Raw genomic sequence first — 56,472 nt, forward strand, 5'->3', positions numbered from 1 at the left:
TTACCTGAAACAACTCAAGCAGCTCTCCGAACGCATCCAGCCGGCGTGGGTTTCCGACCACTTGTGCTGGAGCCGCGGCAACGCGCACCAGTTGCATGACCTGCTGCCGCTGCCATACACCGAAGAAAGCCTGTACCACGTCGCCGGTCGCGTCCGGCAGGTGCAGGATGTGTTGCAGCGTCCCTTCGTGCTGGAAAACGTCTCCAGCTATGTGCGCTCCAAGGCGGATGAGTTTACCGAGTGGGAATTTCTCAACGCCCTGACCCATCTCACCGGCTGCCAGCTGCTGCTGGATGTGAATAACGTCTACGTCAGCTCGCGCAATCACGGGTTCGACGCCTGGGAATTCATTCGCAACCTGCCGCCCGAAAGCATCCGCCAACTGCACCTGGCCGGGCACATGGATTACGGTGACTACGTGATCGACACGCACGACCATCCGGTATGCGATCCCGTGTGGGCGCTGTATCAGCAGACCCTGGAGCACCTTGGACCCGTCTCGACCTTGCTGGAACGCGATGACCATTTCCCGCCATTCCAGGAGCTGCTCGACGAGCTGAACAAGGCCCGTGAACTGGGCGCGAGCGCGTTGGACAGGAGAGCGTTATGCGCCTGATCGATTGGCAGTTGGCCTTTGAACAGCACTTGCTGGCCGAGACGTCCACTGCCAGCAACAGCTTCAGTGCCACCTTGATCGGCGGCCCGACCCTGGATGTCGAGACGGGCCTGGCGATTTACCACAACGCCTATCACGCACGGTTGCAGGAAGTGCTGCGCGATGACTTCAGCGCCGTCTGGTATTGGCTGGGGGACGATGAGTTTGCGCAGTTGGGTTCGGCCTATATCCGGCGTTACCCCTCGGCCCATTACAGCCTGCGTTGGTTCGGCGAGCGGTTCCCCGGGTTTATCGTTGAACATTATGCCGAGCAGGGCGCTCCGCTGGCCGAGCTGGCGCGGCTGGAATGGGCCTTCACCCTGGCCTTTGATGCACCGCAAGGCGAGCCGTTGACCCTGCAAGACATGGCAACGCTGCCGCCTGAAGACTGGCCCGGGTTGCACGTGCAGCTCGCACCTTCGGTGCAGAAGGTGACGTGTGATTTCAACAGCCTGGGTATCTGGCGTGCCAGCAAGGGCGAGTGGGACTTTCCCGGCAGCGAGGCCTTGCCGTTGGCGCAGGTCTGCCTGGTCTGGCGCCATCAGAATGTTTGCCAGTACCGCAGCCTGGAAGCGGCTGAAGACGGCGCGCTGACCGGCATGGTCACCAGCGGCTGGAGTTTTTCCGAACTGTGTGCCGAGTTGGCAGTCACTTACCAAGAGGGCGCGCCATTGCAAGCGGTTACTTGGCTGAAACAGTGGGTCCAGGAGGGTTTGCTCCAGCGGCGGGCACCATAGAAAAGGGCTATTGTTTCGATAGCCTGCTAATTTTTCCGTGGATGGTCTACCCTCATTTCAGACGTCTGAAACAAGGGGGGACTACTCATGCTCGCGCAACTTCCACCGGCCTTACAGAATCTTCAGCTACCGCTGCGTCTTCGACTCTGGGACGGCCATGAATTCAACCTGGGCCCGGATCCCAGCGTCACCATTGTGGTCAAGGACCCCATGATGGTTTCAAAGCTTAGCCATCCGACGCTCGATTCATTGGGCGAAGCCTTCGTCGAGGGCAAACTGGAGCTGGAAGGCTCCATTTCCGAAGTGATCAGGGTCGTTGACGAGCTGAGTCATGCCTTGGTTGATGACGACGAGGACACCCGTCCGGTGCGCTCGATCCACGACAAGGCCACCGACGCAGCGGCTATTTCCTACCATTACGACCTGTCCAACGAGTTCTACCAGCTGTGGCTGGACCGTGACATGGCCTATTCCTGCGGGTATTTCGAGACCGGCAGTGAATCCCTCGATCAAGCCCAACAAGACAAATTCCGCCACCTGTGCCGCAAACTGCGGCTGCAGCCGGGGGAGTATCTGCTCGATGTGGGCTGCGGTTGGGGCGGGCTGGCGCGCTATGCCGCGCGGGAATTCGGGGTCAAGGTGTTTGGTATCACCCTGAGCAAGGAACAGCTGGAGCTGGCCCAGGAAAGGGTGAAAGCCGAAGGCCTGGAAGACCAGGTAGAGCTGACGCTGCTGGACTACCGCGACTTGCCCCAGGATGGCCGGTTCGACAAGGTGGTGAGCGTGGGGATGTTTGAACACGTCGGTCACGCCAACCTGGCGGAGTACTGCAAGATTCTCTATGGCGCGGTGCGTGAGGGCGGCCTGGTGATGAACCACGGCATTACCGCCAAGCACACGGATGGCCGGCCTGTGGGCCGTGGCGCCGGGGACTTTATCGAGCGCTATGTGTTTCCCAATGGCGAGCTGCCGCACCTGGCGATGATGACCGCCGAGATCAGCGAAGTCGGGCTGGAAGTGGTCGACGTCGAAAGCCTGCGCCTGCATTACGCGCGCACGCTGGACCATTGGAGCGAGCGCCTGGAAGATAACCTGGAGGCGGCGGGCAAGATGGTGCCGGAGCAGGCATTGCGCATCTGGCGCCTGTACCTGGCCGGCTGCGCGTATGCGTTTGCCAGGGGCTGGATCAACCTGCACCAGATTCTGGCGGTGAAACCCCATGCCGATGGTAGCCATGAGCTGCCGTGGACGCGGGATGACCTTTACCAGTAAGCAATGGTACCGGTGATCTAAATGTGGGAGCGGGCTTGCTCGCGAAGGCGTTGTATCAGAAACACATTCAGTGACTGACACTCCGCTTTCGCGAGCAAGCCCGCTCCCACATTGGGTTCGGTGCAAGCCTTACAAAATTGGGGAAATAAGCCGCGCGACCCGCATGCCCAGTTGTTGCAGGCGGTGGGTCTGGCGGTTTTCTTCCTGGCTGATTTCATGAGCCAGGGCGAAGTCTTCCAGCAGCATTTGCTCTACCTGGCTGGCGAAGGTCTCATCCACGGTCAGCAACATCACTTCGAAATTCAGCCGGAATGAACGGTTATCCAGGTTCGCACTGCCGATGGCGCTGATTTCACTGTCCACCAACACCACTTTCTGATGCAGGAACCCCGGCGTGTAGCGGAAGACCCGCACGCCCGCGCGCACCGCTTCGATCGCATACAGGCTGGAGGCGGCGTAGACGATGCGGTGGTCCGGCCGTGACGGCAGCAGCAGGCGCACGTCGACACCGCGCAATACCGCCAACCTCAACGCCGCAAACACCGCCTCATCAGGAATGAAATACGGGCTGGTTATCCACACCCGCTCGGTCGCCGCATGAATCGCCTCGACGAAAAACAGCGAGCAGGTTTCGTAGGGATCCGCCGGGCCGCTGGCGAGTAATTGGCAGAGCACGCCGTCGTCCGGGTAGGTATCCGGCAGCAGCAGCGGCGGCAACTCACGCGCGGCCCAGAACCAGTCTTCGGCAAAGGATTCCTGCAAGCACGCCACCACCGGGCCGCTGACTTGCACATGGGTGTCACGCCACGGTGCCAAAGGTGGTTTCTTGCCCAGGTATTCATCGCCGACGTTATGCCCGCCGACAAACCCGGTAATGCCGTCGACCACCACGATCTTGCGGTGGTTGCGGAAGTTGACCTGGAAGCGATTGAGCCAGCCGCTACGCGTGGCGAATGCCTTGACCTGCACCCCGGCGTCCCGCAGTGATTGCACATAACGATGGGGCAGGGCATGGCTACCGATACGGTCATACAAGACGAAAATCGACACGCCTTCGGCGGCCTTTTCCTTAAGCAAGGTGTGCAGTTGGCGGCCGAGCTCGTCGTCATGAATGATGAAGAACTGGAACAGCACGGCGGTTTTTGCCGAGCGGATCGCCTCGAAAATCGCGCTGAAGGTGGCCTCGCCATTGATCAACAAGCGCACCTGGTTGTTCGCCAGGCAGGGCATGCGCCCCAGCTTGGGCATGGCCCGTAGCGAAGCGTAGGCCTGGGAGTTGCGCGCGGCCAATGCCTCTTCAACCCATGGGCGCCAGTTCAGCTCGGTGATCGCCTTGTGCATTTCCTGGTTGGCCTGGCGCCGCGCCTGAATGTAGGCGTCGAAAGTGCTCCGGCCAAAGATCAGGTAGGGAATCAGCGTCAGGTAGGGGATGAACATCAGCGACAACGCCCAGGCAATCGAGCCTTGGGCGGTCCTGACGGTCAGCACCGCATGGATGGCGGCGAGGGTGCCCAGAAAATGCAGGGTGGCAATGAAATAGGCGAGCAGGTGCGGGCCAAAGAAATCCATGGACAACGGTACTCCTGACGAACAAGTGCCTAACAGACCATGTTCGGCCACGAATGTCGCTATTTTATTTGCTGTGCAACACTGGCGCTTTTGCGGCGTCTAACGCCGACAATTGCCCAGGAGTTACCCGATGAATGCTCGTCTGCTTGGTTTGGCCATGGTTGTTGGTTTAACGCTGCCCGTGGCGGCGCAAGCGCAGATGCTGGCGCCGGGCTTGTGGGAACTGACCACCAGCAACATGAAGGTCGATAACCAGGACCTGCCGGACTTGTCGCTGATCCTCGGTCAGCTCAAGCAACAGATGACCCCGGAACAACGCGCCATGCTTGAGAAGCAAGGCATCACCATGGCCGGCAAAGGCGTCCAGGTGTGCCTGACTCCAGCCCAGGTGGCGTCCGATTCCATCCCGTTGACGGACCCGCAATCGGGTTGCAAACAGCAGGTGACGGACAAGACCGGCAACCAGTGGAAATTCCGCTTCAGCTGCCCGAAAGCCCAGGGCACTGGCGTGGCGACGTTCCAGAGCCAACAGGAATTCACCACCACGGTGAACGGCACCTTCAACGCTACCGGCGTTCAGCAGAAGGGCAGCCTGGACACCCACGCGCAGTGGTTGGGCAGCGACTGCGGCACCGTCAAACCGCGCGCTTAACTGAGAGGTACCCCGATAGAATTGTGTGGCTTGCCTGCGATAGCGGTTTATCAGTGCCAATCAGGTTGACTGGCACACCGCAATCGCAGGCAAGCCAGCTCCCACAGTTGATTGGGGTGCCAACTCATAGCTCTCTTCAACGCTGGAAGTGCAGCGGCAGCCCTTGGCAACTGTCGTGCACGCGCCCGTCGTGCCAGGCCAGGTGGCCGGAGACCAGGGTGGTGCTGACGCTGTGCCGGAAGCTGCGCCCGGCAAAGGGCGTCCAGCCGCAACGGGCCATAATCGGCTGGCTGCTGACGGGCTTGCCTTGGGGTTCGGGTTTGATCAGCACAAGGTCGGCCCAATAGCCTTCCCGCAGGTAGCCACGGTCGGGGATCGCAAACAGGTCAGCAACGCGATGGCTGGTTTTCGCCACCAGAGTAGTCAGCGGCAGCAGGCCGTCGGCCACCAATTCCAGCAGCGCCGGCAGGGCGTGTTGCACCAGCGGCAAGCCTGACGGCGCCTCACGATACGGCAGCTGTTTTTGCGCCCAGGTGTGCGGCGCATGGTCACTGCCAATTACATCCAGACGATCACTCAACAATGCCAGGCGCAGGGCGTTGCGGTCGGCGCGTGTCTTGATGGCCGGGTTGCATTTGATCTGGTGGCCGAGGTGCGCGTAGTCGCGGTCATCGAACAAGAGGTGATGCAGGCACACCTCCGCCGTGATGCGTTTTTCCGCCAGAGGTTTGTCTTCGAACAGCACCAACTCCCGGGCGCTGGTGATGTGCAACACATGCAGGCGCGTGCCATGCCGCTTGGCCAGTTCCACCGCCAAAGACGACGAGCGATAGCAGGCTTCGGCATCACGAATCAGCGGATGAGCCACAGCAGGAATGTGCTCGCCGAAGCGCTCGCGCATCCGTTGCTCGCTGGCCTGGATGCTGGGCGTGTGCTCGCAGTGGGCCAGGAGAATGGTCGGCACCTCGGCGAACAGGCGTTCGAGAATCTTCGGGTCATCCACCAGCATATTGCCGGTGGAGGCGCCCATGAACACTTTCACACCGGCGACTTCGCGTGGGTCCAACGCGGCCACGATGTCGAGGTTGTCGTTGCTCACCCCAAAGTGAAAGCCATAGTTGGCCACCGAATGCAGGGCCGCGCGGCGCTTCTTGTCGGCCAGGGCGTCCAGGTTCAACGTCGCCGGGTTGGTGTTGGGCATGTCCATGAAACTGGTGATGCCACCGGCCACCGCCGCGCGGGATTCACTGTAGAAGCTGCCTTTGTCCGGCGCGCCGGGTTCACGGAAGTGCACCTGGTCGTCGATCATCCCCGGTAGTAGCCACTGGCCTTGGGCGTCGATTTCCACGGTGGCATTGGCGTTGTCGATGCTGCTGGCGATCTTCTCGATACGGCCATTGGCGACCAGCAGGTCAGCCTCGAATTCCTGGCCTTCGTTCACCAGGCGGGCGTTGCGGATCAGCAGGCGGCTCATGGTCAGAACTCGTTTTGCAGGGCTTTGTAACCCAGCACCAGGTCGACGTTGGTGCGCGCCACGTCTTCGGAAAACTCCGAAGCGCTGACACTCACCGGCGGAAACTGGGACAGGTCGGTGTTGGGGCCGATGCGGGTGGTGGAAGGCACGTAGAACGCGGCGGGCAAATCGCGGCCATCGACCACCGAGTTGTGCCGCACCACGCAGCCGTCGCCGACGACGCAGTTGAACAGCACACTGTTGAAGCCGATGAAGACCCGGTCGCCGACGGTGCACGGGCCATGAACGATGGAACGGTGGGCGATGGAGGTGAACTCGCCGATGTTCACGGCGGCGCCGGATTTGGAGTGGATCACCACGCCGTCCTGGATATTTGAATTGGCGCCGATGGTGATCGGGTCCATGTCGCCATTGGCGTCGACTTCGTCGGCGCGGATCACCGCGTAAGGGCCGACAAACACGTTTTCGCCGATGATGACCTTGCCGCAGATGATTGCGGTTTTGTCGACGTAGGCCGATTCGGCAATCACGGGCAGATCACCGGAAGGGTTCTTGCGGATCATGGGGCAGGCTCCTGGAGGGGCGCAGTGAGGATGTGTACGTGGCGGCCGTCGATGGCGTTGTAGAAACAGGTGGGTCGCCCGGTGTGGCAGGCCGGGCCTTGCTGGTCGACGATCAGCAATACGGCGTCGCCGTCGCAATCCAGGCGCGCCTCCACCAGCAGTTGCCAGTGGCCGGAGGTCTCGCCTTTGCGCCACAGCTGCTGGCGCGAGCGGGACCAGTAGCAGACCTGCCCGGTGGCCAGGGTTTCTTCGAGGGCCGGGCGGTTCATCCAGGCCAGCATCAACACCTCGCCGCTGCCGTGTTGCTGGGCGATGGCGGCGATCAGGCCATCGCTGTTCCACGGCAGGGCGTCGAGCACGCGTTCGAGTGGAAAGCGGCTGCCGATGGCAGCCTTTTCCAGGTCGAGCATGCTCAGCTTCATGGCTTGCTCAGGGCCGCGCACAGGGTGTTGAGGTTGTATTCGAACAGGCCGGTAAAGGTGCTGGCCGGGCCTTCTGATGCCAGGGCGTCCGAGTACAGCGTGCCACCGATTTGCGCGCCACTTTCGTCCGCGATCTGCTTGAGCAGGCGCGAGTCCTTGATGTTTTCCATGAACACGGCCTTGACCTTGTCCTTGCGGATCTGGGTGATCAGCGTGGCGACTTCGGCAGCAGACGGTTCACGTTCGGTGGACAAACCTTGAGGCGACAGGAACTCGATACCGTAGGCCTGACCCAGGTAACCGAAGGCGTCATGGGAGGTCACGATGCGACGGTTGCCCGGTGGCAGGGCGCCGAACTTGGCTTTGGCTTCAGCCAGCAGGCGGTAGATTTCTTTCAGGTACACCTGGCTGTTGTGCTCGTAGTCCGCCTTGTTGGCCGGGTCGGCAGCGATCAGCGCCTTGGTGATGTTGTTCACGTAGATCACGGTGTTGGCCAGGTTGTGCCAGGCGTGTGGGTCGGGAATGGTCTCGCCGTCTTCTTCCATGGTGTGGGACAGCACGCCTTTACTGGCGGTGACCACGGTGGCCTTGGTTTCGGTGCTGGTGACCAAGCGATCCAGCCACGGCTCGAAGCCCAGGCCGTTCTTGATGATGACCTTGGCCTTGAGCAGGGCCTTGGCATCGTCGGGCGTCGGTTCGTAGGTGTGGGCGTCGGCGTCGGGGCCGACCATGTTGCTGATCTGGATATGATCGCCACCGACCTGGTGGGTCATGTCGTCAAGAATACTGAAGCTGGTAACCACCTGAAGCTTGTCGGCAGCCTGGGCCGTCGCGAACGACAGCGGCAGCAACACACTGAACAGCACGAGTAGAGCGCGCATCGGGAAACACCTCATTGGGATGTAAGCAAAGGCGGGCGGCGCAGCAAGCCGTGCACCGGACCGAAGACCACGGACAGCAGGTACAAGCCGCCAGCCACCAGCACAATCGCCGGGCCGCTGGGCAGCGAGTAGTAGAACGACAGCAACAAGCCAAGCCACACCGACAGGCATCCCAGCACCGCTGATATGGCGATCAACACCGGCAGGCGCCGGCTCCAGAAACGTGAAGCAATTGCCGGCAACATCATCAGGCCGACCACCATCAAGGCGCCGATGGCCTGGAAGCCGATCACCAGGTTCAACACCACCAGCGTCAGGAACAGCCCGTGAGCCAAGGGGCCGAGGCGGCTGACGGTTTGCAGGAACAGCGGGTCGAGGGTGTCCAGCAGCAGCGGTTTGTAGATCACCACCATGGCGATCAGGCTGAAGCCCGAGACCCAGAGCATGCCGGTGAGGGTCGGGCCGTCGACCGCCAGGGCCGAGCCGAACAGCAGGTGCAGCAGGTCCAGGCGTTTGCCGGCGAGGCCAAGAATCAGCACGCCGCTGGCCAGGGAGATTGGGTAGATGGCGGCGAGGCTCGCGTCTTCCTTAAGGCCCGTGCGGCGGGTGATCCAGGCGGCGAGGCCGGCCATGCTCAGGCCGGCGCCCAGGCCACCGATGGTCAGCGCGGGCAGGCTCAGCCCGGCAAACCAGAAGCCCAGGGCGGCGCCGGGGAGGATGCCGTGGGACACCGCGTCACCGATCAGGCTCATGCGACGCAGGATCAGGAACACTCCCAGCGGCGCCGTGCTGCATGCCAATACCAGCCCGCCGACGAGGGCGCGGCGCATGAAAACGAAGTCGAGAAACGGCATCCACAGGTGAGCGGCGAAGTGCATCAGGCCACCTGCATGTGTGGCTGGGGGCGGATCAGCTCTTTGCTTGAGCCGAACACGCAACCGCTGCTTTTGATCTGCACCACTTGCTGGGTGTGTTGGCGGACCGAGCCGAGGTCATGGCACACCACGACCACCGTGCGACCTTCGTCATGCCAGGCGTGGATGTGTTTCCAGCACAGCGCCTGGCCGTCTTCGTCGAGGGCGGCGTGGGGTTCGTCCAGCAGCAATATCGGGGACTCGGCCAAACTCATGCGGGCGAGCAGGGCGCGTTGCAGTTCGCCACCGGACAAGGCCATCAACGGCCGATGCTCCAGGCCACTGAGGCACCAGTCTTCGAGTACGGCGCTCAGGCGTTCGGTGCGTTGTTGCGGGGTTTGCTTGTTGCCCCAGAAGCCGGCGGCCACCAACTCTTGCAGGCTGATGGGGAACTGGCGGTCGAGGTTCTGTTGTTGGGGCAGGAACGACAGGCCACCACGGCGTGGAACCTCAATCGTCACTTTCCCGGCCAAGGGCTTCTGCAAGCCGGCGATGACTTTCAGCAGGCTGCTTTTGCCGGTGCCGTTGGCGCCGATGATGCCGGTGAGACTGCCTTTTTCCAGGGTGAAATCGACGGCAGGGGTCAGTGGTTGGCCGGGGGCGCCCCAGCGCAAAGCGGTGCAGGTGATCATTCGGAAGGTCTCGTCCAGCGGCTTTCAGCCACGGCATCGTGCGCGTGCAGGCTTTCGGCGTGGATCACTTTCAAGTGGAAGGCAATGACCGCATCCGAGCGTTTCAAGGCGAGGTTCAGGCGGCGGGCGGCGTCTTCGCAGAACATCAGGTTCTGCCCGTTGGCCAGGGCGAAGGCTTGTTCGTCCGCGCGCTTTACGGCGGTTTGTACGGCGGTGCCAAGGGCTGCTTCGGTTTCGTCGATCAGTTGCGTCAGCGGCAGGGTTGGCTGGTCGCCTTGAAGGCGGACCTGCAACAGCGCGCTGCTGCGCTGGCTGTGGGGCGTGGCGACGATGCCGTTTGCACTGCCGAGCCAGGTCAGCACGTCTTCGTGTTGCAGCGGTGTGCCGGCGAAGTCTTCGATAAATTGCTGCTGAATCAATTGCCTGGCGAGGGCAGCCGAGCACGGGCAGGTTGAAGAGTAAGTAACGTCAATTTTTAGTTCCACGTGGAACATCTGGTTTTCCAGACGGGCTTCGATGCTCACCGGATAGCTTTTCCAGCCCGCCAACGGGCTGACCAAAGCGGGGCGTTTCAGCAGCAGATCCGCATGAATCCGCAGGTAGGCATTTGTGGATAAACCTTCATGACTGTCGAGAAAACGTTGCAATACACTGCGCAGCAGTGCTGGCGTAAGCGGCTGCTGTTCAAGCATCTCCAGCGCCAGATAAAGCCGCGACATATGAATGCCACGCGCTTCGCCGTCGTCCAGGCTGACGCCTGCATCGGCCTTGGCGCTGAGGCGCTGGCCGTCGATCTGAATGGGCAGGGCAATGCCGCACATGCCCACCCAATCCAGCGGCAAGGCTTGGCGTGAAGCCTGCGCGGCGATATCGGGCAGAGTCAGCGCGTTCATGAGCAGTCCATCGTTGGAAATAAAAAGACATGTTATATTATTACAATTGAATCGACGAAAGTTTTTCTGCTCTGTCTTTTATTCAGTCATGTCGAGTACGGATGCTCCTTTATTTGCGGTGTAAGTCATGCACAGACGTCAACTCCTCAACCTGCTGCTGGCCAGCGCGGTGTTCACCCTGCCCTTTGGTGTATCTGCCGCGCAGATCCGCAATGCACGGTTGTGGCGCTCGGATAACAAGCTGCGGCTGGTGCTGGATCTAAGCGGCCCGGTGCAATACAAGACCTTCACCCTGACCGCGCCGGAGCGGTTGATCATTGATTTGAGCGGCGCGAAGTTGACCGGGGATTTCAGCCAACTGGCCCTGACCAACAGCGGCATTACCTCGATTCGCTCGGGGCACTTTGGCCAGGGTGATACGCGGATCGTGCTGGATTTGAAGGCGCCGATGCAGCTCAACAGCTTTCTGCTGCCGCCGCAGGATGGCCAGGGCCACCGCCTCGTGCTGGACCTGACAACGGCCACTCATGCGCCTATGCAAATCGCTGCGGCACCGGCCGCGCTGGCTGCCCCCGTGCCGGCGCCGGTAGACAAAGCGCATCCGAAACGCGACATCATCGTGGTGGTCGACCCCGGCCATGGCGGAAAGGACCCTGGTGCAATCGGCTCCAAAGGCCAGCGTGAAAAAGACGTGGTGCTGTCCATCGCCCAATTGCTGGCCAAGCGCTTGAAGCGTGAGAAGGGCTTCGATGTGAAGCTGGTGCGCAACGACGATTTCTTCGTGCCGCTGCGTAAACGCGTGGACATCGCCCGTCAGCACAAGGCCGACATGTTTATCTCGGTGCACGCTGATGCGGCGCCACGGCTTACGGCGTCAGGCGCTTCTGTCTATGCGTTGTCTGAAGGCGGTGCGACGTCCGCCACGGCGCGGTTCATGGCACAGCGGGAGAACGGTGCCGACCTGTTGGGCGCTACCACGTTGCTCAACCTCAAGGACAAGGACCCGATGCTAGCCGGCGTCATTCTCGACATGTCGATGAACGCCACCATCGCCTCCAGCCTGCAACTGGGCAGCTCGGTGCTGGGCAGCCTGCAAAGCATCACCTCGCTGCATCAAAAACGCGTGGAACAGGCCGGCTTTGCGGTACTCAAGTCACCGGACGTGCCGTCGATCCTGGTGGAAACCGGGTTTATCTCCAACACCCAGGACGCCCAGCGGCTGGTCACCGCACGCCATCAACAGGCCGTGGCAGACGGTTTATTTGAAGGGTTGAAGAACTACTTCCAGAAGAACCCGCCGATGAACAGCTACATGGCCTGGGTTCAGGAACAGAAGAATGGCCAGGTCTAACAGCCGGTAATCCGGCTGCAGGTGAATTTGGCGCTGGCTCCACCAGAACTGGAAAACCGGTTGATGGTGGTCCAGCCCACTCGCCGCGTGTAGCCCACCCACGCCTCACCATCGGACGCCAACCCGGTAAAGAACGTCAGCTGCCCGTAGCGGCTGTTGGTCTGTGCCCAGTAGCGTTTGCCGATCACCTCGAAACCCCGCAAATACGTGGTGCTGCCCGCCGTCGCGACGCTGTAGGCATTGCCCTGCGCGTCGACGCACGCCAGCAGGTTGGCGCTGCGGGTGCAGTTGGCCAGCAGGCTGGGCACCTGGGCGTTGGCCAGGCTCGCCACCATCAGCAACACAGCGCACAACAGGTATTTCATAGAGGTTCTCGGGGCGTTTTCGCCTGCCAGCATTGCGCCCTTCGTCGTCGCGAGCAAGCGGGATTGGCTTATTTGTATTGTTATACTATAACATTAAAAGACAGCCTGACCCGTGAACCACCTCCAATGACCGAACAAGACCTTCTCGCCCAACCCTCCGCCGACTACATGAATGAAGCCCAGCAAGGTTTCTTCCGCGAGCTGTTGCTGGCCCAGCGTAATGAGCTGCAAGCGCGCATCGATGCCGAATTCATGGTGCTGCGCGAACAGGAACCCAACAGCGATCCCGCCGATGTGGGCAGTGCTGAAGAACAGCGCCAATGGCAACTGCGCCTGCTGGAGCGCGAAAAGAAGCTGTTGGACAAGATCGACGAGGCCTTGGAGCACCTGGCCCGAGGCGAATACGGCTGGTGCCGTGAAACCGGCGAGCCCATCGGCCTCAAGCGCCTGTTGCTGCGCCCCACGGCCACCCTGTGTATCGAAGCCAAAGAACGTGAAGAGCTGCGCGAACGCCATCAACGGGCGATTTGACCGGCCAACCCTGATGAGGAATACCTGATGCCCAATCGTCTCCCCGTTACTGTGCTGTCCGGATTCCTCGGCGCCGGTAAAAGCACGCTGCTCAACTACGTCCTGCGCAACCGCGAAAACCTGCGGGTGGCGGTGATCGTCAACGACATGAGCGAAATCAACATCGATGGCAGTGAGGTCCAGCGCGACGTCACCCTCAATCGCTCCGAAGAAAAACTGGTGGAGATGAGCAACGGCTGCATCTGCTGCACCTTGCGCGAAGACTTGCTGGAGGAAGTCGGAAAGCTCGCCAAGGAAGGTCGGTTCGATTACCTGCTGATTGAATCCACCGGCATCTCCGAGCCGTTGCCGGTGGCGGAAACCTTCACCTTTCGCGATGAGGAAGGCCAGAGCCTGGCGGATATCGCTCGGCTCGACACCATGGTCACCGTGGTCGACGGCATGAACTTTCTGCTCGACTACCAGGCTGCCGAAAGCCTGGCGTCGCGGGGCGAAACCCTGGGTGAAGAAGACGAACGCTCGATCACCGACCTGCTGATCGAGCAGATTGAATTCGCCGACGTGATCCTCATCAGCAAGATCGACCTGATCAGCAGCAGTGAGCGTCAGGAGCTGATGGCGATCCTGGAGCGCCTGAATGCCCAAGCGGAAATCATCCCGATGGTCATGGGCGAAGTGCCGCTGGCGAAGATCCTCAACACCGGTCGTTTCGACTTCGAACGCGCGTCCCAGGCACCCGGATGGTTGCAGGAATTGCGTGGCGAGCACGTGCCGGAAGCCGAGGAATACGGCATCGCCTCCACCGCGTATCGCGCCCGCCGACCATTCCATCCGCAGCGTTTTTTCGACTTTATCGACCGGCCTTGGGTGAATGGAAAACTGCTGCGCTCCAAGGGCTTTTTCTGGCTGGCCAGCAAACACCAGGACGCCGGCAGTTGGTCCCAGGCCGGCGGCCTGATGCGCCATGGTTTCGCCGGACGCTGGTGGCGTTTCGTGCCAAAAACCCAGTGGCCGCAGGACGAGGAGGGTGTCGCCGCGATCATGAACAACTGGCAGCCGAGTACCGGCGATTGCCGCCAGGAACTGGTGTTTATCGGCCAGAACATCGACTTCGCACAGATGACCGCCGAGCTGGACGCCTGCCTGCTCACTGACGATGAAATGGCCACAGGCGTCGAAGGCTGGCGCTTGTTGGCTGATCCCTTTGGCCCTTGGTTCGAAGAGGCTGCCTGATGTTGGCACCGACCCTGAAACTGCGCCCGGTGATTCGCCAGACTCACGGTGAAACCCCGGCCGTGCTCACCGATATCCTTGAAGATGGCGTGAATCTCGCGGTGTGGCAGCGTCAGTTGCCGCTGCACATCGCCGAGTTCGGCGCGTTGCTGGTGGCGCTCAATGAGCCGTTGGCCGAGTCGCTGGTGGTTGAGTTGAACAGCGAAGACACCGAGCCGAACCTGCAGGACTTCGCGTCAGGTAGCCGCGACCTTGAAGGTTACGAAGGCTTTATCGCCGATGTGTCGTGGCTGGTCAGCGCCTTTGCCTGTTTGCTGGGCGCCAAGCGCATCGGCGTGCGCCTGCGGCTGCTGGACAAAGCGATGTGCCCGCGTTTTCACGTGGACCATGTGCCGGTGCGGCTGATCACCACTTACGCCGGCATCGGTAGCCAGTGGTTGCGTGAAGGCGTGATGGAGCGGCGGCACCTGAGTCAGGCGAGCGCGGAGCCGGAAGCGCGCATTGAGCAAATCCACTGCGGTGAAGTGGCGTTGCTCAAGGGCGAAAAATGGCACGGCAACGAAGGCTTTGGCCTGATCCACCGTTCCCCGCAGCTGCAAGCGAATGAGCGACGGTTGATCCTGACGCTGGATTGGTTGGCGTAACCGGGTAGGATCAAACCTCTCTACACGGTCTGAATGATGTCCACCATGCTGCAGAACATTCCCACGCACGTGATTGCCGGGCCTCTGGGCGCCGGCAAGACCAGCCTGATCAAACACCTGCTGGCTCAGCGCCCGGCCAACGAGCGATGGGCGGTGTTGATCAATGAATTCGGGCAGATTGGCCTGGATGCCGCGTTGCTGACCCGTGAGGACGACGGTATTGCCCTCGGGGAAGTGGCGGGTGGCTGCCTGTGTTGCGTCAACGGTGCGCCGTTCCAGGTAGGACTGGGCCGTTTGTTACGTAAGGCCAAGCCCGACCGGCTGTTTATAGAGCCGTCCGGGTTGGGGCATCCGGCTCAACTGCTCAAGCAATTGCGGGAAGCGCCCTGGCAGCAGGTGCTGGCGGTGCAGCCGTGCGTGCTGGTACTGGATGCCCAGGCGTTGGCGGCGGGCAAGCCATTACCTGATGCCCAACGTGAGGCATTGGCCAGCGCCGGGCTGTTGGTATTGAACAAGAATGAAGCCCTAAGTGAAGCGCAGCGCCTGGTGATTCAAGGGCAATTGCCTGACCGGCCGATCTATTGGACTCAGCAGGCGCATCTACCCCTGGCGCAATTGCCGGGTTTGAACGCTCAAGCCGCAGCGGCTGTGGATAACTTCGAGGTGCCCAAAGGCGTGGGGCAAATGCCGGCCATCTGGACTGATCCGTCGGCGCCGATTTGCCTGAGTCAGGGCCAGGAGGGTGGCTGGAGCATTGGTTGGCGCTGGCATCCAAGCCAGCAATTCGACCGGCAGCGCTTGCAGCAATGGCTGGAGTCGCTGGATTGGCGGAGGGCAAAACTGGTTATCCACAGCCTCGGCGGCTGGGTATCGGCCAACGCTGTGGATAACGCCGCGTTCGCCTGGCAGTCCAGCGAATGGCGCCGGGATTCGCGTATCGAATTGATCTTCAGTGAAGCGCAGGATGTTGCGCAATTACAGGACGCGTTAGCCGATTGCCGTCAGTGACGGGTCTTGCTGCTGCCATGCTCCTGGCGCCACTGGCTTAGCTCGATGATCTCGGCGCTGGGCAGTGGCGTCTTGATCTCAAACGGGTAGGGCGCCAGCTCGATTTGCGCGCTGTGGGCGCCGAACTGGGTGATGGTCCCCGGGTGCCGCGTTTCGCCGGTCACGGTGAATTCAAAGTTGTAGATCCGTGCCAAACGCCGCCGACCGCTGGCATCCTTCACAAAACCGATACGCTTCAACGCCACGGCGCCATCGAGCAGCTCAATGTCGAGCTTGGCGCAGTGCTGCTTGACCCGTTCCAGCGCCCGCTCGCGCAGGCCGTGGTTGTGCCACAGCCAGGCGGCACCGGTCGCCAGCAGCATCAGCACGAAGATATTTCCGAGGGTCAGCATTCGATGAACTCCAACAAAGTGTGGCCAGCTTAACTGCGTCTCCGGTCTGTCGTACAGGCCGCGTTTAGTCGCATACTGCGCAGCCAGAAATTCAACCGCTTTACGGAAATCCCCTGCATGAAACGTACGCCCCATCTGCTTGCGATCCAGTCTCATGTGGTCTTTGGCCACGCCGGAAACAGCGCCGCCGTGTTCCCCATGCAACGGGTCGGGGTGAACGTGTGGCCGCTCAATACCGTGCAGTTCTCCAACCACACTCAGTATGGTCAGTGGGCGGGAGAAGTGTTGGCGCCGCAGCAAATTCCTGCACTGGTGGAAGGCATCGCGGCGATTGGCGAGCTGGGCAACTGTGATGCGGTGCTCTCCGGCTACCTGGGCAGTGCGGCCCAGGGGCGGGCGATCCTTACCGGCGTGGCGCGAATCAAGGCGATCAACCCCAAGGCGTTGTACCTGTGCGACCCGGTGATGGGTCATCCGGAGAAAGGCTGCATCGTGCCCCAGGAGGTCAGCGACTTCCTGCTGGACGAAGCGGCGGCGATGGCCGACTTCCTGTGCCCCAACCAGTTGGAGTTGGACAGCTTTGCCGGGCGCAAGCCACAGTCGCTGTTCGATTGCCTGGGCATGGCCCGTGCGTTGCTGGCCCGTGGTCCGAAAGCGGTGTTGGTCAAGCACCTGGATTATCCCGGCAAACTGCCGGACGGCTTCGAGATGCTACTGGTGACAGCCGAAGGCAGCTGGCACCTGCGCCGGCCGTTGCTGGCGTTCCCGCGTCAGCCGGTGGGCGTGGGTGACCTGACGTCGGGCCTGTTCCTGGCGCGGGTGTTGTTGGGCGACAGCCTGGTGGCGGCCTTTGAGTTCACCGCTGCAGCGGTGCACGAAGTGCTGCTGGAAACCCAGGCGTGCGCCAGCTATGAGCTGGAACTGGTGCGCGCCCAGGACCGGATTGCCCATCCGCGGGTTCGCTTTGAGGCGACGCCGATAGGGCTTTAAGGCCCGTCGGCCTTGATTTCCTGATAGCGTTTTTCCAGCTCCTGGCGAATCTGCCGGCGTTGCTGGGCCTGCACAAACCGGCGCTTGTCTTCGCTGTTCTGCGGTTGCAGCGGCGGTACGGCGGCCGGTTTGCGCTGGTCATCCACCGCGACCATGGTGAAGAAGCAGCTATTGGTATGGCGCACCGAACGCTCGCGGATGTTCTCGGTGACCACCTTGATCCCCACTTCCATCGACGTGTTGCCGGTGTAGTTGACCGAGGCCAGGAAGGTCACCAGCTCGCCGACATGGATCGGCTCGCGAAAAATCACCTGGTCCACCGACAGCGTCACCACGTAACGGCCGGCATAACGGCTGGCGCAGGCGTAGGCCACTTCGTCGAGGTATTTGAGCAGCGTGCCGCCGTGCACATTGCCTGAAAAGTTGGCCATGTCAGGGGTCATCAATACTGTCATCGACAGCTGGGCGTTTCCGGGTTCCATAGCACACTCACGGGTTGTAGGCATTGGGTGGGGAGGCACCTCTGCGGGTGCTGGAATCTTTGCAGAGCCATTCATAACGGGACGCTGGGGCCCGGCTTGCCGTCACGCCCGGGGCGATCTGTTTCCATATATTGCACCGGCTTTCTGTCGCAAGTCGCGGTGTTACCCTTCAAAAGCCCGTCTCAGGGGCAATTCTTACGATCAAGGCAGACTTTTCTTTCCGTTCATTTGGACCTTTCGGGGCGAATGCGTGGAAATGGGAAAAGCGCCAGTACCCCTCAAGGAGCCCCTCGCCATGCACGCCATCAGCTTTATCCAGGACCTGGCCGTGATCATGCTGGTGGCCGGGGTGGTGACGATCCTGTTCCATCGGCTCAAGCAGCCGGTGGTGTTGGGGTATATCGTCGCCGGCTTTATTATCGGCCCGCACACCCCACCGTTTGGCCTGATCCACGACGAAAACACCATCAAGACCCTGGCCGAACTGGGGGTGATCTTCCTGATGTTCTGCCTGGGCCTGGAGTTCAGCCTGCGCAAGCTGTTCAAGGTCGGTGCCACGGCGTTCATTGCTGCGTTCCTCGAGATCATCCTGATGATCTGGATCGGCTACGAAATCGGCCGCTGGTTCGACTGGAACACCATGGACTCACTGTTCCTGGGCGCGATCCTGGCGATTTCCTCCACCACCATCATCGTCAAGGCGCTCAATGACCTGAAGATGAAAAACCAGCGCTTTGCCCAGCTGATTTTTGGCGTGCTGATCGTCGAAGACATCCTCGGCATCGGCATCATCGCCTTGCTGTCGAGCATTGCCGTCAGCGGTACGGTCAGCTCGGGCGAGGTGTTCTCCACCGTCGGCAAGCTGTCGTTGTTCATGATCGTCGCGCTGGTGATCGGGATCTTGCTGGTGCCACGCTTGCTGGAGTACGTAGCCAAGTTCGAAAGCAACGAAATGCTGCTGATCACCGTGCTGGGCCTGTGCTTCGGCTTCTGCCTGCTGGTGGTCAAGCTGGAATACAGCATGGTGCTGGGGGCGTTCCTGATCGGCGCGATCATGGCCGAATCCCGGCAATTGTTGAAGATTGAACGCCTGATCGAACCGGTTCGCGACATGTTCAGTGCGATCTTCTTTGTTGCCATTGGTTTGATGATCGACCCGCAAATCCTCTTGCAATACGCCTGGCCGATCGCGGTGATTACCGTGGCCGTGGTGCTGGGGAAGATGTTGTCCTGCGGGCTGGGGGCGTTTATCGCCGGCAACGATGGCCGCACCTCGCTTCGGGTGGGGATGGGCCTGTCACAGATTGGCGAGTTTTCATTCATCATCGCCGCGCTGGGGATGACGTTGCAGGTCACCAGCGATTTCCTGTATCCGGTGGCGGTGGCGGTTTCTGCGATCACCACGCTGCTTACCCCGTATCTGATCCGTGGCGCTGACCCGCTGTCGCTGAAGATTGCGGCCGTGATGCCCAAGCGCATGAGCCGGGTGTTCGGGATGTATGGCGAGTGGTTGCGCAGTATTCAGCCCCAGGGCGAGGGTGCGATGCTGGCGTCGATGATCCGCAAGATCATTTTGCAGGTGGGGGTGAATCTGGCGCTGGTAGTGGCGATCTTCTTTGCCGGCAGCTTTTTCGCGGCGCGTATTGGCAGCTACCTGGAAGGCTGGATCAGCGATCCGAGCTGGCAGAAGGCATTGATCTGGGGTGGGGCGTTGCTGCTGTCGCTGCCGTTCCTGATCGCGGCGTACCGCAAGCTCAAGGCGCTGTCGATGCTGCTGGCGGAGATGAGCGTGAAGCCGGAGATGGCTGGGCGCCACACTCAGCGCGTGCGCCGGGTGATCGCCGAAGTGATCCCGATTCTTTCGCTGCTGGTGATTTTCCTGCTATTGGCAGCCTTGTCGGCCAGTATTCTGCCGACCAACAAGTTGCTGGTGCTGATCGCGGTGGTGACGGCCGCGGTGGCCGCCGTGCTCTGGCGCTGGTTCATCCGCGTGCATACACGGATGCAGGTCGCTTTGCTGGAGACCCTGGATAACCATAAGGACACGCCGGAGCACTAAATGGGCCTGAGGTTGGGGCTGCTTCGCAGCCCAGCGCGAGCAAGCTCGCTCGCCACTACAAGCGCACTCGGCACACCGTAGGTATCAGCTTTCCAGCCAGACGTCCCGCGCCCAGTGCCACACCGATTCCCAGGTTTCTTCGGTGACGAGTTCTTCTTCGCCGGACCACAGCACCACGGTGCCGTCTTCTTCGACGCAGTAGTAATCGTCGCCGTCCTGGCAGATCGGGATCATGCTGCGGTCAACACCGGCATCCCAGGCGTTGGCGGCAACGTCTGGCAGGTAGGTGTGGGACTGTGGGTCGGTGACGGTCACCGGCTCCAGGCTGCCGTAGACCACGTCGCTGACGGTCAGCAGGAATTCACGGAAGACGAACGGAATATCGATGAACAGTTGTTCCTCGATTTCCACCAGTTGGTCTTCGTCAGGCAGCTCCAGAGGAACCGGTACCGGTTCGTTGGCTTCACGCAATTGTTCGATAACTTCTTCCACGGCCGGGATCCTCTTGCTAGATGGCGCGGTTTATAGGGGCGTTTTATACAGTAGCTCGCTATAAGTGCAACCGTGAAATAGAAAACCCCGGACAAGTCCGGGGTTTTTGTTACTGCATACTCGAAGCGAGCAGGGATCAGCCGTTCTGGCGGATACCGGCGACCAGCCAAGGCTGGTTTTCGCCTTGTGGGCGTTCCATGTTCCAGCTTTCGCTGAACACTTCGCCCTGGTCGAAACGCGAGGTCTTCGACACGCCGCTGAAGGTCAGGGTGGCGATGGTCTTGTCGGCGCGGTCATCCACACCTTCAAGCTGCACTTTCAGGTCTTCGATGTAGGTCGACTGGAAGCCGTCGCCCAGGTCAGCACGTTCGCGCTTGAGGAACTCCAGCAATTGCGGGGTCACGAACTCGGCGATCTTGTCCATTTCGTTGGCGTCCCAGTGTTGCTGCAGGGACTGGAAGTGGCTGCGGGCCGCTTCGACGAAACGCTCTTCGTTGAACCAGGCTGGCGCGTTGATCACCGGACGAGCGGCGGCAGGAGCCGCCGAGCCACCGAAGATCGAACCCATTGCAGCAGGCTTCTGCTCGAACACTTCACGCTGCATCGGCGCGCCAGCTGGAGCCATGTGCTCCTGCTGCTTGCGGCGACGGGCGGCGATAAAGCGGAAGATCAGGAAGGCGATGACCGCCATGATCAGGATGTCGAAGATCTGCATGCCCTGGAAGCCGCCGCCCATGAACATGGAGGCGAGCAGGCCACCGGCCGCGATACCGGCCAGAGGGCCCAACCAGCGCGAAGCACCGCCAGCCTTGGCAGCAGCGCCTGCGGCACCGGCCGCGCCAGCGGTCGCAGCTGCGCCGCCCATGCCGCCGCCGGATGGGGCCATTTGGCTGGTCTGGTGGCTCGGGGCCGAGCCCATGGATTTGCCGCCACCGAAGCGCTTGGCGTTGGCGTCGAGGCTCATCGTCAGGCCGATGCACAACGCCATGGCGATGCTAAGAAAACGTTTCATAAAGGGAATTCCCATTTGTGGATTGCACGCGCGCCATGTTGCACAGGTGTGATGTCAGTGGCTAGCGGCATAGTGTTTCGGGCTTTTGCGTAGGGCCAATACCGAATCGTCTGTAGGACTTAGTACAGATATTGGCCCCACCGCTGCCAAATACAAGGGCGGGGCAACATCCTTCATGTTCTGCAGTTGTTTCAGATTGCTTCGAGCTTGGCGTAGCCCATCATCAGCCACTTGCTGCCTTCGGCGAAGTTCACCTGCACCCGGGCTTGGGCGCCGGCGCCTTCGAAGTTGAGGATCACGCCTTCGCCGAAGATCGCATGCTTGACCTGCTGGCCAAGGCTGAACGGTGTTTCGGGGATTTCCGAGCCGGCGAACATGCTGCTGGAGTTCTGCTGCTGGCCGCCGCCGAATGGTCGGCTGACGCTGTTGGACAGGCGCACTTCCTGAATCAGCCCTTTCGGCACTTCACGTACGAAGCGTGAGACCTTGTTGTAGGTCTCACTGCCGTACAGGCGCCGCGTTTCGGCGTAGGTCATCACCAGGTTCTGCATGGCCCGGGTGATGCCCACATAGGCCAGGCGGCGTTCCTCTTCCAGGCGGCCGGGCTCTTCCAGGCTCATCTTGTGGGGGAACAGACCTTCTTCCATGCCCACCAGGAACACGTACGGGAATTCCAGGCCCTTGGCGCTGTGCAAGGTCATCAGCTGGATGCTGTCTTCGTGCTCGTCAGCCTGGGTGTCGCCGGCCTCCAGCGAAGCATGGCCGAGGAATGCCGCGAGTGGCGTCAGGTCTTCGTCTTCTTCAGTGTTTTCGAACGCGCGGGCGGCGCTGACCAGTTCCTCAAGGTTTTCTACCCGGGCCTGGCCTTTCTCGCCTTTTTCCGCTTCGTGGTAGGCGATCAGGCCGGACTGCTCGATCACGGTCTGGGTCATCAGGTGCAGGGGCATTTCCATGCACTTGGCGGCCAGGTTCTCGATCAGCTCGACAAACACGCTCAAGGCACCGGCCGCACGGCCGGTCAGGCCCTTGTTGGCGATCAGCAGGCGCATGGCTTCCCACATCGACACATCGCTGTGGCGGGCATGGTCGCGAATCGCCTCAACGGTCTTCTCGCCGATGCCGCGGGCCGGGATATTGATCACCCGCTCCAGCGCCGCATCGTTGCCGCGACCTTCCAGCAAGCGCAGGTAGGCCATGGCGTTCTTGATTTCAGCACGTTCGAAGAAGCGCTGGCCGCCATAGATGCGGTACGGAATGCGCTCGCGCAGCAAGGCCTCTTCCAGCACCCGTGATTGGGCGTTGGAACGATAAAGAATCGCGATATCGCTGCGCGCCAGGCCGGTTTTCAGGGCGCTTTCGATGGTTTCCACCACGTAGCGCGCTTCATCGTGTTCGTTGAAGGCGGCGTACAGGTTGATCGCCTCGCCTTCGCCGCCGTCGGTCCACAGCTCTTTGCCCAGGCGCCCGGTGTTGTTGGCGATCAAGGCGTTGGCGGCCTTGAGAATCCCGGCGGTGGAGCGGTAGTTCTGCTCCAGGCGAATGGTTTCGGCGTCCGGGAAGTCGTCGCTGTACTGGTAGATGTTCTCGATTTTCGCGCCACGCCAGCCGTAGATCGACTGGTCGTCGTCGCCCACCACCATCAAGCTGTCGCCGCCTTTGGCCAGCAGGCGCAACCAGGCGTACTGCACGGCGTTGGTGTCCTGGAACTCGTCCACCAGGATGTGGCGGAAACGCTTCTGGTAGTGCGCCAGCAAGCCCGGGTTGTCGCGCCACAGGTCGAGGGCGCGCAACAGCAGTTCGGAGAAGTCGATCACACCGGCGCGTTGGCAAGCCACTTCATAGGCTTCATAAATGCTGCGCATGGTCGCCAGGAACAGGTCGCCGCTGGCCTGGATATGTTGCGGGCGCAGGCCTTCATCTTTCTGGCCATTGATAAACCACTGGGCCTGACGGACCGGCCAGCGTTGTTCGTCCAGGCCCAGCTCGCGGATCACCCGCTTGACCAGGCGTTGCTGGTCGTCGCTGTCGAGAATCTGGAAGGTCTGGCTCAGGCCGGCTTCCTGCCAATGGGCCCGCAGCAGGCGGTGCGCCAGACCGTGGAAGGTGCCCACCCACATGCCGGCCGGGCTGATGCCCATCAACTGCTCGATGCGATGACGCATCTCCGCAGCGGCCTTGTTGGTGAAGGTCACCGACAGGATGGAGTGAGGCGAGGCGTTCTCGACCTGGATCAACCAGGCGATACGGTGCACCAGCACTCGGGTTTTACCGGAGCCAGCACCGGCCAGGACCAACTGACGGCCAACGGGGGCAGCTACGGCCTGGCGTTGGGCATCGTTGAGGGAGTTCAGCAAAAGGGAGAGATCATCGCGCATCGGCGCATTCTAGGGTGCCCGGGGGAGTCGGGCAAATCCCAATGCCGGATGGTCGCGGGAAAACTTCAGGGCCTGCACTGGATAAGGCAACAATCTATTCACGGTGATGACCGGTCGGTCATCGCCCACAGCCCGCGCCCTGTCTCACTCAAGCTGTCTGGCTCCAAGGTTTGCGCCTGATTATCGCGCTGTTTTTATGACGTGGAGCAGTTTGGCCCGAGCGTTTGCTTGTGTATGCTCCGTCGACGTTTCGGGCTCACCATTATAAGAACACTGCCTATGACCCTTAGCATTGACCTGGCTGGCCCCTCGGTGGCGCCGGCGCAGGTTATCCGCAAGCACTACGCCATGGAGATGGCGGTCGAGCGCACGCGCCTGCTTTACCAGGGCTCCCTGCTGCCTACCTTATTAATGCTGGTGAACGGACTGGTCTGCGCCTGGTTACTCTGGAGCCCGCAGCGTTACCTGCTGGACAGCATTTGGCTGGTGTGGCTGCTGACGCTGGTGGCCCTGCGGGTGATTCAGGTGGCGGCGTTCGATTCGGCCATGCCGAGTCGTCAGGCGCTGCCGATCTGGCGCCGCATGTTCATGCTGGGCTCGGCCGTCAGCGGCCTGACGCTGGCCAGCGCTGCCATCGCCCTGGTGCCGGTGGACAGCTTCGCGCAACAGGCCTGGGTGTTCGGCTTGCTCGGCGCGGCGACCTTGTCCGCGAGTGTGGCCTACGCTGTCAGTCTGCCTGCGTTTCTGTCGTTTGCCTTGCCCTGTCTGGTGCCGGCCATCCTCTATTTATTCTGGACCGGCGACCCGCAGCAGCAGGGTTGGGGCTTTTTGGGCCTGATTCTGCTGGCCTCCCTGAGCCTGGTGGCGTGGCAGGTCAACCGCCTGATCCAGCGCGGGCTGCTCAGGCGCTTCCAGAACCAGGCGTTGATCGAGCACCTGCAACAAGCGCAGCAGCGCAGCGAGCAGTTGAATCAGGAACTGGTGCGTGAAGTGGAGCAGCGACGCCAGGTCGAGCAAGAGTTGCGCGAGGCGCAGATCGGCCTGCAACAGCGCGTCGATCAGCGTAGCCAGGAACTGGATGTCGCCAGCCTGGCCCTGAGCAAAAGCGAGGCGCGCCTGGCGATGGCATTGCAGGCCAGCGAACTGGGCCTGTGGGACTGGAACCTGCAAACCGACGAGGTCCACCACACCCAACTCAAGGAACTGTTCGGCCTGGAGCCGGAATACGTCACGGCGATGCTCAGCCATCTCAAGCCGCGTCTGCACCCGGACGATTTACCGCTGCTCAAGCGTGCGCTGGTGGAACACCTGAAAGGCCGCAGCGAGGATTACCTGGTGGAGTACCGGGTGCGCCATGGCGATGGCCATTGGGTGTGGATTCAGGACCGTGGCCGCGCCGTGGAGCGCTCGCCCGGCGGACGCGTCACGCGGATGCTCGGCACCCGCCGCGACATCAGTGCTGGCAAAGCTCTGGAAGAACAGCAGCGCCTGGCCTCGACGGTGTTCGAGGCGGCCAGCGAAGGCATTGTGATCCTGGACCCGGACTACGTGCTGGTAGCGGTCAACCAGGCGTTCAGCCGCGTCACCGGCTTCGACATTGACGACATGATCGGCCGCAATGTCGTCGAACTCCCCAGCAGCCGCGACGCACGGCGTCACTTCCCGGTAATCCGCCAGGCGCTGCTTAGCCACGGCACCTGGCAGGGCGAACTGGTGGAAACCCGCAAGAACGGCGAGCTCTACCCGCAATGGCTGCAACTGAATGTGGTGCGCGATATTCGGGGAAATGTCAGCCATATCGTCGGCTTCTTCGCCGATCTGTCCGCGCGGCGCGAGTCCGAGGAGCGTATGCGCTACCTCACTCATTACGATGAATTGACCGGCTTGGCCAACCGTTCGTTGTTCCGCGAGCGGCTGCGGGAAGCTCATCAACGTGTGCGCCAGGGCGGCCGCAGCCTGGCCCTGCTGCATATCAACCTGGACCGTTTCAAGCTGCTCAACGACAGCCTCGGGCATGAAGTGGCTGACCAGTTATTGCAGAAGATGGCCCGCCGCTTGATCAACGCCTTGCCCGAAGCCGACACCATTGCGCGGCTCTCGGGCGATGAATTCGCCGTGTTGTTCGATGCGTACGGCAACCTGTCGAGCCTGGCGCGGGTGGCCACGCGGTTGCTGGCCAAGTTGCGGGTGCCGGTGACGGTGGAAGGGCATGAGCTGGTGGTCAGCGCCTCAATGGGCGTCAGCCTGTTGCCCGACAATGCACGGGAAATATCCGCATTGGTCAGCCAGTCGAACATGGCCATGCAGCACGCCAAGCATTTGGGCGGGAATAATTTCCAGTTCTACACCGACAGCCTGCAAGCCAGCACCCTGGAGCGCTTGCAGCTGGAAAACCAGCTGCGCAAGGCGATTGATGAGCGCCAGCTCACGGTGTTCTACCAACCCAAGCTGTGCCTGGCCAGCGGCAAGCTGAATGCCGCTGAGGCGTTGATTCGCTGGGAGCATCCGCACTGGGGCATGGTGCCGCCAGGGGACTTTATCGGGCTGGCCGAAGAAACCGGATTGATCGTACCGCTGGGGGAGTTCGTATTGCGTCAGGCCTGCTGGCAAGCCTGTGAGTGGCAGCGCCAGGGGCTGGAACCGATCCGTGTGTCGGTCAACCTGTCGGTGCACCAGTTGCGCCAAGGGAAGCTGGTCAGTCTGGTGCGCCAGGTGTTGGAAGAAACCGGGCTTGATCCGCAGTACCTGGAGCTGGAGCTGACCGAAAGCCAGCTGCTCGACAGCGTCGAACACATTATTTCGACCTTCCAGCAATTGCGCGACTTGGGCGTGAAACTGGCGATTGATGATTTCGGCACCGGCTACTCGTCCCTCAGCTACCTCAAGCGCATCCCCGTGGACTACGTGAAGATCGACCAGACGTTCATTCGAGGCCTCGGGCAGGGCCGCGAAGATGCTTCGATCACCCGTGCAATCATCGCCATGGCCCACGGGCTGTCGCTCAAGGTGGTGGCCGAGGGCGTGGAAGATCAGCAGCAGCTGGATTTCCTGCGGGCCGAGCAATGCGATGAAGTGCAGGGCTATTTGATCAGTCGGCCGGTGGAAGCGGACGGTCTGGCGGATTTGTTACGAAAAAATGCCGATTTTCCGTAGTTGAGCCCAAGCCGCACGCGGGGCTACATCGGTCCTGCCCGCTGTTTCAGCGGGCAGCAGCGTGATTAAGTGATGCATCGAGCGGGCAAATCGGTAATTCTTGTAGTATAACTACAAGCTTGCTACATCCCTGGCGTCTGCCAATAACAAGAGTCCAGCCCTTTGAACCTGTTGCAACATATCGCCCAGTCGCGCCACCTGTTACGCAAATCGGAACTCAAGGTTGCCGATCACGTGCTGCTTGACCCTGCGGCTGTGATGCACAGTTCCATGGCCGACCTGGCCCACAGCGTGGGCATCAGCGAGCCGACCATCGTGCGCTTCTGCCGCGCCATTGGTTGCTCCGGGTTCCAGGACTTGAAGCTCAAGCTGGCCCAGAGCCTCGCCGCCGGTGCGAGCTTCGGGCAGTTCGCGATTCACGAAGACGACTCCGTCGCCGACTACAGCCTGAAAATCTTCGACACCACCCTGCATACCCTGATGGAAGTGCGGGAAAAGCTTGACCCGGTAGAGCTGCAAAAAGCCGTGACCGCCATGTCCCAGGCCCAGCGCGTGGAGTTCTATGGTTTCGGCGCGTCCGGTGCGGTGGCGGCGGATGCCCAGCACAAGTTCTTCCGTTTGCTGCTGACGGCGGCGGCCTACAGTGACCCGCACATGCAGGCGATGTCGGCAGTGACGTTGAAGCCCACCGACGTGGCGATCTGCATTTCCCAGTCCGGCCGCTCCAAGGATTTGCTGATCACCGCCAACCTGGTGCGTGAAAGCGGTGCGACCCTGATTACCCTGTGCCCGAGCCAGACGCCATTGGCGGAGCTGTCGACCGTCAACCTGGCGATCGATGTGCACGAAGACACCGAAATCTACACGCCATTGACCTCGCGTATCGCCCACCTGGTGGTGATCGACGTGCTGGCGATGGGCGTGGCCATGGCGCGGGGCCCGAGCCTGGTCAACCACCTCAAGAGCGTGAAGCGAAGCTTGCGCAGTCTGCGGTTGTCACCCAAGTCCGTAAAAGCCCTCGACGACTGACTCAAGGGCATGCTCGGTCAAAATGTGGGGCTGGCTTGCCTGCGATAGCGATCTGTCAGTTGCCATCTTCATTGGCTGATGCACCGTTATCGCAGGCAAGCCAGCTCCCACAGTTGATCGTGTTTGAGCCTCGGAAGATTCATCGTCCTGTCATCCCCGTGCCGCTAAACCGTCATTGCCCGAGCCCATCCTGAACTCCCCTTACTCGCATTGGGAGACTCGAAATGGCTCGGCAATACGAAGAAAGCAACAGCGCTGTCAAAACCCGCCGCCAACAGGAAGACCAGCGCCGCATGGCCTTCCGTCGCGCAATTGAAGACCGCTGCGATCAGCGCCAATTGCAACAGAGCATCAGTGACTATCCGGAACTCCACTGGCAGGCGCCCGCAGCTGCCCAGCGAAGCGCTCAGCCAGCGCGCTGATTTGCAGCCGCTCGCTGCGGATAAAGCCCAGGAAGGCATGGGCCACCGGTGACAGACGCTTGGCCTTGGCCTGCACCAGGCACCAACTGCGGTACAGCGGCAGTTCTTCCACCGGCAGCTCCTTGAGCCTGCCGGTGGCCAGTTCCAGGTTGACCGCGTGGCGCGTCAGCAGCGCCACGCCCAACCCGGCGGTCACGCACTCGCGCTGCGCCTCGGCCGAAGACACTTCCACCGTCTGGGTGAAGTGCACGCGCTTCTCCTTGAAGTACTCCTCGCACGCCATCCGCGTCCCGGACCCCGGCTCGCGCAACAGCAGGGTGTAAGGCTCAAGGTCCTGCAGGCGCAACGGCCCTTGATGGCTCAGCGGATGGTCGTGGGGCGCCACCGCGACAATCGGGTTGTTCAGGAACGGCAGGAATTCCAGGCCCATGTCCTGGGGCACCATGGACATGATCACCAGGTCATCGCGGTTGTCCGACAGCCTGCGAATCACCTGGGCGCGGTTGACCACCGTCAGGTGCAGGTTGACCTCAGGGTGCTGGCGCTTGAAGGCGGCAAACAGGTGCGGCACGAAGTACTTGGCGCTGGATTCCACCGCCAGTTTCAGCTGGCCTTGCAACGAGCCCTGCATGTCAGAGAGCTGCATGTCGAGGTTTTCCAGGCGCCCGAAGATGTCTCGGCTGGCCCGTTGCAGGGCTTCAGCTGCTTCAGTCATATAGAGCTTTTTGCCGACGTAATCGAATAACGGCTGGCCCAGCAGCTCTTCCAGCTGCTTGATTTGTAGGCTAACGGCCGGTTGCGTGAGGGACATTTCCTCGGCTGCGCGGCTATAGGAACGCAAATCACAGACTTCATTGAAAATCTGCAACTGACGCAATGTCATACGCATCAATGACTTACGCATTACTCAAGCACTCCCGCCAACCTCTGATGCCCTGACTATAAGTCTTTGCTTATACACAACCCAATTATTATTGATTTTTGTTAATCCCTACAGGGGCATAGTGTGTGTCTCGCGACTGGCTTGAAACATTTGGTCACGCGCCGACCCGGCTCCGGCGGGTCGAAGTAGGTAGCAATCGGCTCAAGGGAATTTCCAAGTGATAAAAAAGATCCTGATCGCCAACCGTGGTGAGATTGCCGTACGCATCGTGCGTGCCTGCGCCGAGATGGGCATCCGTTCGGTCGCGGTCTATTCCGACGCCGATCGCCATGCCCTGCATGTAAAGCGCGCAGATGAAGCCCACAGCATCGGTGCCGAGCCATTGGCCGGCTACCTGAACCCGCGCAAGCTGGTGAACCTGGCGGTGGAAACCGGTTGCGACGCGCTGCACCCCGGCTACGGCTTCCTCTCGGAAAATGCCGAGCTGGCGGATATTTGCGCCGAACGTGGGATCAAGTTCATCGGCCCGTCGGCCGAAGTGATTCGTCGCATGGGCGACAAGACCGAAGCCCGCCGCAGCATGATCAAGGCCGGTGTGCCGGTCACCCCTGGCACCGAAGGCAACGTTGCCGACATTGCTGAAGCCCTCACCGAAGGCGACCGTATCGGTTACCCGGTGATGCTCAAGGCAACTTCCGGTGGTGGCGGTCGCGGCATTCGTCGCTGCAACAGCCGTGAAGAACTCGAACAAGCCTTCCCTCGTGTGATTTCCGAAGCCACCAAGGCGTTCGGTTCGGCGGAGGTGTTCCTGGAAAAATGCATCGTCAATCCCAAGCACATCGAGGCGCAGATCCTCGGTGACAGCTTCGGCAACGTGGTGCATTTGTTCGAGCGCGATTGCTCGATCCAGCGCCGCAACCAGAAGCTGATTGAAATCGCCCCGAGCCCCCAGCTGACCCCTGAACAGCGCGCCTACATCGGCGACCTGTCGGTGCGTGCCGCCAAAGCCGTGGGCTATGAGAACGCCGGCACCGTGGAGTTCCTGCTCGCCGAGGGCGAGGTGTACTTCATGGAGATGAACACCCGGGTGCAGGTGGAACACACCATCACCGAAGAAATCACCGGCATCGACATTGTGCGTGAGCAGATCCGCATTGCGTCGGGCCTGCCGCTGTCGGTCAAGCAGGAAGATATTCAGCACCGGGGTTTCGCGTTGCAGTTCCGCATCAACGCCGAAGACCCGAAGAATAACTTCCTGCCAAGCTTCGGCAAGATCACCCGTTATTACGCGCCCGGCGGTCCCGGCGTGCGTACCGACACGGCGATCTACACCGGCTACACCATCCCGCCGTTCTACGACTCCATGTGCCTGAAGCTGGTGGTGTGGGCGTTGACCTGGGAAGAAGCCATGGACCGTGGCCTGCGCGCCCTGGACGACATGCGCCTGCAAGGCGTGAAGACCACCGCCGCCTACTACCAGGAAATCCTGCGTAACCCGGAATTCCGCAGCGGCCAGTTCAACACCAGTTTTGTGGAAAGCCACCCTGAGCTGACCAACTACTCGATCAAGCGCAAACCCGAAGAGCTGGCCCTGGCCATCGCCGCCGCCATCGCCGCCCACGCAGGCCTGTGAGGAACATTCCAATGACTAAAAAAATCTTCGTAACCGACACCATCCTGCGCGACGCCCACCAATCGTTGCTGGCGACCCGCATGCGCACTGACGACATGCTGCCGATCTGCGACAAGCTCGACAAAGTCGGCTACTGGTCCCTGGAAGTCTGGGGCGGCGCGACCTTCGACGCCTGCGTGCGTTTTCTGAAAGAAGACCCGTGGGAGCGCCTGCGCAAACTGCGTGCGGCCTTGCCCAACACGCGCCTGCAAATGCTGCTGCGTGGCCAGAACCTGTTGGGCTATCGCCACTACAGCGACGACGTGGTCAAAGCCTTCGTCGCCAAGGCTGCCGTCAACGGTATCGACGTGTTCCGCATCTTCGACGCGATGAATGACGTGCGTAACCTGCGGGTGGCCATCGAAGCGGTAAAAGCGGCCGGCAAACATGCCCAGGGCACCATCGCCTACACCACCAGCCCGGTGCACACCATCGAGGCGTTCGTGGCCCAGGCCAAGCAAATGGAAGCCATGGGTTGCGACTCGGTGGCGATCAAGGACATGGCCGGCCTGCTGACGCCGTACGCCACCGGCGAACTGGTCAAGGCGCTGAAAGCCGAGCAAAGCCTGCCGATCTTCATCCACTCCCACGACACCGCCGGCCTGGCCGCGATGTGCCAACTCAAGGCGATCGAAAACGGCGCCGACCATATCGACACCGCCATCTCCAGCTTCGCCTGGGGCACCAGCCACCCGGGCACCGAGTCGATGGTCGCCGCCCTCAAAGGCAGCGAATTCGACACCGGCCTGAGCCTGGAACTGCTGCAGGAAATCGGCCTGTACTTCTACGCCGTGCGCAAGAAGTACCACCAGTTCGAAAGCGAATTCACGGCGGTCGACACCCGTGTGCAAGTCAACCAGGTACCGGGCGGGATGATTTCCAACCTGGCCAACCAGTTGAAAGAGCAGGGCGCGCTGAACCGCATGAGCGAAGTGCTGGCCGAAATCCCGCGCGTTCGTGAAGACCTCGGCTTCCCGCCGCTGGTTACCCCGACTTCGCAGATCGTCGGCACCCAGGCGTTCTTCAACGTGCTGGCCGGCGAGCGCTACAAGACCATCACCAACGAAGTGAAGTTGTACCTGCAAGGCGGCTACGGCAAGGCGCCGGGTACCGTGAACGAAAAATTGCGGCGCCAGGCCATCGGCAGCGAAGAGGTGATCGACGTCCGTCCGGCCGATCTGCTCAAGCCGGAAATGACCAAGCTGCGCGGCGAAATCGGCGCGTTGGCCAAGTCCGAAGAAGACGTGCTGACCTACGCGATGTTCCCGGACATCGGGCGCAAGTTCCTCGAAGAGCGTGATGCCGGCACCTTGAGCCCTGAAGTGCTGTTGCCGATTCCTGAAGCCGGCGGCGTGGCCCGTGCCGGTGGTGAAGGCGTGCCGACCGAGTTCGTGATCGACGTGCACGGCGAAAGCTACCGCGTGGACATCACCGGTGTCGGCGTCAAGGCCGAAGGCAAGCGCCACTTCTACCTGTCCATCGACGGCATGCCCGAAGAAGTGGTGTTCGAACCGCTCAACGAATTCGTCAGCAGCGGCGGCAGCAAGCGCAAGCACGCTACCGCGCCGGGCCATGTCAGCACCGCAATGCCGGGCAATATCGTCGACGTGCTGGTCAAGGAAGGCGATGTGGTGAAAGCCGGCCAGGCCGTGTTGATCACTGAAGCGATGAAGATGGAGACCGAAGTACAGGCGTCTATCGCCGGCAAGGTCACCGCCGTTCACGTGGCCAAGGGCGACCGGGTCAACCCGGGTGAAATCCTGATTGAAATCGAAGGCTGATCAACAGCCTTCGAGACTACCGCTTAAACCTCGGGGGGGCATGTGCCCCCTTTTTTTTCGCCTGGAATTTGCCCTCAGGCCGCCACGGCTTCCTTGGGTTTGAACGCCACAAAAGCCCCGGTTGGGGTGTAGATCAGCTCGGGGGTGTAGGCCTTCAGGTTGCTGGTTACCGTGCCGAACTGGCCGTCTACCTGCTGGGCATCAACCACCCGTAGCTGGCGCCCCAGAAGCTGGTCATTCTCGGCCGTGACTTCGATGTTCAGCGTGGCGTTATTCAAGACGGCGCGGTTCTCGACTTTCAACGTGCTGTGGGCTTCGTCCTTGCCGACCTTGAAGGCCAGTGTCGAATCCGGTTCAAGGCTCAAGGTGTCCTTGACCCTGGTCTGCGACTTCGTGGCCGGGTCGAGCAGCAGGGTGCCCGCGACATTCAGGCTGCCAATGGTGCCACCTGCGTAGGTGCCGCCAGGGCGTATGTGCATCTCCCCACCGATTCGGCTTTTGTTGATCAGGGTCGCGTCGGCGTAGACCTCACCCTTCTGGTTGGCGGGCACGGGGCCGGTCAAGGTCCAGGTGCCGCTGCCGACCCAGAGGTGTTGCATCTGGCTGGCACCGTCAAAGGTGCCACCCTTGGCACTGTCCAGCAGCACCTGGTTGGTGCCGCTGCCTCCGTCGACTGCACCGTCGAAACCGCCGCTGCCGCGCACAATCAACAGGTCGTCGCCGCCGCTCATGTCCAGGGCAATGCCGTTGCTGCCTTTGATCAGGCCTGCGTTCACCACCTCGTCCGCCTGGTTGCCCGCAAGTTTTACCCCGGTGCCCTTTTTGTTTTCGATAAGGCCCTGGTTTTCCAGCCAGACAGGGTTCTGGCCGGCGCTTGAAAGGCCCTGGGTCGTGGCGGTAGGCGAGTTGATGATTTCGATGCCTCGCAGTGAAGTGCGGGGACCGGTTTTGGCGTAGGGGGAAATCAGCTGGCTGACATTATCGATGTCCAGTCCTGCCCCATTGTTGAGGGTTACGGAGATGGAGGTGAAGTTTGCGCTGACGGGGGCGGCTGAAGGTGGGCGAGGTGCGACGGCCTCGGCGAGTGACCGAGTGCCGTAGGCCAGCAGGGAGCCTAGGGAAGGAAGGTACGGGATTGTCGACGACATAATGTTCCGGCCTCTTGGGTGAAAGAGACCGGAATGTAGCGAGCAACCCGGGTTGATGACTGTCAGGACATCGGGCCGATGCTTGCGGGATTGTTCCTCAATTCACCGAGGTTAGAACGCCATCCGCCAGTTGCCCATCAGTCCTTGTTGAAGGCTGTTGCCGCCGACCTCGGCGGTATAGGCCAGGCCCATGGTCTGTTGTGCCGAGAGTGCCAGGTCGAGCCCGGTGTGCAAGGCGAGGCTGTCACGGTCAAGGGAGGTGCCTTCGATGCTGAAGTCACTGTTGAAGCTTGGTCGTTTTATCAAGGCTGAGGATTGGCGCACGCTGCTGTCCACGTCGCCGTAGAGATGCTTCCAGCTAGTGCTCAGATGCGGTTTCAAGGTCATCCGGTTGTCCAGCTCAAACGCGCTGGTCATGCGCAGGCCGAAGGTACTGCTGAGGTTTTCCTGGGTCTGGGTGCCGACGTTCAGCGCTGTGAAGCCGCCTTTTTCCTGGTAGCTGTCACGGTGATAGCGCTGGTAGCCGACACCGGCAAAGGGTTCGACGCTGAAGCTGCCCTTGTCCAGTTGATAGCCCAGTTCGGCGAAAGCGTTCTGGCTTTGGGCGTTGTATTTGCCTTTGGCCTGCTCGCGATAATCGACGAAGTCAAAGTCCACGGAGCGTTTGGATTGGCCGGCATGGCCGCTGTAGATCGCGCCCAGGCGCAGGGCCAGGGGCCCGTCCTGCCGCACCGCGTAACCACCAAGGTGCCAGCTGTCCAGGTCACCCTTGAAGCGTTTGGCGCTCAGGTCGCTGGCAGACTTGGCGCCCATTACACCCACTCGCCATGCGTCATTCACTGCCCAGTCGCCACCCAGCATCAGGCCAGTGGTTCGGCGATCCAGACCCGCGCTACCGTGCTGCCCATCGAGCTTGCCAGTGTCGCCCAGAGCCTGGAGCCAGACGCGACCATTGCCTGCGCCATTGCTGACGTTGCGGTCGTCGCTCAGTTGGCGCATGGCTGAAAGCAGGCTGCTATTGAGCTGTTTCATGCTGTCTTGAGTGGCGGTGCCAAGGTTGGCGTTCTGGCTGCCTGCCAGTTGCTCAAGGACCGCACCCACACGGCCTGGTGCCAGATTGTCGAGGTCCCGGGTGAAGCTTTCCAGTTGATATTCTTGCCATTCGTTGAGCTTTCCCGACTCGAGAAGGATATCCACGGCCGAGTCCAAGACGCGAGCGACCTGCTGGCCGTTGCGGGTGGTCGCTTGGTCGGCGAAGTAGAAGTCGGGAGTGGGCTCGGGTGGCTTGGGATACGGGTGGCCCTGCTGGCCTACCGCCGGTTGTGGGGTGAGCCACTCGCTGTCTGGATCAATCTCCTCTTGCGCCTGGACGAATTGGGCGCTGTTGGCTCCCAGTGCGAAGATGATGGCGACAGCGAGCTGTTTCTGTAGGAGTGGCATGTAAACCGAACCTCTTGATGTATGAGGTCGGGAAATCTAGCGAGGTAAAGGGTGGATAAATGTCAGGCTATCCACCCTTGCCTTGCCAGAGATGTCTCTAGTGGGCTGCGATTAAAAACTCATCTGCCATTGCCCGATCAACCCGTGATTGCGGCTGTTACTGCCTATTTCGCCGCTGTAGCCCACACCCAGCGTGTGGCGGGCCGACAGGCCAACATCCAGCCCGGCCTCCAGCATCAAGCTGTCACGGTCCAGTGCGCTGCCTTCGACGTTGAACGCGGTACCGCCCATCAGGAAGGCCTGGCGAGTGCTGCTGTCGACATCGCCGTAGATGTGTTTCCAGCCGGCGCTGACCCGTGGCGTGAGGCTGATGCCATTGTCGAGCTGGCTCAGGTGTGCCAGGCGCAGGCCGAACGTGCTGCTGAAATTGTCCTGGGTTTGCCCGTCGACATGCAGGGCCGCAGCACCGCCTTTTTCGTTGTAGCTGTCGCGGTGGTAGCGCTGGTAGCCGAGGTTGGCGAACGGCTCGGCGCTCAGACGCCCGCTGCCCATGGCATAACCCAGTTCGGCGAAGGCTTGTTGGCTGTTGGCGTCGTAGTCACCTTTGGGGCGATCGTTGAAACCGTCGAAGGCCACGGTGCGTTTGCTGTCGCCCTGGTGCCCGCTGTAGGCGGCGCCCAGGCGCAAGGCCAACGGGCCGCTCTGGCGCAGGGCGTAGATACCTGCGTGCCAGCTGTCGACGCTGCCATCGACGCCGGTGGTGTCCAGGTCGGTCTTCGAGTAACCGCCCAGTACGCCCACGCGCCACTCCGAATCGAGTGCCCAATCGGCCCCCAGCACACTGCCTTTGGTGCGCTGGGTCAAGCCGTTACTGCCGTGGTCGCCGTCGAGCTTGCCGTAGCTGCCGATGCCTTGCAGCCACAGGCGGCCTCGGGCATTCGGATCGTTGAGGTTACGAGCTTCGGCGGGTACGCCAGTGGCGGCCAGAACGGGGGTGTCTTTTTGATCAAGGCCCACCAGCAATCCGGCGCCGCCGCCCAGTTGATGCATGGCGTTCAGCATGCTGTTGCCGACCTGGGCGCTAGCGCCGAGGGTGGCGCTGGTCAGGTTGGCAGTGCTGCTGCCCGCCAGTTGCTCGATGGCGGCGCCGGCGCTGTTGTTGGTGGTGTTGAGCAGGGCGTTATACAGCGGGTTGTTGTTGCCCAGGCTCGCCAGGGCGTTGGCGGCGCTGGCACCGTTGCCGGTGTTGGCGAACTGATTGAAGGCCACGTCGTTGCGGGTATAGGTCAGGCCAACCTGGGTAGGGCTGTAATCCAGGGTGGGGGTGAGGAAGGCATAGTCGCTGGTGACCTTGCCGAATGTGCCATTGATGCTGCCGGCCTGCAGCACCGTGTAATGGCTTTGCCACGGGTAGGTGCCGGTGCCGGGATTGACCGCCAGGGTCGCGCCATTCAGGTAGGCCGTGCCACCGACCTGGACTGGAGCGCTGCTGCCGTCGGCATTCACGCCATAGGCCAGGGTCGAGCCGCTGGTCATGGTCAGGTCGCGGATGATGCTGGCGGTGCCGAGTGCAGTGTTTGTCTGCAACGTGCCTTTGACCAACAGGCTGCCGACGCTGCCGCCACCGGCATAAATACCGCCTTCATCGACGGTCACGTTGCCGGCGATCCCGCCTTGGTTGATCAGCTTGGCGCCGCTGAAAATCTCGCCGCCATCGCTGAAGTCACCGCTGCCGGTGAGGGTCCAGGTGCCTTGCTTCACGTCCAGCCATTCGAAGTTGCGGCTGTTGCCGAAACTGCCGCCGGCGGCGTCGTCCATGATCACGCGGTCATATCCGGCGCCGCCATCCACCACGCCGACAAAGCGGCTGCCGCCGAGCAGGGTCAGCTTGTCATCGCCGCCGCCCAAATCCAGGGCCAGGCCGTTGCTGCCGCTGATCAAGCCAGCGTTGACCACCGTGTCGGCAAACTCGCCGACGAACTTCACGCCGAAGCCATCCAGGCCCTGGATGGTGCCGTGGTTGATCAGGGTCGTGGCTGCCAGTCCCGAGCCGTCGCTGCCGTCGTCCACCAGTACCGCGTTATTGGCGCCGCTCACCAGCGCACCGACACCGTTGAACACATAGCCACCGCCAAGGGCGATGCCTTCGCTGCCGTTGGCAAAGCCGTTCTTGTCGACGCCACCGGCGCCTACGCCTTGGATGACTCCGTAGTTTTCGATGTGGGCGATCTTGTCGATGTCTACGCCGTCGCCGTCGCCATCCGGCTGCAGTCCGGAGAATGCGCCAGTGATGGTGCCGTGGTTGATCACCGTGCCGTCGCCGTCGGAGCCAAAGCCCGAGCCGTTACGGCCGATCACCGTGCCGTAGTTGGTCAGCGTGGCGCCCAGGTCGGTGGTGATGCCGTGGCGCCCGCCGGAGATGAGTCCGTAGTTGGTGACGGTCACGCCGGTGGCGGAGTCGATGTCGACGCCGTCGAATTTGTCATCGCGCGAGTGAGTGTCGCCGGTGGAAATCTCGCCGTAGTTGGTGATGCTGGCGTTGCCGCCGGTCTTCATGCCGTCGCTGGCGTCGCCGCGAATCAACCCGCCCTGGCGGTTGATGATAGTGGTGGTGACGTTGGGGCTGCGGATCGCATCCAGGTCCAGACCTTGGCCGGTGGCAGAGCGAATGGTGCCGCTGTTGTCGATCAACAGGCTGCCGCTGGCGAAATTGCTGTCGATGCGCAGCGCGTCGTTGGCACCCTGGATCACGCCGCCGGCGCGGTTGTAGATGCTGTAGTTGCGCGCGGCGGTGAGATCGCCGCTGCTGTCGATGGCCCGGCCACCCGTGGAGGTAATGCTGCCGGCGTTGTCGATCACCACGCCATTGCCGGTGGTGCCGTCCTTCAAGGTCACCGCGACTTTGGAGGTGGTGATACTGCCCGGTGCCGAGATCGTCAGCGAGTCACTGCCGCTCAGGGTTTGCCCGGTGGTGGTCGGCGTGTCGATCTGCAGCGTCTTGGTTGGCGTGGGCGCCGCATCGACAAAACCGCTGCTGACCAGCAGGCCGAGGGTGAGCGCAAGGCGCTGGGGCGAAGGGGGCATGGCGGGCGACCTTGTTTTTGGAAAAGAGTCGACCTGTATAGCGGAGGTTTTTTACAGAATGATGGCGGGGAGGTGACGGAAGAGTGCAAGTTATTGCAGTTTTTGCAGCTTTATCATGCAATAAACGCAATATATTGCAGCTTGCCGTGTTCAGTCCGTTTGAATTGAAGGTGGGAGCGTTGAAGCGTCGTAGAAGCTTGTAGGAAAAGGCGTTAAGTGCGGCTATTGTCCTCTTTGGCAGTGTGTATCGTTCGAGGGCTCACCTATAGTTCTGCGGTTGCCGATTCATCGGTAATCGACCTTAGCCGGTCGAGAGAAAAATGATGCACAAGCGCCCGTTCAGACGTGGCGCTTTTTGCTGCCCGATTTGTTTAGCCGCATTGGGTGGCCGTTTTCATTTAATAAAATGCGATATACCCATGCCTGACTACACTCCGCTCGATAGCAACATTAGTTGTGACCCTGTCTTGTTCCTCAACCCCGATGCCGACGCCCGCGGGCTACTCGAAACCGCCACCCAGCGCATCGAGGCTGCCCGCAATTTGCTCAATAGCGTGATCTGTCTGAGTACCGAGCGCGTGGAGGGCGCGGACCTGCAACACTTCGCCTCGGCGGCGCAGCTGTTGTTGCAGGATGGTTGTGACGCCTTGCAGGCGTTGGGGTGGAAAGAGGGCAGGGTTGGCTGAGCACAAGGCCCGGATACGCTGAAGATACAATGTGGGAGCCGGGCTTGCCCGCGATGACGGTGGGTCAGTTAATACATTTGTGACTGATACACCGCTTTCGCGAGCAAGCCCGCTCCCACATTTGTCAGGGGGCAGGGTGGCTTAGGTACGGCACTCCACCAGCGTTTTCAGTTGACCCGAACCCGCCTGGTTTTCATCCGAGAGCCAACGCTCGAACCCGGCCCCAATCGCCGGCCATTCTCCATCCAGGATCGAATACCACGCCGTATCCCGGTTCCGGCCCTTGACCACGGTGTGCTGGCGAAACACCCCTTCAAAACTGAAACCCAACCGCTCGGCCGCATTTTTGGAGCGGGCGTTGGCGTTGTTGCACTTCCATTCCAGGCGACGATTGCCCAGCTCAAACGAGTGCTTGGCCAGCAGGTACACCGCCTCGGTGCTTTTCGGAGAGCGTTGCATCGGCGCGCCGAAGGTCACGTGGCCGATTTCGATGCGGCCTTGCTCGGGCACGATGGACATCAGGCTGAGGATGCCTTGCACGTCGCCGCTGGCCTTGTCGATCACGCTGAAGAAGTACGGGTCGCTGTGGGACGCGTGGTTGTTCAGCCAGGCGTCGAAGGCGGCGCGCTCGGGGAACGGGCCGTAAGGCAAATAGTCCCACAGCTTTGGATCAGCACCGGGGCCTTGCAGGGCGTTGAACAGGTCATCGCCGTGGCGGGCCGGGTCGAGTTTTTCCAGGCGGATGAAGCGCCCTTCGATAAGGGTGACGGTAGGCGCCGGGACACCTTTCCAGTCGGCCAATGATGTCGTCATGCTGTGCTTCTCCTTAAAGACCTTTGCGAAACTGGATAAAACCGGGGCGTTCGGCGATGCGTTCGTACAGCTGGATGGCGGTGGCGTTGGTCTCGTGGGTCAACCAGTGGACCTTGCAGCAACCATCGGCCTTGGCGGTGGTGTAGACGAACTCGATCAGTTTGCGGCCGACGCCGGTGCCACGTTGGGCCGGGTCTACCAGCAAATCCTGCAGGTAGCAGGAGTTTTCGATGCTCCAGTTGGACCGGTGGTAGATGAAGTTGACCATGCCTACGGCCTTGCCGTCCTGCCAGGCCAAGGCCGAATGGGTCGGCTCATGGGCGTCGATCAGGCGTTGCCAGGTGTTCTGGCTGACGGCGTCCGGCAACTCGGTGTTGTAGAAGCGCAGGTAGGCTTGCCACAGGGGCAGCCACGCGGCGTGGTCGGCAGCGGTGACCTGGCGGATTTCGATCTGGCTCATGTTGGCTCCTTGGGAATAAAGCGGGCGAGGGTCTGGTCGCGCACGTCGGTGCTGGCCGCCAGGCCCTTACGAACGCCGGCGATGTCCGCCGGGCTGCGGTTCTGGCTGAGTTTTCGTTTGCCTTCCAGGCGTTGGATCGGCAGGGCAAAGCCGACGATGGCCTTGAGCATGCTGTCGATGTAGTCGGCCGGTGCGTCGCTGACTTTCCAGGGCTGGGCGCGCTTGCCTTCATGGCGGTCGGTGAGGGCGCTGACCAGCTCGAGCAGGCGCTCGGTGTCGGTGAACACTTCGCCGGTGCCATAGGCGTGTACCGCGATGTAATTCCAGGTCGGCACCACTTTGCCGTGTTCGGCTTTGGCCGGGTAGAACGATGGGCTGACGTAGGCCTCGGCACCGGCAAAAATCACCAGGGCCTCGCCGCCATTTTGCAGGTCCTGCCATTGGCGATTGGCCTTGGCCATGTGCCCGTAAAGGGTGCCGTTGGGCCCTTCATCAGGGTTGAGCAGCAGCGGCAAATGGCTGGCTTGCAGGCCTTGTTCACCAAAGGTCACCAGTTGCGCCAAGCGCGTGTGCTGGATCAGTTGCTGGATTTCAGGCAAGTCATCGAGGGCAAAGGCGCGTGGTGTGTACATGAAGATTTTCCTTGGCGAATGCCTGCATCCTAGGCAGGCTATTGGTTCGTTGTAAGAGCCATCTACAGTCAATTTCATAGGTCCAATTCCATGCCTGCGTTAGAACCACCGCTCTCGTTCAACCCGGCGGGTATCGAGTTGGACCGTCGCCAGGGCCTCACGCGCCAGCTCTATCAGGCGCTGCGCCAGCGGGTATTGGATGGCCGGCTGGTCAGTGGCACCCGGCTCCCCGCCAGCCGCGACCTGGCGGCGGCACTGTCGATCTCACGCAACAGCGTGGTCCGCGCTTACGACCAGCTGTATGCCGAAGGATTTATTGAGGGCCGCGTGGGTGATGGCACCTATGTGGCGCAATTGCCGCAGACGCCGACGCCCGCAAAAAAACTATCCACAAAAGTGTCCACAGGGTTATCAACAGGCTTATCCCCAGGGTTATCCACAAATCGGGCGGATTTACCTGGGGTTTCGTCCAGTCAAGTTATCCACAGCGGTGCGTTGGCGCGGGTGGAAAACAATCATTTGGCACTTCCACCCAGCGGTCCGCCGAGGGCTTTCAGGGTGGGCGTACCGGCTTTTGATCTGTTCCCCTTCGACGTGTGGGCCAAGCTGAATGCGGCTTTCTGGCGCAAGCCGGACTTGCAGCAACTGTGTTATGGCGACCCGGCCGGCGACGAGCGCCTGCGTGGATTGATTGCTGCCTATTTGCGCAGTTCTCGCGGCATGCAGTGCAGTGCTGAGCAAATAGTGATCACCAGTGGCGCGCAGCAGGCAATCAGCCTTTGTGCACAGTTGCTGGTGGAGCCCGGCGATGCGGTTGCCATCGAAAACCCTGGGTATCGCGCGGCGGGCCATGCGTTCGCGGTGGCGGGGGGCCAATTGCATGGCGTGACGGTGGACAGCGAGGGCATCGACTGCGCTGCCTTGAACGGCCTCGGCAGTTGCCGTCTGGCCTACGTCACCCCGTCGCATCAATACCCAACGGGTGTGGTGATGAGCCTGGCCCGGCGCCTGGAACTGCTGGCCTGGGCCGAGCGTACGGGCGGCTGGATCGTCGAGGACGACTACGACGGTGAGTACCGCTACAGCGGCGCGCCCTTGGCGCCATTGGCAGCCCTCGATCGTACGGGGCGGGTGCTGTATGTCGGGACCTTCGGCAAGGTGGCCTTTCCGGCGCTACGCCTGGGTTACCTGGTGTTGCCGGTCGGCCTGGTCCAGGCCTTTGCCCGGCGCCGCGCGGTGGACGTGCGCCACTCGGAAGTCAGCACTCAAGCGGTGATGGCGGAGTTCATGGCGACCGGGCATTTCCAACGCCATGTGCGCCGCATGCGCCGAGCCGCGCAAAGCCGGCTCAATGCGCTGGTGGCCGAATGGCCCGCCGGTATCGATGGCGTTGGCCGCCTACCGTCAGTGGCGGCCGGGCTGCACTTGACCGTGCGGGTCGACAGCCTGGCGCGGGAAAAGGCGCTGATCGCCCAGGCCGCGGCGGTGGGTGTGGAGATCAATGGCCTGAGCAACTATTGGCTGCCGGACTCACTCACGCCGCAGGATCAGCGTGCCGGATTGGTGTTGGGGTTTGCTGCCGTGCCCGAGGCGCAGATCAGTCAGGCGTTGAAGCGCTTGGGCCAGGTTTGGCACGCGCCGGTTACGCGCTGAGGCGCAACCGGCGGTAACCGATCAGGTGCCTGACTTGATCTTGGTCCAGGCGCGGGTCCTGGCCCGTTCGGCATCACGTCCCAGGGGCTTGAGGGTATACAGCGTGGCCATGGCCGCCTCGGTCGGGTACAGGTTGGGGTTGTTGCGAATCGCCGGATCCACCAACCCGGTGGCGTCCTTGTTGGGGTTGGGGTAGCCGACAAAATCGCTGATCGGCGCAATTACGCCGGGTTGCAGCAGATAGTTGATAAAGGCGTAGGCGTCTTCCGGGTCCTTGGCGCCTTTGGGGATGGCGAGCATGTCGAACCAGATCGGCGCGCCTTCTTTCGGCAGTCGCATGTCCACGGTCACGCCGTTCTTGGCTTCCTTGGCGCGGTTGGCGGCCTGGGAGAAGCTGCCGGAATAGCCGACCGCCACGCAGATGTCACCGTTGGCAATGTCGGCCATGTACTTGGACGAGTGGAAATAGGTGATGTACGGGCGAATCTTCATCAGCAGCGCTTCGGCTTTGACATAGTCCGCCGGGTTGCTGCTGTTGGGGTCCAGGCCCAGGTGTTGCAGGGCCAGCGGCAGAATTTCCGAAGGCGAATCCAGCAGCGCCACGCCGCATTGCTTGAGCTTGCTGATGTTCTCTACGTTGAAGATCAAGTCCCAGCTGTCCACGGGCGCGTTGGCCCCCAGCGCGGCCTTGACCTTGTCCGGGTTGAAACCGATCAGGATGGTGCCGTACATGTAGGGCACGGCGAATTTATTGCCGGGGTCGTTGGCCTCGATCAGCTTCATCAACTTGGGATCGAGGTGGTTCCAGTTGGGCAGTTTGCTTCGGTCCAGCGGCTGGAACACCGAGGCTTCGATCTGCTTGGCCAGGAACACGTTGGACGGCACCACCACGTCATAGCCGGAGTTGCCGGTCAGCAGCTTGGCCTCCAGGGCCTCGTTGGTGTCGAAGATGTCGTAGACCAGCTTGACGCTGGGGTTCTGCGCCTTGAAATCTTCCAGGGCCTTGGGGGTGATGTAGTCGAACCAGTTGTAGACCCGCAGGGTTCTTTCTTCGGCGTGCGCGGCCCCGCTCAGCACGGCAGCGCAGAGGACGAGATGCTTGAGCATGTTCATTGGGCGAATCCCTCAAAACCTTCGAGAACGTTGACGGCATTGATGCCGATTTCTTCCACGGCGTAGCCGCCTTCCATCACAAACAGCGTCGGTTTGCCGAGGCGGGCGATTCGCGCACCCATCGCCAGGTAGTCGGGGCTGTCGAGCTTGAACTGGGAGATCGGGTCGTCCTTGAAGGTGTCCACGCCCAGCGAGACCACGATGATGTCGGCGCCATAGCGTTCAATCTCCTCACACGCCTGCTCCAGGGCGGCACTCCAGCGGTCCCAGCCAGAACCTGCAGGCAGCGGGTAATTGAAGTTGAAACCTTCACCGGCGCCTTCGCCCAACTCGTCGGCATAGCCCAGGAAGAACGGAAATTCCGCTTCCGGATGGCCATGGATCGAGGTGAACAGCACATCGTTGCGCTCGTAGAAAATCGACTGGGTACCGTTGCCGTGGTGGTAGTCCACGTCGAGGATGGCGACCTTCCCGTGGCCCTGGTCGAGAAACGCCTGGGCTGCGATCGCCGCGTTGTTCAGGTAGCAATAGCCGCCCATCAAGTCGCTGGCGGCATGGTGCCCGGGCGGACGGCACAGGGCGAAGGCACTGCGGGCGCCTTGCTGGATCGCCTGTTGCGCCGTCAGCGCGACTTGCGCTGCGCTGTAGGCCGCTTGCCAGGTACCGGCGGTGATCGGCGCGCCGCCGTCGAAGCTGTAATAGCCGAGCTGGCCGTGCAGGCTGGTGGGGATGACCCGGCGCAAGGTGCGTGCGGGCCAGGTGTAGGGCAGCAAGTCTCCGTCTTGGCCAAATGCCGTCCAGCGTTGCCAGGCGTCTTTGAAGAAGTCCAGGTATGCCGGGCTGTGAACACGTTGCAGCGGCGCCAGGCCAAAATCCTCCGGGGCTTGCACCGGTCCCAGTTCGCGATCCCTGACGCGTTGCAGCACGTGGTCGGCGCGCGAGGGCATTTCGAAACACGGCATCAGTTGCCCGTCCATCAACTCGCACCGGCCATGGTGCAGGTGGTGATCGTCCGAGTAGATCGTCAGCATATTGTTGTTCTCCGCAGGCTGAATCGGTGAGGTCCAGTCTTGCGGCGGGCGCGGTTTATGAGAATGGCAGGAGCGGCCAAAAGGGGATCTATATGGCCAAATTATCTGTCCGCAATTCGCCCCTCAATAGCGCAGCCATGCCCTTGAATGGATCAAGGCCGGAACTGGCTGGGCGCGACCCCGCTCCAGCGTACAAATGCATGGCGGAAACTGGCGGTCTCGCTGAAACCCAACTGCTCGGCAATCCGATGGATCGGCAGCGCATCTTCCCCCAGCAACTGCTTGGCCCGCTCGAAGCGTAGCTCGTCGAGCAGTTCCTGGTAGCTGCACCCCAGGTTCTGCAAATGCCGGCGAAGGGTGCGGGCTGAACAGTTCATCTGCAGCGCCAGCCCATCAAGGCCCGGGGCCGCGTGCAACTGCGACCCCAGCAATTGGCGAATCCGCCCCAGCCAGGCCTGGCGCCCGGTGAATTCGGTGTTCTGCTTGCGGCAGCGCTCGGCCATGGCCTGGTGCGTTACCGCATCGGCCAGGGGCAATGGCTGGTCTAGCCAGCGGCGGTCGAAGGCAAACGCATTGGCCGTGGCTTCAAATTGCAGCGGGCAATCGAAGTGTTCGGCGTAGTGGGCCCGATAGGCCGGGGCGTCGTGTTCAAAGCGCGCGCCGAGCAAGGGCAGGAGCTGACCCAGCAAGTCGTCGCAGATGACTTTCAACGAGACCAGGCACAGTTCGACGTTGAACATCGCCAGCGCCGGGTCTTCTCGATAATCGCTGGCGGTGAACCAGATGCGCTCCTCTTCTTGCACCAGGCTCAGCTCGAAGAGTGTTCCCAACAGTGCGGGATAACACAGGGCCAGGCGCAAAGCGTCACCGAAGGTGGCACTGGTGAGCAGGGCATAGCCAAGCATGCCGTAGGACGAAACATGCATGCGCTGGCCCAGTTCCAGGCCGATATCCTGCTGCAACGCCACGGCATTGGCACACACCCGCATCTCCTGGTGGGTGGTAATACGCGCATCGGCGCGGCCCAGGTCGGCCGCGCAGATACCGCTGCCGGCCAGCAACGCTTCGCTGGGCATGCCCTGGGCCTTGAAGGTGCCGAGTACCAGGGAGACGGCGTTGAGGGTGGTGAGGTGTGAATGCAACATGGGCAATTCCCGCCGGAGACTGCCCTGGACCGAGCAAGTTACATGCCGCGCCGCGTCATCAGCCGATCGCGAAGAATACCCGCGTGGCCTGGTCGAGGCTGAATTCGCTGCGGTAAAACGCGGCCAGTTGGTGCTCGCTCAAGCCTTCAGTCGTATCGGCAGCAGAGCCGCGGCGGAATTCGTCCGGGGTTTTCAGGCGTGCCGAGATAAACGCCTTGGCCGGTGTCCAGGCGGCCGAATAGTGAAAGTGCGCATACCAGAGGATCTTGCGGGTGGAGCGCTCGGTGATGGTGTACTCGTCCAGGTAGTCCGGGCTGGGTGCCTTGAGGCGGCGACGGTTGATGGTTTTCTTGATGGTGATTTCGTTGCGGTTTTTCAGCCATTCCACGCCGTCGAGGGTGGGGGGGCGTTGTTTGGTCAGTTGCAACCGATGCTGGGCAGCCTTTTGGTAAAGCGCTTCGGCTGCCTGGCTGAGCTGTTTGCCCAGGGCGGCGGCGGAAGTGGTATCACTTTCCGTGGCGTTGATCAGGGTCAAGGCGTGCTCGATGTCTCGATCCGCTTGTTCCAGGTGCATGGCGTGCTGGTGAAGCATCTGCTCGATGCCTTCGATGGTGCGGGCAGGCTTGCCCATCTGCACGGCGGCCCGCTGGTTGAAGGTGGGCAAGCCATCGATCAATGCCTGCCCATCGCGCAGGCTGGTTGCCAGGTCGGGCGCGGGAGGCGACGTGGCCGGTGCCTCGATATGCCGGAACCACAGGCCCGGGAGTTTCTCGTGGAAGGTCGCCATTACGGTGTCGGTCAGCGGTGACTTGATGTCGACCAAGTGGGTCTCCAGGCCAAGTTCTGTCAGGCGTGGCTCGCCTACCAGCACGCCGTCGAAGCGGGTCTTGATGAATTTCTTGCGCGGGCGCGGCGGCGTCGGCGGCGGGGTTGGCCGATTCCTGAGCATGTCGCGTTCGGCATGCAGCAAGGTCAGGTTGCTCAACGCGCGCTGGGAAAATTCACTCAATTGCTGGCGCAACTGCTGGATCGGCGTGTCCTGGGCGGAATCGGGAAACTCTCCGGGGAAGTCTTCCAGACGTTCATCCACGTGCTTGAACTGATCAATCAGGCTGTTCAGGGTTTCGATGCGCTCATCGAGCCGCGACTCGCTGCGTTCGCTCAGGGTGTCGCTCAAGGTTCGCACTGCGATGGCCGCCTTGTCGATAATCTGGTCGATCGCCGTCCAGGCCTGTGGGTCGGTGCCGAGGGTGGTTTTGGACACGCAGAGGTTGCGCGCCAGCATCACTTGTAGGGCCTTGAGGTGATCGCTGGTGTAGGACGGCAGCAGGCGCCTGGTCTCCTGGATCAGTTGCAGGCCCTCTCTGGCCAGTCCCTTGAGTTGGTCGAAGCGGGAGGTGGTGTAGTCGATGCGAGTGATCATGTCCTGGATCAGCTCGCTCATTTGCCGCGCGTCTTCGATATGCCGTTCCCCGGGCGCTTCAATCTGGCGTTCGACCTGGTCGAGCACGGTCTTGAGCTTGGGGCTGAACCGGGTCTGGACTTCACTGATGCCGGCCTGGTTGAGATCGAGCTGAGCCTTGAGATAGCCCAGTGCCCGAGGCTGGTAGTCGGGCATGTTGGTGAAGATGCTCAAGGTTTGCAGATTTTGCAGTGCGGCGTCGTACGCGCTGCGCTGGGTGTCGAGTTTCTCCAGGTAAGTCTGGCGCCGGGCGTCGGCGGAGGTGCCCGGGGCGTTGTTCATGGCTTGGCGCGCGAGCTCCAGTTGGCGCTGGGCTGCCTGCTTGCCGCTTTCAAACAGTGCCAGTTTCGCGCGAACCTCGGCGGCTTTGACGGTGGCCTGGTCCTGGGCTTTCTTGGTCATGATTTTCGGCCCGCCGCCGCGCAGGTGCAGGCGCGTGTCGATGAACCATTCTCCCTTGAGGTTATGAATCAGCAGCGGGCCGGTGTGGGCGGGTTGGCTCGGGTCGACAATCAGCACGTTGGCGTTTTCGTCCAGCTGCACTTCGAACCAGCGCTCTCCCACAGGCGCATACCATTTCGTACCCAACGGGTAGAGATGCTGATGGACGTCGACCTGGGCGCTGGCCTGCCCGAGCCCTTCGGGCTTGCTGACCTTGAAGCGATCCAGCAGGTGTGCCAGGCCGCTGGGAGTGCGGGTGACGGCGCCAAGTACATGCAGCGACTGTGGATGGCCGGCCGGCAGTTCGGTGGTCGCGATGTTCGGCTGTTGCTGGATCACGCTGGTCTTGGGTTTGGCCGGGGCGAGGGGGGCTTTTTCCGCCTGATAACCCGGCAGGCGACGGCTGGCGGGGTGGCTGCGGCCGGTGGCGTGCAGGGTGATAGCCATGCCCAGGTTCAGCAGCAGTTCGGTGAAGGCCTGCCATTGGTCTTCGGATTTGCCACGTTGTTGTGCGTCGGCCAAGGCTTGTACCTGGTCCATGAGTTGCCAGATCCACGCCGCTGTACCTGCAGTGCGGCCCAGGAACGGCAGTGCAGCATTGAGCAGCAACCAGCCGGCCCGTTTGAATGTCGCCCAGCGGGCTTCGGTGTTGGACACCGATTGGCGGTCGGCCAGCTCCACCAGGGCCTTGGCGTTGGCGCGGAACAAGCTCTCGAACAGATCCCCAGGCAGTACTTGGGTACCCAAGGCCATGGGGCCGGACATCGCCCAGAGCTTGGTCGGCTCCACCAGAAACCGCAGCACCGCCCACGGCGAAGGCAATGCGCCTGGGAACACGTAGTTGACGTAGTCGCTGCGCACGCTTTCCGGCAGCCACGCCAGCACTGAATCGCGCAGGTTGCGGTCCTGGGTCAGGGTGTACAGCAAGTTGGCGGGCGACGGGTATTGACTCAAGGGTTGGTCGAACAGTGGCCGATACAACAGGCAAGGGCCCGCGCTCGGGTCTTGAGGGCCGATGACGAACATGTTGGCCACCTCATCCACTGTGTTTCCGGCCCGGCGTTGCGGGGCAAATGCCAACGGGCGCAAAACAATCTTCTGACCCTGTACCTGGCGCTTGGCAACATCTGTCTCCATCAGCGCCGCGACGTACCGGTAGCCGAGTTCGTCGATACCCGCTTCCTGGTGGATCTTGCATTGCAGTGCCAGCAACGGCAGCTGCACCTGCAGGTGCTGGCGGTACAGCTGCTGGCGGCGGGCTGACTCCAGTGAGTCATCCAGCAGCTTGGCCTTGACCAGTGCCGGGTAGCGGTTGCCGATATCGGCCTGGCTGATCAAGCGTTCGACGTAGGCCACCGTCAGCCACGCGGGAGCCTTTGTTGCGTTGTGCAAACGCAAGGTCTTGTTGCCCAGCGGCAGGGCGATCAGGTTTTGCAGCGCCAGGTCCGCCAGCCGGAACGTGGTTGTCTCGACCTGTCCGGGTACGGTGAAGAGGCCCCATACCACCTGGCTGTCTACGCGCATTTCAAGGTCGTTGAGGTTCAGTTGAGCTGCATCGGGATGGTCGGCGGTCATGCGCGCTTTCAGTTGAGTGAGGGCGTAGTCGCGCAAGGGCGGGATGTCATCCTGGTAGGACTTGCCCTGGTTCTGGCTGTGCAGCGCCGCGAGGTCCTTCAAGTGCCGGGCGTACAGGTTCAGGTCACTGGTCAGGGCATTGGCCAGCCAGTTGGGCAGCCGGGCTTGATACCAGTCGAGGTCGGGGTCCTGGCGGGCAACCAGCGACTGCACGGCCGGCGGTGCGCCGAGCGGTTCGGGGTTGGCATCGACCTGGCGCAGGGTGGGGAAATCAATGGCCGCAATGGCCTCGATCTGAATGCCGATCAGCGCGCAGGCCAGCTGGTCGAAGAAGTTGCCGTCGGGGCGGTACAGTCGCCATTGCAATTGCGTACGTACCATCAAGGTGCCCAAGGCGTTGCCCAGGTTCTCCAGGGTGGCAAACTTCTGATAACCATGCACCAGCGAATGGCTGAGGATCCGCGAGCTCGATTGATGGGTACCGATCAGCACGGCCATGGGCATCAGGTTGAGCGCGGTCAGGGTGTTGCCTTCCACCTGGCAGATATCGATCAGGTAGGCCTTGCTGGCATAGGTGTCGGTAGCCTGACGGTTGCTTTGGTCGGGGGCGTTGAACAGTCCCCGGGCCATGGCACAGTCATCACTGTCCCAGCCCTCGACCGCGTCGACATTCCACACCGCCTGCAGACTGCTGGACAGCGTGCGCCACTGGGGTTGGCCTTCGATCATGCGGTTCCAGTAATTGAGCTGTTGCTCCTGGAAGGCACAGAGCATGACGGGCGCCAGCACATTGAGCATCTGGGCGATCTCGCCGATGCGCACCGGCAAGTGCAGCGGTGGGTCGCTGAGCGGCTGCTGGGTCAAGAAATGCACACCCTCGATGTAAAGGGTCGGGAGGCCCGATACAGCCTGGTGCGCAAGGATATCGGTGAGGGTCTGGTAGCGGGGTTCGAGTGGCTGAACCTGGTCACCGACAACCCCCCAGGCGGGTGTGCAGACCAGGACGATATCCGGGTCCAGTGCCAAGGCGGGATATAACGTGTGCAGTGAATAGCGCAACTGCACCGAAGCGGTCTCGCGAAACGAGGGGCCCAGGCACAGTTGGGTGAGCAGGCTTTCAGGCGTTGGACGGAGCGGGGTGGGTGTGGTCATGGCGGGCATCCCTGGCGTATGAAAACGACCCGAGGCGATGCCTCGGGGGGTTCATGCTAGGGAGCGGCCTGGCAGATCAGGGGGTGGATATATAGGGCGACCAGCCTCAGGCGAGTTCGCCGCACAGGTCCAGTTCCACCAGGCGGCGAACCTCGGCCACCGGCAGGCCGGCACCGAGCAGTGCGTTGAGCTTGCCGAACGCGGCCTCGCGGGTCATCCCGCCACCTGACAACACGCCCACGCCACGCAAGCGGCTACCGGCTTCGTACACATCCAGCTCCACGCCGCCTTCATGGCATTGGGTGATTGCCACCACCACCACGCCGTTATCCTGCGCGCGCTGGAGACTGGCGAGGAACTGGGGGTTGTCGCTCGGCCCGGTGCCGCTGCCGAAGCATTCCAGCAGCAGCGCCTGGATGCCGCTGTCGATCAACCCGTCCAATTGCGCGGCGGCGATGCCCGGCACCAGTGGCAGCACGCCCACATTGATCAGCGCCTTGGGCTGGCGGTAATGCAGCGCCGCCGGAATCATATCCGCCTTGGCGACGCCGCCGTTACGCTGCAATGCGGCAAACGGGTGGCGACCAAAACTGCGGATTTTCGCGCAACGGGTCGGGGCCATCAGTGCGCCGTGGAAGTACAGTTGCACGCCCGGCGCCAGGCCTTCGCCCAAGGCCGCCAGCGCACCGCTGACGTTTTCCCAGGCATCGCTGTCGGGCACACCGGCCGGCAGCATCGAGCCGGTAAACAGCACCGGTGCGGGCAGGCCCAGCAGTTGGAAACTCATGGCGGCCGCGCTGTAGGCCAGGGTGTCGGTGCCGTGCAGCACCAGTACGGCGTCGCAACCCTCGTCCACCGCCTCAACCACGGCGGCGCGCAGGCGCTGCCAGTAGGCGGGGGTCATGTTGGCGCTGTCGATAAGCGGGGACATTTCCCGGAAGCGCCAGGCTGGCATATTCAGTTGGGCGAGGGCTTCGCTCATTCGCGCTTCAAAACCCGAAGCGGGGGCCAGGCCGTTTGCGCTGGCCTGCATGCCGATGGTGCCGCCGGTGTAGAGCACCATGACGTTGTTGGCTGGTTGCATTGAAGAATCTCCTGAACGAAAAACGCCGCCGGGCCCAGAGCATGCCCAAGGCCGGGCGGCGTGTCATCTATCTAGGTTTAGCGTTGCGTTTGAGCGTTCAGTTCTGCCGTCGCTTGAGCGGCTGGCTCGGGCTTCACCGGATTCGCCGGCCACGCCTTGCGGTCCAGGTCCAGGTCCGGGAACTTGCTGGAATCAAACACCGGAGTCTTGATGCCCGCAGCACGCTGACCGTCGTAGTCATTCAGGATGCGCATGGCGATCTTGAACAGGAACGCCAGGGCGAACAGGTTGACGAACGCCAGCATGGTCATGGTGATGTCGGCGAAGGCGAACACGGTGCTCAGGTTCTCGATGGAACCCCAGAAAATCAGCACCAGCACCAGCGCGCGGTAGCCCATCAGGACCTTGCGGTTGTCGCCCACGATGAAGCGCAGGTTGCTCTCGCCGAGGTAGTAGTTGTACATGATCGAGGTGAACACGAACAACGCCAGGGCCACCGAGATGAACATCCGGCCCCAGTCACCAACGACTGCCGCCAGGGAGTTCTGGGTCAGGGCAATGCCGTCGCCTTCGAAGCCTGGGGTATAGAAGCCCGAGAGCAGGATCAGCAGCGCGGTGCAGGTGCAGATCACGAAGGTATCGAGGAACACGCTGAACGCTTGCACCACGCCTTGGGCGATCGGGTGTTCTACCGACGCGACTGCCGCCACGTTAGGCGCACTGCCCAGGCCGGCTTCGTTGGCGAACACGCCGCGTTTCACGCCCATGATGATCGCGCTGCCCACCAGGCCACCGAAGGCTTGGTCGAGGCCGAAGGCGCTCTTGACGATGGTCGCGAGCATGGCCGGCACGTGGTCAAATTGCAGCACGATCACGTACAGCGTCACCGCGATGTAGACCAGGGTCTTGACCGGCACCAGCAGGTCGGCGATCGAGGCGATACGCTTGATCCCGCCGATGAATACCAGGCCCAGCAGCACGGCCAGGGCCAGGCCGGTGTAGGTGGTGTCGAGGCCAAATGCATTGTTCAGCGAGTGGGTTACAGCGTGAGCTTGCAGGCCGTTGAAGGCGAAGCCGAAAGTCACCAGCAGCAGGAACGCCATCACCATGCCCAACCAGCGTTTGTGCAGGCCGTGCTGGATGTAATACGCCGGGCCACCACGGTAGGTGCCTTCAGCGTCTGTGCGTTTGTAGAGCTGGCCGAGGGAGCACTCGATAAAGCTCGAAGACATGCCCACCAGTGCGGTGACCCACATCCAGAATACGGCGCCCGGGCCACCCAGGGTCACGGCAATGCCGACGCCTGCGATGTTGCCGGCACCCACGCGCCCGGCGAGGCTGAGCATCAGCGCCTGGAACGAGCTGAGCTGGCCGGCGCTGCTTTTCAGGCTGTCGCGAAACACCGAAAACATGTGGAAAAAGTGACGCAACTGAACGAAACGCGAGCGGATCGTGAAGTAACCACCGAGCCCGACAATGAGCACGATCAATACTTTCCCTGAGAGGAAGTCGTTGATGACTTCTAGCATGGAGTGTTCCTCGCTGATTTTTCTAATGGCAAACGCAGGACGGTCCGATGCATCGCTCGGCACCAGGCAGTGCACGACGCTTCGCCCCAATCCTTTTGCGGGTGTTGTTATTCATGCGGTTTCGCGCTTCCAGGGTCTCGTTACCGACGACCGCTGACGCGAAGAGGGGCGGCACTATACCTAGGAGTGTGTGATCCGTCTGCACGAGGCGATTAAAGGTTTCAGCCACGGCGTTACGGGCAAGGCGGTTTTGTGGGGCGATCTTGGCGTTTTTATTGGCATCATTTCGCAACCTTGAGGCAAAAAAAAGGGCCTGAAGAACGAGCCTTCAGGCCCTCAAAAGGTGAGAGGTGTCTAGTCCCTCAACCTGGTGAGCGGTGCAACAAACGCTTAGGCCTTCAACGGGACCAAACGTGGAGCGATCATGTTTTCGGGGCGCAGGATGTCGTCGAGCATGGCGTCGTCGAGCAAGCCTTCTTCGCGCACCAGTTCCAGCACGCCGCGGCCGCTTTCAAGAGCGATACGGGCGATGCGGGTGGCGTTTTCATAGCCGATGTACGGGTTCAGCGCGGTGACCAGGCCGATGGAGTGCTCCACCAGTTCGCGGCAGCGGGCTTCGTTGGCGGTGATGCCGACGATGCAGTGCTCGCGCAGCATGTCCATGGCGCGTTGCAGCAGGCGGATCGAGTCGAAGATCTTGTAGGCGATCAGCGGCTCCATCACGTTCAGTTGCAGCTGGCCGCCTTCGGCCGCGATGGTCAGTGCCAAGTCGTTACCGATGATCTGGAACGCTACCTGGTTCACGGCTTCCGGGATCACCGGGTTGACCTTGCCGGGCATGATCGAGCTGCCTGGCTGGCGCGCCGGCAGGTTGATTTCGTTGATGCCGGTACGTGGGCCGCTGGACAGCAGGCGCAAGTCGTTGCAGATCTTCGACAGCTTCACCGCGGTACGCTTGAGCATGCCGGAGAACAGCACGAAGGCGCCCATGTCGGAGGTGGCTTCGATCAGGTCGGCAGCCGGTACCAGCGGCTGGCCGCTGATGGTCGCCAGGCGCTGGACGGCCAGGGCCTGGTAACGCGGGTCGGCGTTGATGCCGGTGCCGATGGCGGTGCCGCCCAGGTTCACTTCAGTCAGCAGCTCAGGCGCCAGGGTCTTCAGGCGAGCCAGGTCTTCACCGAGGGTGGTGGCGAAGGCGCGGAATTCCTGGCCGAGGGTCATCGGCACGGCGTCTTGCAGCTGGGTACGGCCCATCTTCAGGACGTGGCTGAACTCTTCACCCTTGGCGGCGAATGCCTGAATCAGGCTGTCGAGGCTGGCCAACAGTGCGTCGTGGCCCAGCAGCAGACCCAGGCGGATCGCGGTCGGGTAGGCGTCGTTGGTGGACTGCGCCATGTTCACGTCGTTGTTCGGGTGCAGGTATTGGTATTCGCCCTTGCTGTGGCCCATGGCCTCCAGCGCGATGTTGGCGATGACTTCGTTGGCATTCATGTTGGTTGAAGTGCCAGCGCCGCCTTGAATCATGTCCACCACGAACTCTTCGTGGAAATCGCCGCGGATCAGACGGGCACAGGCTTCGCTGATGGCAGCGTGCTTGGCTTCGCTGAGCTGGCCCAACTCGCGGTTGGCGTCAGCAGCTGCCTGCTTGACCATTGCCAAGCCGACCACCAATTTCGGGTAATGCGAAATCGGAACGCCCGAGAGGCGGAAGTTATTCACCGCTCGCAGGGTCTGGATGCCGTAATACGCTTGAGCGGGTACTTCGAGTACGCCAAGCAGGTCTTTTTCTGTGCGGAAAGATGCAGCGGAGGACATGACGGAAATCATCTCGATATGGACCCGGGCTAGGCCGGAACGCTGTGAATGCTAGGCTTGCAGGAGATTTTGGGCCAATGCTGTTAAACACTGGCCTATGCATAAACGGCATAATGTCGGTGTGACCCCGTTACCATGACGGACGTGTGTGCCAAAATGGTGCGTGCCCCGGGAGGATGTGATGAACCTTGAAAGCAAATGGCTGGAAGACTTTAGCGCCCTGGCTGCCACCCGCAGCTTCTCCCAGGCGGCTGAGCGGCGCTTCGTCACCCAGCCGGCGTTCAGTCGGCGCATCCGTAGCCTGGAGGCCGCGCTGGGACTGACCTTGGTCAATCGCTCACGCACGCCTGTCGAACTGACGGCGGCGGGGCAGCTGTTCCTGGTCACCGCGCGCACCGTGGTCGAGCAGCTCGGTGAAGTGCTGCGGCACTTGCATCACCTGGAAGGCGGGCAGGGTGAAGTCATGCAAGTCGCGGCGGCGCACTCCCTGGCGCTGGGCTTCTTCCCGCGCTGGATCGCGCAATTGCGCAACGAAGGGCTGAACATCGCCACGCGGTTGGTCGCCACCAACGTGGGCGACGCCGTGCATGCCTTGCGGGAAGGCGGCTGCGATTTGATGCTGGCGTTCTACGACCCGGATGCGGCCATGCAGATGGACCCGGAAATCTTCCCGTCGCTGCACCTGGGCAACACCGAGATGCTGCCGGTGTGCGCCGCGGATGCCGATGGCAAGCCGCTGTTCGACCTGGAAGGCGAGGGCAGTGTGCCGCTTTTGGCCTACAGCGCCGGCGCCTTCCTGGGGCGTTCGGTTAACCTGCTGCTGCGCCAGCGGGCGCTGCGCTTCACCACGATTTACGAAACCGCCATGGCCGACAGCCTGAAAAGCATGGCCCTTGAAGGCTTGGGCATCGCCTGGGTGCCGCAGTTGAGCGTGCGCGCCGAGCTGGCCCGGGGCGAACTGGTGGTGTGCGGCGGCCCGCAATGGCATGTGCCGCTGGAGATCCGGCTGTATCGCTGCGCGTTGGTGCGCAAGGCGAATGTGCGGTTGCTGTGGCGCAAGCTGGAAGGTGGTGCGGCGCAGGCACCGGCGGCTGAACGCGGTTAAATGTGGGAGCTGGCTTGCCTGCGATAGCGGTGTATCAGCTGACATTTCAGGCACTGACCCTCCGCCATCGCAGGCAAGCCAGCTCCCCACAGTATTTTGTGGTGTTTTCGCTGACCTGGAAGTCAATAAAACCGCCTGTTTGAGGTGTAAGACAGATGGTCATGCCAGGGGCTGTTTATCTGCGTTATTACGGTATACTGCGCGGCCTTCGGCCGGTCCAACCGGCCTTAATTCGTACAACAAGCCACGCTGGATTTCCCGCGTGGCTTGTTGTTTTTTGACGCGCCTGCGGGCGCCCAGAGAGAAGAGGCACGACGATGAGTGCATTGGTTGGCGTGATCATGGGCTCCAAGTCCGATTGGTCCACCCTTAGCCACACCGCCGATATGCTGGAAAAACTCGGCATTCCCTACGAAGTGAAGGTGGTTTCCGCCCACCGCACTCCGGATTTGCTGTTCCAGTATGCCGATGAAGCAGAATCCCGTGGCATCGAGGTGATTATCGCCGGTGCCGGCGGTGCAGCTCACCTGCCAGGCATGTGTGCGGCCAAGACTCACCTGCCAGTA

The 56,472-nt window shown here is 61.7% G+C and carries 48 protein-coding genes (2 of these 48 only partly in view); 20 read left to right on the forward strand and 28 right to left on the reverse strand.

Translation table 11 applies throughout. From position 1 onward, the window contains the following. The 3 genes from bufB to cfaB all read left to right on the forward strand — a co-directional run. Positions 1–616: the 3' portion of an MNIO family bufferin maturase gene (gene bufB, locus JFU58_RS11530; RefSeq protein ID WP_201140699.1), read on the forward strand. Its footprint begins 230 nt before the window's first position; the window shows 616 of its 846 coding nt (coding positions 231–846); its start codon lies off the left edge, out of view; it ends in the stop codon at positions 614–616. Next, positions 607–1,392 carry an HvfC/BufC N-terminal domain-containing protein gene (locus JFU58_RS11535; RefSeq protein ID WP_201140700.1) on the forward strand — a complete coding sequence of 262 codons (786 nt, stop codon included), beginning with the start codon at positions 607–609 and terminating at the stop codon, positions 1,390–1,392. The genes bufB and JFU58_RS11535 overlap by 10 nt, the downstream gene beginning before the upstream one ends. Before the next feature lie 87 nt (positions 1,393–1,479). Beyond that, positions 1,480–2,664 (forward strand): C17 cyclopropane fatty acid synthase CfaB, encoded by a 1,185-nt coding sequence (cfaB, locus tag JFU58_RS11540; protein WP_063033772.1) that lies wholly within the window; start codon positions 1,480–1,482, stop codon positions 2,662–2,664. Positions 2,665–2,793: 129 nt separating this feature from the next. Here cfaB and cls read toward each other — a convergent pair whose 3' ends face one another. Beyond that, on the reverse strand, positions 2,794–4,233 hold the full coding sequence (gene cls, locus JFU58_RS11545; RefSeq protein WP_093203502.1) for a cardiolipin synthase: 1,440 nt from the start codon (positions 4,231–4,233) through the stop codon (positions 2,794–2,796). Between the two features lie 130 nt (positions 4,234–4,363). Here cls and JFU58_RS11550 point away from each other — a divergent pair, with 130 nt between their 5' ends. Beyond that, positions 4,364–4,885: a DUF3617 domain-containing protein gene (locus tag JFU58_RS11550; RefSeq protein ID WP_063033774.1), complete on the forward strand. Its 522-nt coding sequence runs from the start codon at positions 4,364–4,366 to the stop codon at positions 4,883–4,885. Between the two features lie 136 nt (positions 4,886–5,021). Here JFU58_RS11550 and JFU58_RS11555 read toward each other — a convergent pair whose 3' ends face one another. Genes JFU58_RS11555 through folE2 form a run of 7 tightly spaced genes read right to left on the reverse strand, consistent with a single transcriptional unit; the run spans position 5,022 to position 10,664 of the window. Further along, a complete protein-coding gene (locus JFU58_RS11555; RefSeq protein WP_201140701.1) occupies positions 5,022–6,359 on the reverse strand; it encodes a dihydroorotase in 1,338 nt (445 codons plus the stop codon). Between the two features lie 2 nt (positions 6,360–6,361). Then, positions 6,362–6,922 carry a gamma carbonic anhydrase family protein gene (locus JFU58_RS11560; protein WP_201140702.1) on the reverse strand — a complete coding sequence of 187 codons (561 nt, stop codon included), beginning with the start codon at positions 6,920–6,922 and terminating at the stop codon, positions 6,362–6,364. Then, entirely contained in the window at positions 6,919–7,344 is a 426-nt protein-coding gene (gene hisI, locus JFU58_RS11565) for a phosphoribosyl-AMP cyclohydrolase (RefSeq protein WP_063033776.1), read from the reverse strand. Before hisI ends, JFU58_RS11560 begins: the two co-directional genes overlap by 4 nt. Continuing rightward, a complete protein-coding gene (locus JFU58_RS11570; RefSeq protein ID WP_201140704.1) occupies positions 7,341–8,225 on the reverse strand; it encodes a metal ABC transporter substrate-binding protein in 885 nt (294 codons plus the stop codon). Before JFU58_RS11570 ends, hisI begins: the two co-directional genes overlap by 4 nt. Positions 8,226–8,236: 11 nt before the next feature. Further along, on the reverse strand, positions 8,237–9,103 hold the full coding sequence (locus tag JFU58_RS11575) for a metal ABC transporter permease (protein ID WP_063033778.1): 867 nt from the start codon (positions 9,101–9,103) through the stop codon (positions 8,237–8,239). Then, positions 9,103–9,771, reverse strand: a complete 669-nt coding sequence (locus tag JFU58_RS11580; RefSeq protein WP_177069880.1) for a metal ABC transporter ATP-binding protein — start codon at positions 9,769–9,771, stop codon at positions 9,103–9,105. The genes JFU58_RS11575 and JFU58_RS11580 overlap by 1 nt, the downstream gene beginning before the upstream one ends. Next, on the reverse strand, positions 9,768–10,664 hold the full coding sequence (folE2, locus tag JFU58_RS11585; RefSeq protein ID WP_201140706.1) for a GTP cyclohydrolase FolE2: 897 nt from the start codon (positions 10,662–10,664) through the stop codon (positions 9,768–9,770). Before folE2 ends, JFU58_RS11580 begins: the two co-directional genes overlap by 4 nt. 127 nt (positions 10,665–10,791) lie before the next feature. On the opposite strand from folE2, the gene JFU58_RS11590 reads away from it, so the two are divergent. Beyond that, entirely contained in the window at positions 10,792–12,015 is a 1,224-nt protein-coding gene (locus tag JFU58_RS11590) for an N-acetylmuramoyl-L-alanine amidase (protein WP_177069882.1), read from the forward strand. Here the strand turns inward: JFU58_RS11590 and JFU58_RS11595 are convergent. Then, entirely contained in the window at positions 12,012–12,380 is a 369-nt protein-coding gene (locus tag JFU58_RS11595) for a glutamine synthetase (protein WP_201140707.1), read from the reverse strand. The two genes, JFU58_RS11590 and JFU58_RS11595, sit on opposite strands and share 4 nt — an antisense overlap. Positions 12,381–12,506: 126 nt before the next feature. On the opposite strand from JFU58_RS11595, the gene dksA reads away from it, so the two are divergent. From dksA to JFU58_RS11615, 4 genes are read left to right on the forward strand one after another with little or no spacing between them, the layout of a single operon-like run. Further along, positions 12,507–12,911: an RNA polymerase-binding protein DksA gene (gene dksA, locus JFU58_RS11600; RefSeq protein ID WP_063033783.1), complete on the forward strand. Its 405-nt coding sequence runs from the start codon at positions 12,507–12,509 to the stop codon at positions 12,909–12,911. 27 nt (positions 12,912–12,938) lie between these two features. Continuing rightward, the gene (gene zigA / locus JFU58_RS11605; protein WP_201140709.1) at positions 12,939–14,144 is read left to right on the forward strand and encodes a zinc metallochaperone GTPase ZigA; all 1,206 of its coding nucleotides are present in this window, start codon (positions 12,939–12,941) and stop codon (positions 14,142–14,144) included. Next, positions 14,144–14,788 (forward strand): DUF1826 domain-containing protein, encoded by a 645-nt coding sequence (locus tag JFU58_RS11610; protein WP_201140711.1) that lies wholly within the window; start codon positions 14,144–14,146, stop codon positions 14,786–14,788. Before zigA ends, JFU58_RS11610 begins: the two co-directional genes overlap by 1 nt. Before the next feature lie 45 nt (positions 14,789–14,833). Next, positions 14,834–15,796 (forward strand): CobW family GTP-binding protein, encoded by a 963-nt coding sequence (locus tag JFU58_RS11615; RefSeq protein WP_201140713.1) that lies wholly within the window; start codon positions 14,834–14,836, stop codon positions 15,794–15,796. Here the strand turns inward: JFU58_RS11615 and JFU58_RS11620 are convergent. Further along, positions 15,790–16,188 (reverse strand): DUF3301 domain-containing protein, encoded by a 399-nt coding sequence (locus JFU58_RS11620; RefSeq protein WP_017476780.1) that lies wholly within the window; start codon positions 16,186–16,188, stop codon positions 15,790–15,792. The two genes, JFU58_RS11615 and JFU58_RS11620, sit on opposite strands and share 7 nt — an antisense overlap. Before the next feature lie 117 nt (positions 16,189–16,305). On the opposite strand from JFU58_RS11620, the gene pdxY reads away from it, so the two are divergent. Then, positions 16,306–17,178 (forward strand): pyridoxal kinase PdxY, encoded by an 873-nt coding sequence (gene pdxY / locus JFU58_RS11625; RefSeq protein ID WP_063033787.1) that lies wholly within the window; start codon positions 16,306–16,308, stop codon positions 17,176–17,178. On the opposite strand, the gene JFU58_RS11630 is transcribed toward pdxY, so the two are convergent. Continuing rightward, the gene (locus tag JFU58_RS11630) at positions 17,175–17,660 is read right to left on the reverse strand and encodes an acyl-CoA thioesterase (RefSeq protein WP_003213461.1); all 486 of its coding nucleotides are present in this window, start codon (positions 17,658–17,660) and stop codon (positions 17,175–17,177) included. The genes pdxY and JFU58_RS11630 overlap by 4 nt on opposite strands. 295 nt (positions 17,661–17,955) lie before the next feature. On the opposite strand from JFU58_RS11630, the gene JFU58_RS11635 reads away from it, so the two are divergent. Continuing rightward, complete coding sequence (locus tag JFU58_RS11635; protein ID WP_201140715.1) at positions 17,956–19,719, forward strand: cation:proton antiporter; 1,764 nt, start codon at positions 17,956–17,958, stop codon at positions 19,717–19,719. 84 nt (positions 19,720–19,803) lie between these two features. On the opposite strand, the gene JFU58_RS11640 is transcribed toward JFU58_RS11635, so the two are convergent. The 3 genes from JFU58_RS11640 to uvrD all read right to left on the reverse strand — a co-directional run bounded on the left by JFU58_RS11640 (position 19,804) and on the right by uvrD (position 23,598). Then, the gene (locus JFU58_RS11640) at positions 19,804–20,211 is read right to left on the reverse strand and encodes an SMI1/KNR4 family protein (protein ID WP_003213456.1); all 408 of its coding nucleotides are present in this window, start codon (positions 20,209–20,211) and stop codon (positions 19,804–19,806) included. 136 nt (positions 20,212–20,347) lie between these two features. Continuing rightward, positions 20,348–21,223 (reverse strand): Tim44 domain-containing protein, encoded by an 876-nt coding sequence (locus tag JFU58_RS11645; RefSeq protein ID WP_017476777.1) that lies wholly within the window; start codon positions 21,221–21,223, stop codon positions 20,348–20,350. A gap of 191 nt (positions 21,224–21,414) precedes the next feature. Beyond that, a complete protein-coding gene (gene uvrD / locus JFU58_RS11650) occupies positions 21,415–23,598 on the reverse strand; it encodes a DNA helicase II (RefSeq protein WP_003213452.1) in 2,184 nt (727 codons plus the stop codon). 279 nt (positions 23,599–23,877) lie between these two features. Between uvrD and JFU58_RS11655 the strand changes: the two genes are divergently transcribed. From JFU58_RS11655 to JFU58_RS32275, 3 genes are all read left to right on the forward strand, one after another. Continuing rightward, the gene (locus JFU58_RS11655; protein ID WP_177069887.1) at positions 23,878–26,751 is read left to right on the forward strand and encodes an EAL domain-containing protein; all 2,874 of its coding nucleotides are present in this window, start codon (positions 23,878–23,880) and stop codon (positions 26,749–26,751) included. 162 nt (positions 26,752–26,913) lie between these two features. Continuing rightward, positions 26,914–27,780, forward strand: coding sequence for a transcriptional regulator HexR (gene hexR, locus JFU58_RS11660; RefSeq protein ID WP_010168370.1), 867 nt, complete (start codon positions 26,914–26,916; stop codon positions 27,778–27,780). A 224-nt stretch (positions 27,781–28,004) separates the two neighbouring features. Further along, the gene (locus JFU58_RS32275; RefSeq protein WP_081253237.1) at positions 28,005–28,202 is read left to right on the forward strand and encodes a PA3496 family putative envelope integrity protein; all 198 of its coding nucleotides are present in this window, start codon (positions 28,005–28,007) and stop codon (positions 28,200–28,202) included. On the opposite strand, the gene JFU58_RS11665 is transcribed toward JFU58_RS32275, so the two are convergent. Next, on the reverse strand, positions 28,132–29,106 hold the full coding sequence (locus tag JFU58_RS11665) for a LysR family transcriptional regulator (RefSeq protein WP_063033791.1): 975 nt from the start codon (positions 29,104–29,106) through the stop codon (positions 28,132–28,134). The two genes, JFU58_RS32275 and JFU58_RS11665, sit on opposite strands and share 71 nt — an antisense overlap. Positions 29,107–29,302: 196 nt before the next feature. Here JFU58_RS11665 and JFU58_RS11670 point away from each other — a divergent pair, with 196 nt between their 5' ends. Next, positions 29,303–30,718, forward strand: a complete 1,416-nt coding sequence (locus JFU58_RS11670; protein ID WP_003213442.1) for an acetyl-CoA carboxylase biotin carboxylase subunit — start codon at positions 29,303–29,305, stop codon at positions 30,716–30,718. 11 nt (positions 30,719–30,729) lie between these two features. Next, on the forward strand, positions 30,730–32,538 hold the full coding sequence (oadA, locus tag JFU58_RS11675) for a sodium-extruding oxaloacetate decarboxylase subunit alpha (protein WP_201140717.1): 1,809 nt from the start codon (positions 30,730–30,732) through the stop codon (positions 32,536–32,538). A 74-nt stretch (positions 32,539–32,612) separates the two neighbouring features. Here oadA and JFU58_RS11680 read toward each other — a convergent pair whose 3' ends face one another. The 3 genes from JFU58_RS11680 to JFU58_RS11690 all read right to left on the reverse strand — a co-directional run bounded on the left by JFU58_RS11680 (position 32,613) and on the right by JFU58_RS11690 (position 38,210). After that, positions 32,613–33,686, reverse strand: a complete 1,074-nt coding sequence (locus JFU58_RS11680; protein ID WP_201140719.1) for a hypothetical protein — start codon at positions 33,684–33,686, stop codon at positions 32,613–32,615. Positions 33,687–33,797: 111 nt separating this feature from the next. Next, positions 33,798–35,126, reverse strand: a complete 1,329-nt coding sequence (locus JFU58_RS11685; RefSeq protein ID WP_201140721.1) for an autotransporter outer membrane beta-barrel domain-containing protein — start codon at positions 35,124–35,126, stop codon at positions 33,798–33,800. 111 nt (positions 35,127–35,237) lie between these two features. Next, on the reverse strand, positions 35,238–38,210 hold the full coding sequence (locus JFU58_RS11690; protein ID WP_201140723.1) for an autotransporter outer membrane beta-barrel domain-containing protein: 2,973 nt from the start codon (positions 38,208–38,210) through the stop codon (positions 35,238–35,240). A gap of 419 nt (positions 38,211–38,629) precedes the next feature. Here JFU58_RS11690 and JFU58_RS11695 point away from each other — a divergent pair, with 419 nt between their 5' ends. Then, on the forward strand, positions 38,630–38,896 hold the full coding sequence (locus JFU58_RS11695; RefSeq protein ID WP_093203557.1) for a hypothetical protein: 267 nt from the start codon (positions 38,630–38,632) through the stop codon (positions 38,894–38,896). Between the two features lie 141 nt (positions 38,897–39,037). Here the strand turns inward: JFU58_RS11695 and JFU58_RS11700 are convergent, their stop codons facing one another. Genes JFU58_RS11700 through JFU58_RS11710 form a run of 3 tightly spaced genes read right to left on the reverse strand, consistent with a single transcriptional unit; the run spans position 39,038 to position 40,801 of the window. Next, complete coding sequence (locus JFU58_RS11700) at positions 39,038–39,709, reverse strand: GNAT family N-acetyltransferase (protein WP_201140725.1); 672 nt, start codon at positions 39,707–39,709, stop codon at positions 39,038–39,040. A gap of 13 nt (positions 39,710–39,722) precedes the next feature. Then, a complete protein-coding gene (locus tag JFU58_RS11705) occupies positions 39,723–40,169 on the reverse strand; it encodes a GNAT family N-acetyltransferase (RefSeq protein ID WP_201140727.1) in 447 nt (148 codons plus the stop codon). Continuing rightward, entirely contained in the window at positions 40,166–40,801 is a 636-nt protein-coding gene (locus JFU58_RS11710; protein WP_177025238.1) for an FMN-binding negative transcriptional regulator, read from the reverse strand. The genes JFU58_RS11705 and JFU58_RS11710 overlap by 4 nt, the downstream gene beginning before the upstream one ends. 90 nt (positions 40,802–40,891) lie before the next feature. On the opposite strand from JFU58_RS11710, the gene pdxR reads away from it, so the two are divergent. Then, a complete protein-coding gene (pdxR, locus tag JFU58_RS11715) occupies positions 40,892–42,454 on the forward strand; it encodes a MocR-like pyridoxine biosynthesis transcription factor PdxR (RefSeq protein ID WP_093203565.1) in 1,563 nt (520 codons plus the stop codon). Positions 42,455–42,475: 21 nt separating this feature from the next. On the opposite strand, the gene JFU58_RS11720 is transcribed toward pdxR, so the two are convergent. The 7 genes from JFU58_RS11720 to aspA form a co-directional block, all read right to left on the reverse strand. Continuing rightward, positions 42,476–43,567, reverse strand: a complete 1,092-nt coding sequence (locus JFU58_RS11720; protein ID WP_093203570.1) for a polyamine ABC transporter substrate-binding protein — start codon at positions 43,565–43,567, stop codon at positions 42,476–42,478. Next, the gene (locus JFU58_RS11725) at positions 43,564–44,598 is read right to left on the reverse strand and encodes a histone deacetylase family protein (protein WP_201140729.1); all 1,035 of its coding nucleotides are present in this window, start codon (positions 44,596–44,598) and stop codon (positions 43,564–43,566) included. The genes JFU58_RS11720 and JFU58_RS11725 overlap by 4 nt, the downstream gene beginning before the upstream one ends. A 152-nt stretch (positions 44,599–44,750) precedes the next feature. Then, positions 44,751–45,743, reverse strand: a complete 993-nt coding sequence (locus JFU58_RS11730; protein ID WP_201140731.1) for an AraC family transcriptional regulator — start codon at positions 45,741–45,743, stop codon at positions 44,751–44,753. A 58-nt stretch (positions 45,744–45,801) separates the two neighbouring features. Then, entirely contained in the window at positions 45,802–50,373 is a 4,572-nt protein-coding gene (locus tag JFU58_RS11735; protein ID WP_242488261.1) for a hypothetical protein, read from the reverse strand. 106 nt (positions 50,374–50,479) lie between these two features. Beyond that, positions 50,480–51,457 carry an asparaginase gene (locus JFU58_RS11740; protein WP_063033805.1) on the reverse strand — a complete coding sequence of 326 codons (978 nt, stop codon included), beginning with the start codon at positions 51,455–51,457 and terminating at the stop codon, positions 50,480–50,482. A 77-nt stretch (positions 51,458–51,534) separates the two neighbouring features. Beyond that, positions 51,535–52,986: an alanine/glycine:cation symporter family protein gene (locus JFU58_RS11745; RefSeq protein ID WP_063033806.1), complete on the reverse strand. Its 1,452-nt coding sequence runs from the start codon at positions 52,984–52,986 to the stop codon at positions 51,535–51,537. A gap of 390 nt (positions 52,987–53,376) precedes the next feature. Then, positions 53,377–54,801 carry an aspartate ammonia-lyase gene (gene aspA, locus JFU58_RS11750; protein ID WP_003213415.1) on the reverse strand — a complete coding sequence of 475 codons (1,425 nt, stop codon included), beginning with the start codon at positions 54,799–54,801 and terminating at the stop codon, positions 53,377–53,379. 181 nt (positions 54,802–54,982) lie between these two features. Here aspA and JFU58_RS11755 point away from each other — a divergent pair, with 181 nt between their 5' ends. Continuing rightward, positions 54,983–55,906, forward strand: a complete 924-nt coding sequence (locus JFU58_RS11755; protein WP_134327546.1) for a LysR substrate-binding domain-containing protein — start codon at positions 54,983–54,985, stop codon at positions 55,904–55,906. Positions 55,907–56,223: 317 nt separating this feature from the next. Continuing rightward, positions 56,224–56,472, forward strand: the 5' portion of a protein-coding gene (gene purE / locus JFU58_RS11760; protein WP_003195648.1) for a 5-(carboxyamino)imidazole ribonucleotide mutase. Its footprint extends 243 nt past the window's final position; only the first 249 of its 492 coding nucleotides appear in the window; the start codon lies at positions 56,224–56,226; the stop codon falls past the right edge of the window.

Source organism: Pseudomonas sp. TH34 (assembly GCF_016650865.1).
GTDB lineage: Bacteria > Pseudomonadota > Gammaproteobacteria > Pseudomonadales > Pseudomonadaceae > Aquipseudomonas > Aquipseudomonas yamanorum.

What these genes read in the sequence shown, in the direction of transcription:
- JFU58_RS11535 (WP_201140700.1), top strand. Translation starts at nt 607, where the DNA reads ATGCGCCTGATCGATTGGCAGTTGGCCTTTGAACAGCACTTGCTGGCC.
- cfaB (WP_063033772.1), top strand. Translation starts at nt 1,480, where the DNA reads ATGCTCGCGCAACTTCCACCGGCCTTACAGAATCTTCAGCTACCGCTG.
- cls (WP_093203502.1), bottom strand. Translation starts at nt 4,233, where the DNA reads ATGGATTTCTTTGGCCCGCACCTGCTCGCCTATTTCATTGCCACCCTG.
- JFU58_RS11550 (WP_063033774.1), top strand. Translation starts at nt 4,364, where the DNA reads ATGAATGCTCGTCTGCTTGGTTTGGCCATGGTTGTTGGTTTAACGCTG.
- JFU58_RS11555 (WP_201140701.1), bottom strand. Translation starts at nt 6,359, where the DNA reads ATGAGCCGCCTGCTGATCCGCAACGCCCGCCTGGTGAACGAAGGCCAG.
- JFU58_RS11560 (WP_201140702.1), bottom strand. Translation starts at nt 6,922, where the DNA reads ATGATCCGCAAGAACCCTTCCGGTGATCTGCCCGTGATTGCCGAATCG.
- hisI (WP_063033776.1), bottom strand. Translation starts at nt 7,344, where the DNA reads ATGAAGCTGAGCATGCTCGACCTGGAAAAGGCTGCCATCGGCAGCCGC.
- JFU58_RS11570 (WP_201140704.1), bottom strand. Translation starts at nt 8,225, where the DNA reads ATGCGCGCTCTACTCGTGCTGTTCAGTGTGTTGCTGCCGCTGTCGTTC.
- JFU58_RS11575 (WP_063033778.1), bottom strand. Translation starts at nt 9,103, where the DNA reads ATGCACTTCGCCGCTCACCTGTGGATGCCGTTTCTCGACTTCGTTTTC.
- JFU58_RS11580 (WP_177069880.1), bottom strand. Translation starts at nt 9,771, where the DNA reads ATGATCACCTGCACCGCTTTGCGCTGGGGCGCCCCCGGCCAACCACTG.
- folE2 (WP_201140706.1), bottom strand. Translation starts at nt 10,664, where the DNA reads ATGAACGCGCTGACTCTGCCCGATATCGCCGCGCAGGCTTCACGCCAA.
- JFU58_RS11590 (WP_177069882.1), top strand. Translation starts at nt 10,792, where the DNA reads ATGCACAGACGTCAACTCCTCAACCTGCTGCTGGCCAGCGCGGTGTTC.
- JFU58_RS11595 (WP_201140707.1), bottom strand. Translation starts at nt 12,380, where the DNA reads ATGAAATACCTGTTGTGCGCTGTGTTGCTGATGGTGGCGAGCCTGGCC.
- dksA (WP_063033783.1), top strand. Translation starts at nt 12,507, where the DNA reads ATGACCGAACAAGACCTTCTCGCCCAACCCTCCGCCGACTACATGAAT.
- zigA (WP_201140709.1), top strand. Translation starts at nt 12,939, where the DNA reads ATGCCCAATCGTCTCCCCGTTACTGTGCTGTCCGGATTCCTCGGCGCC.
- JFU58_RS11610 (WP_201140711.1), top strand. Translation starts at nt 14,144, where the DNA reads ATGTTGGCACCGACCCTGAAACTGCGCCCGGTGATTCGCCAGACTCAC.
- JFU58_RS11615 (WP_201140713.1), top strand. Translation starts at nt 14,834, where the DNA reads ATGCTGCAGAACATTCCCACGCACGTGATTGCCGGGCCTCTGGGCGCC.
- JFU58_RS11620 (WP_017476780.1), bottom strand. Translation starts at nt 16,188, where the DNA reads ATGCTGACCCTCGGAAATATCTTCGTGCTGATGCTGCTGGCGACCGGT.
- pdxY (WP_063033787.1), top strand. Translation starts at nt 16,306, where the DNA reads ATGAAACGTACGCCCCATCTGCTTGCGATCCAGTCTCATGTGGTCTTT.
- JFU58_RS11630 (WP_003213461.1), bottom strand. Translation starts at nt 17,660, where the DNA reads ATGGAACCCGGAAACGCCCAGCTGTCGATGACAGTATTGATGACCCCT.
- JFU58_RS11635 (WP_201140715.1), top strand. Translation starts at nt 17,956, where the DNA reads ATGCACGCCATCAGCTTTATCCAGGACCTGGCCGTGATCATGCTGGTG.
- JFU58_RS11645 (WP_017476777.1), bottom strand. Translation starts at nt 21,223, where the DNA reads ATGAAACGTTTTCTTAGCATCGCCATGGCGTTGTGCATCGGCCTGACG.
- uvrD (WP_003213452.1), bottom strand. Translation starts at nt 23,598, where the DNA reads ATGCGCGATGATCTCTCCCTTTTGCTGAACTCCCTCAACGATGCCCAA.
- JFU58_RS11655 (WP_177069887.1), top strand. Translation starts at nt 23,878, where the DNA reads ATGACCCTTAGCATTGACCTGGCTGGCCCCTCGGTGGCGCCGGCGCAG.
- JFU58_RS32275 (WP_081253237.1), top strand. Translation starts at nt 28,005, where the DNA reads ATGGCTCGGCAATACGAAGAAAGCAACAGCGCTGTCAAAACCCGCCGC.
- JFU58_RS11665 (WP_063033791.1), bottom strand. Translation starts at nt 29,106, where the DNA reads ATGCGTAAGTCATTGATGCGTATGACATTGCGTCAGTTGCAGATTTTC.
- oadA (WP_201140717.1), top strand. Translation starts at nt 30,730, where the DNA reads ATGACTAAAAAAATCTTCGTAACCGACACCATCCTGCGCGACGCCCAC.
- JFU58_RS11680 (WP_201140719.1), bottom strand. Translation starts at nt 33,686, where the DNA reads ATGTCGTCGACAATCCCGTACCTTCCTTCCCTAGGCTCCCTGCTGGCC.
- JFU58_RS11685 (WP_201140721.1), bottom strand. Translation starts at nt 35,126, where the DNA reads ATGCCACTCCTACAGAAACAGCTCGCTGTCGCCATCATCTTCGCACTG.
- JFU58_RS11690 (WP_201140723.1), bottom strand. Translation starts at nt 38,210, where the DNA reads ATGCCCCCTTCGCCCCAGCGCCTTGCGCTCACCCTCGGCCTGCTGGTC.
- JFU58_RS11695 (WP_093203557.1), top strand. Translation starts at nt 38,630, where the DNA reads ATGCCTGACTACACTCCGCTCGATAGCAACATTAGTTGTGACCCTGTC.
- JFU58_RS11700 (WP_201140725.1), bottom strand. Translation starts at nt 39,709, where the DNA reads ATGACGACATCATTGGCCGACTGGAAAGGTGTCCCGGCGCCTACCGTC.
- JFU58_RS11705 (WP_201140727.1), bottom strand. Translation starts at nt 40,169, where the DNA reads ATGAGCCAGATCGAAATCCGCCAGGTCACCGCTGCCGACCACGCCGCG.
- JFU58_RS11710 (WP_177025238.1), bottom strand. Translation starts at nt 40,801, where the DNA reads ATGTACACACCACGCGCCTTTGCCCTCGATGACTTGCCTGAAATCCAG.
- pdxR (WP_093203565.1), top strand. Translation starts at nt 40,892, where the DNA reads ATGCCTGCGTTAGAACCACCGCTCTCGTTCAACCCGGCGGGTATCGAG.
- JFU58_RS11720 (WP_093203570.1), bottom strand. Translation starts at nt 43,567, where the DNA reads ATGAACATGCTCAAGCATCTCGTCCTCTGCGCTGCCGTGCTGAGCGGG.
- JFU58_RS11725 (WP_201140729.1), bottom strand. Translation starts at nt 44,598, where the DNA reads ATGCTGACGATCTACTCGGACGATCACCACCTGCACCATGGCCGGTGC.
- JFU58_RS11730 (WP_201140731.1), bottom strand. Translation starts at nt 45,743, where the DNA reads ATGTTGCATTCACACCTCACCACCCTCAACGCCGTCTCCCTGGTACTC.
- JFU58_RS11735 (WP_242488261.1), bottom strand. Translation starts at nt 50,373, where the DNA reads ATGACCACACCCACCCCGCTCCGTCCAACGCCTGAAAGCCTGCTCACC.
- JFU58_RS11740 (WP_063033805.1), bottom strand. Translation starts at nt 51,457, where the DNA reads ATGCAACCAGCCAACAACGTCATGGTGCTCTACACCGGCGGCACCATC.
- JFU58_RS11745 (WP_063033806.1), bottom strand. Translation starts at nt 52,986, where the DNA reads ATGCTAGAAGTCATCAACGACTTCCTCTCAGGGAAAGTATTGATCGTG.
- aspA (WP_003213415.1), bottom strand. Translation starts at nt 54,801, where the DNA reads ATGTCCTCCGCTGCATCTTTCCGCACAGAAAAAGACCTGCTTGGCGTA.
- JFU58_RS11755 (WP_134327546.1), top strand. Translation starts at nt 54,983, where the DNA reads ATGAACCTTGAAAGCAAATGGCTGGAAGACTTTAGCGCCCTGGCTGCC.